Genomic DNA, 55,696 nt, shown 5'->3' with positions numbered 1-55,696 from the left:
TGGTCAGAAATTTATTGATGGCGGTGGACGGCGAGGCTTACAAGAGCAGACCTTACTTTCTGGTTCTTGGAACTTGAACCCTTGGTTTGTTCAGGTTGAGCAAGTGCCGATGACAGAAATTCCCATTGGGTATGTGGGTGTGGTGATTTCTTTCGTGGGTAAGGCACATCAAGATGTCAGCGGTGCAGCTTTCACTCACGGTAACTTGGTGAATCCTGGACACAAGGGTGTGTGGGTCGAACCGCTGTATCCTGGCAAGCACCCGATTAATTCTCGGATCATGAACATGGAACTGGTGCCAACGACTAACATAGTATTAAATTGGTCAGACCGCACCGAACGCCACAGCTATGATGCTCAACTAGCCTCTTTAACAGTGCGATCACGAGATGGGTTTGCCTTTGATTTGGAAGTAGCACAAATTATCCATGTGGGTGCTTTAGATGCCCCGAAGGTAATTTCTCGCGTTGGTGCAATGCAAAATCTGGTAGACCATGTATTAGAACCGACCATCGGGAATTATTTCCGCAATTCAGCCCAAGACTATACTGTACTAGACTTTCTCACTGCTCGGAGTGAGCGGCAATCTGAGGCTGCTGAGTATATTAAAACAGCATTGCGGGCTTATGACGTGCAAGCGATCGATACTCTCATTGGTGATATTCAGCCACCAGCATCACTAATGCAGACACAGACAGACCGGAAAATTGCCGAAGAAGAACGCAAGACTTATGAAGTCCAGCAGATGGCGCAAACCCAACGGCAGCAACTTGTCCGGGAAACGGCACTCGCTGATATCCAGCAAGAAATGGTGAAATCAGAGCAGAGTGTACATATTGCTGACCTAAAAGCCCAAGCCCAAATCAAGCACGCGAACGGTGAAGCTGAGGGGACAAAACTCCGCGCAATTGCTGAGGCTGAAGGGATTCGGGCTACAGGTAACGCCAAAGCTGAAACCTACAGTGCTGGCGTGGAAGCTTTAGGCCCACAAGGTTATACAGCAATGCAACTGATGCAGATTATAGGCGATCGCAATGTTCGCTTGATTCCAGATGTCTTAGTTGGCAGTAATAGCAGCAATAATGGTTTAGTAGATGGGCTACTATCGATGATTTTATGGAATCAAACTGGTAAGAGTGAATTGACATCAACACCTTTGCATCCCCAACCAGTAGTTACTAAAGCCCAACCAACTACAGAAAATGGTTTTCCACCTATAGTTGTGAATTTCCCGGCGGATAAGTAACATCCAGTAGGACAGCACATCTGTCCATACGTGTCAACTTAAAGCCAGGGCGAATAGAATTCGCACGCCAGTTGCTCATGGGGGAAACCCCCAAGACCGCACTGGCTTGGCTATACAAACCTTCGCCCTTGGCGTTCTTGAAGGGTAGGCCGCCTCCGCGGACTAAGGAGAAATTAAGGGTTTGAAACCCACCTGCGTGGGTTTTGTCTGTATAGACGCGGTTTCTAACCGCCGATTTAACTGAAAGGAAAGTTTTGCTTTTACAAGAACGTTATCGTTTAATGAAGCAGATTGGTAAAGGGGGATTCTGTAAAACCTTCCTCACTGTAGATGAGGGTCAGTTTCCTCCAGTTCCTTGTGTCGTTCAAGAATTATCGCCAGAATCCGAAACATCTAAAAGTTTTCAGCAAAAGGCACAACAGCTAGAAGAATTAGGCAAGCATCCCCAAATTCCGGCTTTACTAGCTTATTTTCAGCAGAACGGGCATTTTTATTTAGTGCAGAAGTTTATTGCAGGCACTAATTTAGCTCAGGTGGTTGAGGAGGAAGGGGCTTTTAATGAAACTCAGATTTGGCAACTTTTAGAAGATGTGTTGCCAGTTTTTCAGTTTATTAGCGATCGCAACATCATTCACCGCGATATTAAACCCCACAATATCATTCGTAGATCCCCAATTACTAAGAAAGGGGATTTAGTCATAGTCGATTTTAGCACTGCGAAAATTGTCACAGAAATTGATCGGTTAATATCACAAACCAGTATCGGCAGCCCAGAATATGCTGCACCAGAACAAGCCAGAGGAAAATCAGTTTTTGCTAGTGACTTATATAGCTTGGGTATTACTTGTATTTACTTACTTACCCAGATTCCGCCCTTTGATTTATTTGATATTGCAAATGATTGCTGGGTTTGGCAACAATATCTTACTACTAAGGTTAGCGATCGCTTGGCGCAAATCCTCAACAAGCTGCTGCAAAATGCTATTAACCGTCGTTTTCAATCAGCTGATGAAGTTATGCAAGCAATGGGTATGGAATGTAAAACTCAAAATTTTAAATTACCAAATCCTCCTTGGCAATGCTTGCATACCTTAACTGAGCATTCTGGGAGATTGAGTAGTGTGAATGCCCTTGCCATCAGTCCTGACAGTAACACTTTAGCCAGTGCTAGTGATCATAAAATCGTCAAATTGTGGGATTTAAATACCCAAAAAGTTCTAGCTAGCTTATCAGGACATTCTCAAGCTATAAAATCAGTTGCCTTCAGTCCTGATGGAAAAATTTTGGCAACTGCTAGCGATGATAAAACTATCAAATTGTGGCAGATTGAGACATTAGAGGAAATCTGCACCCTCTTGGGACACGCACACGCTGTAAAATCAGTTGCTTTCAGTCCAGATGGCCAGATTCTTGCTAGTGGTAGTTGGGATAAGACAATCAAACTCTGGGATGTAAATACTGGTAAAGAAATTTGCACCATAGCTGGACACCAATTAAAGGTAAATTCAGTGGCATTTAGTCCCCAAGGACAGCTTTTAGCCAGCGCTAGTTATGACAGAACAATTCGCCTGTGGCAGATACCTGCATTAAAAGGTTCCCACAAAGAATTTCAAAACCGCCCATGCTATAGCTTGTTAGGCACCCTTTCGGGTCATGCATGGGCGGTTTTGACAGTCGCTTTTAGTCCTGATGGTAAAATTTTGGCGACGGGTAGTGATGATAACACTATTAAATTGTGGGAGGTAAACACTGGTCAGCTAATTTGCACACTTGTAGGCCATTCTTGGTCTGTGGTGGCTGTGGCTTTTACTGCCGATGGCGAAACGCTCCTAAGTGCAAGTTGCGACAAAACAGTTAAACTTTGGAGGGTAAGCACAGCAGAAGAGATTGTTACTCTCTCTGGTCATGTAGACTCAGTATCTGCTGTTGCTGTGAGCAAAGTTACACAATTAATTGCAAGTGGTAGCAGGGACAAAACTATCAAACTGTGGCAGCTTGTAGAACAGCACAATCGCTAATATTGTAATATCAAGCGCTACCTGTGAAGGCAACTTCTGGAAATTTCAACTGAGCTTCTGCCATTGGACGGTTTCTACCTTCCTCTTGCCAGTAGTTAATCACTTCTGTCGCTTTATTAAGCAACTCGACACGATCCAGGTCAGTAATCCAATGTTTGGCCTCTAGTTCCTTTTTCAACTCTTCCCAGGCATCATTTCTGGGCCAAAAAAAGTACTTAGTCAAAGGACTTGTGCCTTTGCCTACAATTTGATCGACTGCTAGAGCAACGTTTTCGTCTAACCACAAAATTTTCAAAATAAACTTGGTCAATCACACCTCCGGGAATTTCCAGGCATTACTTAACTAGGATAGCGATCGCTTATTTTAACGCAATACCCTATCAAATGACCAAACATTCAAGAGTGCTGGATTACCAAGAGAGCGAAACGGGGGGATTGAAGTAAGGAAACAATAGAGTACTCAGTAAAAAATATTACTGATGAATCTTCCCACTTAGCACTCACTACTCGAAACTGATTTGATGCCTAAGCTTTAATGATTTTACTTTTTATTCAGCACTATTTTGGTGATTATACCAATTCTGTATGAAGATGCGCTAAACCATATTTAAGTACAAGAAATAAAAACGAACCGCATTCGCGCAGCGTCTCCAAGAGTTGGACGCAGAGGACACAAAGAAAGAAAGAAGTTAAAAGGGTTTGGCGCAGCCTCACAAAGAAATGGTATTAGAGAATGGGCTAGCATAAGGTGTAGTCGGCGCTAACTACAGATGCTTATGACTGCCCAGCTGCCCCAATCTCAAACAACATCTGGTTCAGATTTGGATGAGCAAGACTTTTACCTGTGGATTCAAACCACGGCAGAACTGCTCAAACAAGGTCGGCTCACAGAACTGGATTTAAAGAATTTGATTGATGAAATTGAAACAATGGGCAGGAGTGAAAACAAAGCACTAAGAAGTAATTTGGAAGTGGTACTGATGCATCTATTGAAGTATAAATATCAAGCCGAGAAGCATGGCTCCCATGACTGAAAAATCCTCAGCAAAAGCAATCGTTGTTTTCGATATTGATGGCGTTGTGCGCGATGTTAGCGGTTCCTATCGTCGAGCGATCGCAGATACCGTAGAATATTTTACTACTCAAGCATATCGTCCGACACCACTAGATATTGACCAACTGAAGTCTGAAGGTGTGTGGAATAACGATTGGGAAGCATCGCAGGAATTAATTTACCGCTACTTTGAAACCCAAGAACAGACCCGCGAGCAACTGCAACTAGATTACAATGCGATCGTTGCTTTTTTTCAATCCCGTTACCGTGGCCCAGACCCCAACAATTTAACGGGGTATATCTGTAATGAACCCTTGTTATTACAACCTAGCTATTTAGAGCAACTTACCCAAGCTGGGATTGCTTGGGGATTTTTTAGCGGTGCGACTCGTATTTCCGCTAACTATATCTTAGAAAAACGCCTGGGCTTACAATCTTCTGTGTTGATTGCGATGGAAGATGCGCCAGGTAAACCTGACCCCACTGGACTTTTGGCCACAGTTCGCTTACTAGAGAATGAAATTGAGCAAACATCAGCTGTAGTGTATGTGGGAGATACGGTAGCAGATATGTATACTGTCGAGAAAGCACAGGCTTTGGATTCTTCTCGCACTTGGATTGGTGTAGGGGTTTTACCGCCCCATGTGCAGGAAACAGCAGCCCGTGGTGATGCCTATGCTGAGACACTGCTAGCAGCAGGAGCAGTGGTAGTTTTGGGTAATGTCCAAGAATTGACCCCAAGGCAGATTCAAGAATTGGTAAATTCATTTGCTTGATCTCTATTCTAAGATCAATCAAACTATGCGTGCATGAATGACTGCTTGATAACAATCTTGCTCGAATAATTGGGAGATTAATAAAAATGTCTGCACTTAAACTGCCTGATGGCCCCCAAACTCACCCTTGGGTACAAACGTATCAGTGGCTTACTAATCCCTTAGAATATATGGAAGCCTGTGTTAAACGCTATGGTGATACGTTTACTCTCCGAATTGGCCCAGTTTTTACTCCTCAAGTGTTCATTAGTAATCCTCAGGCGATTCAGCAGATTTTTACCACAGATCCAAAACACTTAGACTCTGGTGCAGCAGCAGGTTCAGGAACGCCTTTATTGGGGCAAAATTCTCTACTATCCTTAGAAGGAAAACCTCACCAGCGCCAGCGTAAATTGCTGACACCTCCTCTACATGGGGAAAGAATGCAGGCTTATGGTGATTTAATCTGTGAGATCACCAAGCAAGTAACTAGCCAGTGGCCAGTCGGGGAAACCTTTACAGTCTTGTCATCCATGCAAGAAATCTCCTTTCAAGTGATTTTGAAGGCTGTATTTGGTTTAAAGGACGGACTTCGTTATGAAAAGCTTAAAGAAATCCTGATTGCTATCCTGAATCCAAAAAGACCTATTTTCCGGGCAATACTGCTCCTGTTCCCATTATTACGACAGGATTTAGGGCCTCGCAGTCCTTGGGGAAGTTTTCTACGTTTGCGGCAAGAAATGGATGATCTCATCTATGCTGAAATTCAAGAGAGGCGATCGCTTGCAGACCAGTCTCGAAATGATATTCTATCTTTAATGATGGCGGCTCGTGATGAAGCAGGTGAGCCGATGACAGACTTGGAATTACGTGATGAGTTGATGACTTTGTTGGTTGCAGGTCATGAAACTACGGCTAGTTCTTTGGCATGGGCGCTGTACTGGATTCATCATCAGCCTGAAGTACGTGAAAAACTGGTGCAAGAACTGGATAGCCTGGGTGACAACAAAGACCCGAACGCCATTTTCCGATTACCTTATTTGAATGCTGTTTGTTCAGAAACAATGCGCCTGTATCCGGTGGCGATGTTGGGATTAAATCGATTGGTTAAATCACCTTTAGAAATTGCAGGCTACAAATTTGACACTGGTACTATATTGGTTCCTTGTATTTATTTGAGTCATCATCGAGAAGATTTATATCCCCATTCAAAGCAGTTTAAGCCAGATCGGTTTCTAGAACGACAATTTACTTCGGCTGAATATTTGCCCTTTGGTGGTGGTAATCGTCGCTGTATTGGCATGGCATTTGCCCTGTTTGAGATGAAACTGGTATTAGCAACTATACTATCTAGTTGGCAAATGAAACTAGCTGATACAAAGCCAGTACTGCCAGTTCGGAAAAGCGTCCTATTAGCACCAGGCGGTGGTGTACCAATGGTGGTAATTGGAAAGCGTCAGCAAAATCAGCGAGTTCTTGAGACTAACTCAGTGTAGAAAGTCTCAGAATCAGGTGGGAGCGATTGCTTCGCTTCCCCTTTGATATTACCTGTTAATTACTGGAGTTTCAAGAACTTATCTAAAGCTGATACCATACTGGGCGGCCAACGACGGATATTTGTTACCCAGTTAATGTCCTTATAACGGCTATCCAGTCCATAAGCTGCTACCCAGTTACTTTCGGCTTCGCCTTGTTCTCCGTTTACCCAGTAAGCAGCTGTGAGAGCAGCACGCATATCGGCAAACTTGGGATATTTACGGACAATATTCCGCATTTCCCGGATTGCTTGATTTTCTTGACCAGTTTCATAAAGAGCGAGGGCGTAGTTAGCACGGGCAAAGGCAAAATTTGGCGCTATCTCATTGGATTTTTTGTAGTCAGCGATCGCATCTAACCATTTTCCTAAACCTGCTGTGGCATTACCGCGATTATTATACGCCATCGCATCATTAGGATCGAGTTCTAAGACATGATTATAATCTGCGATCGCATCGTCCCATTTTCCCAATCCTTCCAACGCCGCACCTCGATTCAAATAAGGATCGGTGACATTCGGCGCTAGTTCTATGGCTTTGTTATAATCTGTCAGCGCCTCTTGTAATTTATTCTGACTCACCCGCGAATTTCCTCGGTTACTCCACGCCCCCGCATTGGTAGGAAATTGCTCAATAATCTTTGTCCAGTAAGTTTCAGCCGTGGCAAAATCACCTTGATTCGTTGCTGTAAACGCTTGATTTGCCCACTCATCGCCTTGTTTTAATTGTTCTTGAGTAATGGGCGGTTGAGATTGTGCCATGACTGGAGTACCCCAGCCAAACACAAGTAACAGACTGAGAAAAATAGCAATCAACTTAATCATCTAGGTTTACCTGTTTATCTTGAAGATGGGGAGTGGGGAGTGGGGACTTGTACTGAGCGTACTCCTACGGGGAAGCAAGCTACGCGTAGCGTCTCGTAGAGAAGCCGAAGTAGTGGGGAATGGGGAATGGGGAATAGAGTTCAAAGACTCATTAACGGAGTTCAAAGACTCGTCGGCGAGTATCAAAGACTCGTCAGCGAGTATTAAAGACTCATCCCCTATTCCCCATTCCCCATTCCCTATTCCCCATAATTACAATAATGACAACTGTTCATTAGGCGGCGTGAATCCCAAATGCTTATATGCTGCCTTTGTCGCCATCCTCCCCCGATGAGTCCGAGTTAAATACCCAATCTGCATCAGGTAAGGTTCATACACCTCTTCAATTGTTTGAGTATCTTCACCCGTCGCTGCTGCCATTGTTTCCAACCCCACTGGCCCGCCGTTAAATTGTTCAATTATTACACTCAGCATCTGACGGTCTGTCCAATCTAAACCGCAAGGGTCTACTTGAAATAGTTGCAATGCCTCTGATGCAACGCTTTCATTAATCTCCCCAGATAACCTTACCTCCGCATAATCACGGACTCGCTTAAGTAATCTATTGGCAATACGTGGCGTTCCGCGTGACCGACGGGCAATTTCTGTGGCACCATCTTCTGTAACCGGGGTTTTGAGTAATTGAGCGGTTCGCAGTACAATTTTAGTCAGTTCGTCAACTTCGTAAAATCGGAGTTTTTGAATCAAACCGAAGCGATCGCGCAGTGGTGAAGTTAAAGCACCCACACGGGTTGTAGCTCCCACTAGGGTAAACTTTGACAGCGGCAAACTTCTGATCCGAGCGCTCGAACCCTTACCAATAGTAATATCTAGGCGATAATCTTCCATCGCCGGATAGAGAATTTCCTCCGTCATCCGCGAGAGGCGATGAATTTCATCCACAAATAGAATATCCCCTGGTTTCATGTTCACCAGTAGCCCAACAATATCGCGTGGACGTTCTAGGGCTGGCGCACTGGTAATTTTGTAATTTACCCCCATTTCCGATGCTAAAATCATTGCCATTGTGGTTTTGCCTAATCCCGGCGGCCCATACAGCAGCAAGTGATCCAGCACCTCACCACGAGACTTGGCTGCTTTGATGGCAATATCTAGGACATCCTTTAAATCTTTTTGTCCAATGTAATCGGCAAATCGGTGCGGTCGAATACCTTCTTCTTGCTGATCTTGTTCATCAATAGCAGCTTCCGGCTGCAAAATGTTGTCTGGGGATGGTGCTTTTGCCGACTCCCGACGCTGCTTTGGTTCTCCGTTGGGTTCTGGAGGCTGTTTTTTCGAGGAGATTATCGCCATAATTCAGCTATCTACTTTTAAGGGATTAGGTAGTGGTGGGGGAGGCAGGGGAGGCAGTGCGTTGCGCGGGTTAAGAGCGTTGTAGCAACTGCCGTGAGGCAGGGGGAGAAAGAATAACCAATGCCCAATGCCCCATTTTGCAATACGTGCTTAAAACAAGGGGTGTGAAAATTTTCGTTTGGAAATACCCACGCCAATTTAAAATTTAAATTCGGGTCAATTACCCAGAAGTACAAAAGTTATTATGTTATCTAAAAGAATCTTACCGTGCTTAGATGTGAAGGCGGGACGGGTTGTAAAAGGAGTTAACTTTGTCAATCTCCAAGATGCAGGCGATCCGGTAGAGCTGGCCAAGGTTTACAATGAAGCTGGTGCAGATGAATTAGTATTTCTGGATATTACAGCTACTCATGAAGACCGAGCTACTATTTTAGATGTGGTCTACCGGACTGCTGAACAGGTCTTTATTCCATTGACTGTGGGTGGTGGCATTCAATCCTTAGAAAATGTTAAAGCTTTATTAAGAGCAGGTGCAGATAAGGTTAGTATTAATTCTGCGGCGGTGCGTGATCCAGACTTGATTAATCGGGCAAGCGATCGCTTTGGTAATCAGTGCATAGTTGTTGCTATTGATGCCAGACGCAGAAATAACCCGGAGAATCAAGGTTGGGATGTGTATGTGCGGGGTGGCAGGGAAAATACAGGCTTAGATGCCCTCTTGTGGGCACAAGAAGTTGAAAAACGGGGGGCCGGAGAACTCCTAGTCACAAGTATGGATGCCGATGGAACCCAAGCTGGGTATGACATCGATATCACACGGGCAATTGCCGATGCTGTCGAAATTCCAGTGATTGCTTCTGGTGGTGCAGGTAATTGTGAACATATCTACACTGCCTTAACTGAAGGCAAAGCTGAAGCAGCATTACTGGCATCCTTGTTACATTACGGACATTTAAGCGTAGCAGAAATCAAAAATTATCTGCGCGATCGCAACGTGCCAGTAAGAACATTCTCTTAAATGACTATTTAGCATTTAATGACATCTATCTTAGGTTAGACACACTTACGTGAAAGGGTGTTAATATTATTTTACAAGTATTAACAAATATTAAAAAATATGTTGCTTCCTATTTTACTTTTTGATGTCGCCCTGGTGGCGTGGTCACTGCACTTAATGGAAAGAGCCTACGAGAGTAAAGAATTTTCTCTGATGTTGGCTGGTACATTGGTTGCTCTGGCTGCTGCTGCCATGTTAGTAGTCTACTTTTTAATGGGGCACTGTATGACCTATTTGTTGCGGGTGTCGTAGAAAGTGCTGAGTGCTAAAGAAGATATTTAAAATTTAGTTTTCATAAAAAGCTTGACAAAGTACTAATAATTAAGCGATTATGTATAATGGATTTTAAGGGGTTATAGCGCAGTTGGTAGCGCACCTCAATGGCATTGAGGGGGTCAGCGGTTCGAATCCGCTTAGCTCCATTCTTAACACCCTAATCTTCTCTGTTAATGGAGAGGGTTAGGGAAATTTTTTAGAGGGTTTTAAATGCTTGTCTACCTAGCCAGTCTCGAAAGTTGGAATGATACAGACTGTAATGGGTTTCTGAGGCGATTCGTTGTTGCTGTAAGAACTCCAGCCAATTTTCTAGGACTTCCTCAACTTCATACTCATCAGTATCAATGATTTGTGCGATGCCTGCGGCGGGCTGCGCCAACGCATCCACTGATATTGCTTTTTGCTGCTGGATTAAGACATTTAACACATCTATGCTATACTTAGTCCCTTGTTCGGGTGGAATCATTTTGTGTAAATGCTGCTGATAATATGCTTCTAAACCAGGCGGGAGTTGATTATACCAGAAAGGTTGCGGGTAGAAATTTTCTGCGTTAGCAAAGCTTACCGTACCCCTACGTGGAAGCAAGCTACGCGTAGCGTCTCGTAGAGAAGGTATCGCACTTATTACCTGATTGAGATACATAAAATTATTTTCGCTTAAAGTGGTGAGGTGATGCCTAACGGCAAGCTGCTTTGCATCTACGCAGAATTCTTGCTCATTAATCTGGTGATTACTCAGCCAAGATTTGAGATTTGACCTCTCCCCCAACCCCTCCCCTACAAGGGGAGGGGAGTAATCTTGTTCCCCCCTTACCTCGTAGGGAAGGGGGGTTAGGTAATTTTGAATATATGCTTGGATATCTTGGCGATTTTGTTCTGGATAATCTGCTAAATCAAGACTTTGCGACGGCATTTCAATTAATAAACCCGACTTTTCCCGCAAGAAAGGTCTACGAGTGAGGAGAAAATAGACCTTATCTGGGAGATAGCGGGGGAGATAAAACAGATTTGTACCAGGTGGTTGGCTGTTACGGTCAATGCAATTCAACCCATCAATGGTAATTATCAGTTTTTGATCAGGTTCTAACTCATCGCTGATTTGCTGGAGAAGACTAGAGAAAAACCAACTTCCCTCTGTGGCGTTATCAGGAAGGGAGGTGTAATGAAGCGAGTATTGATTAATGAGTTGTGTACAGATATTTATGAGAAATTCGTCAGCACGATTTTGACCCTCAAGTTCGGCATTGTAATAAATAACTTGAGGATTGTTTGTTACATATTTGGCGAGGATGGCACTTTTCCCGCTACCGGGTGCGCCGATGATGGTGAAGTAACCTTGGTTATGGCGGTGGAGAAAGTTGTTAATAGCCGTGAAGACAAATTCACGACCGACAAAATTTTGGCTTTTTTCTTGAATGATTTCCTCAAACTCCGTGGGATGTCCTCTGGAATTGATTGCAGTGGGTGGTATAGGTGGTGAATTCATGATTTTGGAAAATAATTAAAAGATAAGGCAACAGTGGAGGTAGCGATGTCTGTACAATTGCTAAGACGTAAATTCACAGTTGAGCAATATCACAAAATGGTTGAGTCGGGGATTCTTACAGAGGATGACCGAGTGGATTAGAAGTATAAGCACTCCAAAAAGCCTTTTTAATCTCTCTTTCTCGAAAAAGATTCAGAATTGCTTCCGGCTTACCCACGCCATACTCAATTAAAGAGTAAACATAAACCCCATCAACATCTTTGGGTGGTTGTACTGGGTCAAAATCGTATTGTTTTAAGGTTCTGACTACAGTTTCATTGCGTTGAGCTTGATTAATAACTAGAGAAGCCGCAGGTTTAGCAATACTTTTCAGTGCATTAACTACAAGATCAATATTCATCTTCGCTACCAGTAGATATAACTTTTACACCTGTAACTTATCCTAACGAGAGATGCCAAAATTAAGCAAATACACAGTTATATAATAGCGATACCTTTCCTTGTCTACGAGAGGCTGCGCCAATGGAACGCTACGCGTAGCTTACTGAAGAGTAAGAGTACGATAAACTGCGCTAACGCTCCCTCTTCTCTCTTCCTCAGCGTCCTCTGCGCCTCTGCGGTTCGATTCTCAGACTCATTTAGCGCAGTATCAGCGCTCACTTATACCTAAAATAAAATGAAATATGGTGCGTAGGCGTAGCCCGTCGTAGACATCGCATAGACGTTTCCAGTACCAAACCCTAAACTTGAGCTTTTAAACCGCAAGTTTCAGGCTCAAAGGCTCAACCTTCGACCTCAGAAGCTCAACCTTCGACCTCAGAAGCTCAACCTTCGACCTTAGAAGCTCAACCTTCGACCTCAGAAGCTCAACCTTCGACCTCAGAGGCTCAACCTTCACCTTCAGAAGCTCAACCTTCGACCTCAGAGGCTCAACATTCACCCTCAGAGGCTCAACATTCACCCTCAGAAGCTCAACATTCACCCTCAGAAGCTCAACCTTCACCTTCAGTAAGCTCAACATTCACCTTCAGAAGCTCAACCTTCACCCTCAGAGGCTCAACATTCACCCTCAGAAGCTCAACTGCGACAATATTAAGTTTGCAACCATATCAATAACTAGAAACCCGATATATGCTTGGACACTAAAGATAGCCATCTATGGTATAGAAATGTATAGAATCTTGTAAAGATATAAAATATAGTTTTTAAATGCACACATTTTTAGCTTCTTCCTCAATGCAGGTGTCTGTACCACCAAATCACTTTCAGCCAATGAAGATCGTCGCACTGGGGGACAGCTTAATTTATGGATTTGGCGACCCAGAAAAAGGAGGGTGGATCGAGCAACTACGGCGATGGTGGATGTTGCCGGATAGTGCGGGTCATGTCCTTTATAATTTAGGGGTAAGAGGCGATCGCACGCAACAAGTAGCACAAAGGCTAGAAGTAGAATTTCGCCACCGGGGTGAACTACGAAATCGTGTCCCCGACTTGATTATTTTATCAGTAGGTGTGAATGACTCAGCGCGGTTAGCGCGTCCCGATGGCCGAAGTTACACAGATTTCACCGGATTTGAAAAGGAAATTGCTTCTCTGCTAGATTTAGCACAGCAACTATGTCCTGTGTTATTTGTGGGCATGGTGCCAGTGGATGAAGCCAAGATGCCATTTTTGGATTGTTTTTACTATAATCATGCCGATCAGTATCGCTACAAAGAAGCAACTCGAATTGCTTGCACAAAACGGCAGATTCCCTATTTGGACATTTTTGAGCAATGGATGGAACGCAGCGAAAGTTGGCGGCTCAAACGCCTGAGTGAAGATGGTCTTCATCCCAATACACTGGGTTATCAAGCTTTGCTAGAAGATGTGATCAATTGGGATGCTATAGCAACTTACCATTTTAAATTTGATTATCAGCTTAAACCATCCTAATAATATAGATATGTTGGTGCTTTGAGCAAGCCGATATTCTCATATTTGCCATCCTCGCAAAAAGCACCACAATCTTGCTGAATTTTCAATGACATCCATTTGAAAATCCATCTATAAAAACTTTAACTCCTCTCTTGTTAATTACAGACGCGATTAATCGCGTCTCTACTCCTAACTCCTGTACAGACGCGATTAATCGCGTCTCTCTTATGACACCAACTTTATTTGGTCGTTGGCAAACTCGATTATTATTACTTGCAACAGTAGGCGTACTTGTGTCTTTGCCCTTTGCAATGGGTTGGATTGGTTCTAGTGCTAACTCGGTTTATTTTTGGATACTTGGTTATGTCGCCATCTTTGGCTTAGGCTGGGATGTGCTTTATAACTATTTGCAAAAATCTCGCTGGGATAGGGATTGGCCAGCAGCTTATCAACTCTTAGCTGGTATAGGGGAATTAGTATTTGTGTTCTGTGGAGTAAAACTATTTGGTTTTTTACCAATACCTTTACCTAAAGAAGAATTACCGTTAGCTGTTTTTTTATTGCACTATAGCGTCGTGTGGCTAGCAGTTTTTATTAGTTCACAAAGCCTGATGCGAATTATCTTTCCCCGTTGGCGTTTCCGGGGTGGAGAGTGGTTGTAATATCGTGTCCACTTAAAGACATCTCATTAATACAAATTCTGTATGAAGATGCGCTAAACCATATTTAAGTACAAGAAAGGAAAACGAACCGCATTCGCGCAGCGTCTCGCAGAGAAGGACGCAAAGTACACAAAGAAAGAAAGAAAGAAAGAAAGAAGAAGTTAAAAGGGTTTGGCGCAGCCTCACAAAGAAATGGTATCAGTGATATTTTGCCACGGAAGATCCCCCGCCTAAAAAAGGGGGGCTTATTAATTCTCTCCTTTTTAAGGAGAGTTAGGGAGAATCAAGCCTTAACCCAAGCGTATTGCTTTATGTCTAGACACAAGTCTTTTGACGTGTTATGCCAATGCATCGGCAATACATCGATTTGTAAAAATTAACTTACAGATGGCGGTTTCAGTTTGGATGCAATATGTTGTATTGACGTACAGTTGTATGCATTTTTACGAACAATAGGGCAGTTGCTACAACAGCCCTATGTCATCAAATTAAAAACAGCTATCTTATGCTTCCAAAATGAGCACTTGTGCTGATGTAGTCATCTATGAGAAAAACAGTACAAGCTTTGGAGTCAGGGGAGATTCTTCAATGCAGAGACGCAAATTAAGGAAATGCAATGTCAAATTTTGCTCTGGTTATTCAGCTATTTCTGCAACTCACAGTTATTTTAGCCACTTGTCGCATCGTCACGATTTTAGGACGCCGCTATCTTGGTCAAACCGATGTTGTTTGCGAAATGATTGCAGGCGTAATGCTAGGGCCATCACTTTTGGGCTTGATTGCACCAGATTTTCAGCAATGGTTGTTTCCTAAGCTTCCCATTATTACTGCTGTAGGACTCAAGATACCCAACCCATCAATGTCGATTTTATATGCTATTAGCCAGATTGGGTTGGTAATTTATATGTTTTTAATTGGTTTAGAGTTCAACACCAAACTCTTAAAACATCATATCAAAAGTGCAAGTTTGCTATCTGCTGCCGGGATTATTACTCCTTTTATTTTAGGAGCGATCGCTTCTTTTTGGTTTTATCATAACGGCGATTTTTTTCAACCAAAGGTAACGCCTTGGTCAGCCGCTTTGTATCTAGGTGCATCGATGACAATTACGGCTTTTCCAATGTTAGCTCGCATTCTTTACGAACGCGGTCTTGCACAAACCCGCTTCGGTACTTTGGCTTTAGGTGCAGCATCGGTAGATGATGGAGTTGCTTGGTGTTTGCTGGCGATCGTACTTGCTAGCGTGAAAAATTCTCTGAGCATCGCCATATTGGCAATTGGTGGGGGCATATGCTACGTGCTATTTGCGATTTTTCTCGGTCAACCTCTACTGAGAGCGTTCACACGCATGACAAAACGCGATGCAGGTGTGAACAGACAAACCCTAACTTTAATGTTGATAATTTTGATGTTTTGTGCATGGTTTACCGATGTCACAGGTATCTATGCAATATTCGGTGCTTTTGTGTTAGGAGCAGTGACACCACGCGGGGAATTTGCCCAACAAATTCGCCAGCATACAGAATTTTTAACTACTTCTTTTTTGTTACCGATGTTTTTTGTTTTCTCTGGATTGAACACTCAAATTGGATTGGTAAACACACCTACTTTGTGGGGAATTACGCTGTTAATTATTATGATCGCAATTCTTGGTAAAGGTATTGCTTGTATGTTGGCGGCAAAATTTGCGGGAGAAAATTGGCGGGAATCTGCAATTATCGGCGCTCTGATGAATGCTCGTGGTTTAATGGAGTTAATCATCCTCAATATTGGTCTTGAACAAGGTATAATTACCCCAACTTTATTCACTATCATGGTTATTATGGCAGTCATTACTACACTCATGGCATCACCACTGATTGCTTTTTTGTTGCAAGGTACAAGCTATGATAAATTTTCCGCTTAAGTAAATTTAAATATAAAATTAATTACCTATAGCAGTCCTAAATCATTTGTAAAAATAAATTAACCGCAGAGGCGCAGAGAGCGCAGAGAGAGGAATCGGAGATTTTTACGACTCATTTAGGATTCTATAGCAATTGGGTAAAGTTTTCTGCTTTGACTCTGGAACTAACTGCTAATTTGTTTTTAGTAGCGCTTAAATGCCACTACAATCTGACTACCTATTAACTGATTTTATTGATATCGGTAATTCGGAAGTTCTTCTAAATTGAGCTACTAAAATCATTAAAATTTATATTTCACAGTTGCAACCGCATCGTAATAACAATTGACATGACAACGAAGCACAAATTACCCTTACGTGTATAATACGCTTGGGTTAAGGCTAAAACTCTTTCTCAAAATCAATTGTTTGAACGACCTGCATTCAGGTAGCAGAAGCACCAGAAGAACGCATAGACATGAAGTGGCTTCCCGCAGGGTAAGACACAAAGACAAATAAATACTTAACTGAACTGTATTGATTTGTATTTAACAAGCTTGACATTTTCCAGTCTTTTAAAGAATCATCTTAGAGAAACCAGATAGTTACTTTTGAGGAAACCATGCACATAGTTATTCTTGTTCTGGTTGAGGTGCTGATTGTTATTGGACTTTCACGGCTAGTAGGGCTAGGATTCCGTTCCATTAAGCAACCGCTGGTAATTGGTGAGATTGTCGCCGGGATTATGCTCGGCCCATCTTTATTTGGTTTAGTTGCTCCCCATCTAGCAGTTACCTTGTTTCCACCAGAAACTATTCCTTTTCTAAATGTTTTGTCTCAGGTGGGACTAATATTTTTCATGTTTCTGATTGGGCTTGAACTAAATCCAAAATACCTCAGCGGACAATTAGAAGTAGCTGTTTTAACTTCTCATGTCAGCATTTTAGTACCGTTTTCCTTAGGAACATTACTAGCGGTAATCCTTTATCCCCTAGTTTCCAACGCAAGTGTATCTTTCACCGCCTTTACCTTGTTTTTGGGAGCAGCAATGTCGATTACTGCCTTTCCAGTGTTGGCGCGAATCATTACTGAAAAAAATTTACAAGGAACGCGTTTAGGAACGTTAGCGTTAACTTGTGCTGCGGTGGATGATGTGACAGCTTGGTGTCTTTTGGCAGTAGCGATCGCTGTAGCTAGAACTGGCGACTTTGTGGGTGCCATACCGACAATTATCGCCAGCATAGTCTACATCGGCTTGATGTTGACGGTGGGACGTTGGTTCCTCAAAGGACTTGCCAAACACTATCTCCGTGCGGGACGCCTCAGCCAATTGCTGCTAGCTGGGATTTATATGGGCGTGGTTGCGTCTGCACTGATCACCGAACTAATTGGCATTCACTTAATTTTTGGGGCATTTTTACTGGGAGCAGCCATGCCCAAAAATGAAGATTTAGTGCGGGAATTAGCAGTAAAAACCGAAGATTTTGTATTGATATTTTTGCTGCCAATATTTTTTGCCTACAGTGGCTTAAAAACGCAGATTGGCTTGCTCAACCGTCCCGAATTGTGGCTTTTGTGTGCGTTGGTTTTAGGAGTGGCGATCGCAGGCAAATATGTTGGCACTTATGTAGCGGCCCGTGTGAGTGGCATTAGTAAACGGGAAGCCTCGGCACTCGGTTGGTTAATGAATACTCGCGGCTTGACTGAACTGATAGTGCTAAACATTGGTCTAGAGTTAGGGGTAATTTCCCCCTTAATATTTACCATGCTGGTAATTATGGCATTGGTAACTACCTTCATGACCTCGCCACTGCTGGAATGGATTTATCCGAAAAAGCTGATCAGGTTAGATGTCATGAAGCCAGAGTTGGAAGCAGAAACAGGTATAGACACCTCTGCTGTCAGTGAAGCTTCCCCTCGTCCTTACCGAATTTTGGTGCCAGTGGCTAATCCAAGTACGCAAAAAGGTTTAGTACAGTTGGCAGTAGCGTTAGCACAGCCCGCTGTAGGGATCGCTCTCAATTACCGATATCCTGCTGTTGTTAACCCCCTCAGCCTGATTGAATTTCAAGAAGACTATGCCTTTGAAAGTACCCCAGTTGAAGCAGACCGATTAATCGCCCAGCGCCGCCACCAATTAGAAGAATTGATTAATACTCTCGAACCGCCAGAAACTCGTTCTTGTGTGCATCCTATCGTTCGCATATCCAGCAATGTTGCCCGCGAAACCGCACAGATTGCCACATTAGAACAAGTAGATTTAATTGTTGTAGGCTGGCATCGACCAGCTTTTAGTAGTAATCGTTTAGGTGGACGAGTCGGACAAATGCTTACGACTGCACCAGTGGATGTAGCAGTATTTATAGATAAAGGCAAAGAGCGATTAGAAAGTTTATTGGTACCTTATTCTGCCAATATCCATGATGATTTAGCACTAATACTAGCTCTGAGATTGCTAATCAATCGTGAGACTTGTATGTTGCAGATATTACAGATAGTAGCAAATAATACTAAGGAAGAATTGAGTTACGAACTGCACACGATGATGGAGCAATTGCCCACCAGTGTACGCGATCGCATTGAAATCAAAATTGTCGAAGCCGCAGAACCAATCCAAGCCGTAATTCAAGCCTCAGAAGGTGTTGACTTAACTATTGCTGGCACCAGCCGCGCTTGGGGTATCGAGCGTCAAACCTTGGGAAGATATACAGATCAACTAGCCATCCAATGTCGTTCCTCCCTGCTAATTACCCGCCGCTACAGTCAAGTCACCGCTCACCTTGCCTCTATGCTTCCTGAGGTTAGTAGTCAAGAGCCAACATTGAGGAGTTGAAATTATGAATCATTTTAAGTTCAAATCTTTGGCTTTTTACGGAGTAGCAATAATTTCAGTACTACTGTTGTTTAAAACTGTAACCGTTTATGGGGAAAACAATCTTAAGGCTCCTCCTCCAGTTAACGGCCGCTATCGTCTAACCCTGTCAGAGAATTTGCCGAAGTGTGAAAAATCGGATACCCTGACGTTAAACATTCAGCAGTCAGGTATTTACTTAAATGCCTCTGTATTACCGATAAACACTAAGGCTGATACTGAGGAAAAGCACTCTCTGGCAGGCATATTCAGAAATCAACAGTTAAATTTATCTGGAAAAGTTGGCAGATCAATCCTTTGTAATATTCCTCGTCCCCAAAATGATCCTCTGAATTCAGTCACAATTCAAATGCAACTTGTGGATAAAGTTAATATGACAGGTCAATTAACCGTAAATGGTATTCCACAAACCCTGAGATTTACCGCTGTGCCCGAAAAAGCTGAGGAAAAATCTCAGAAGTTATGAATTGGGGAGTGGGGATTTCAAGCGCGAAGTAAACAGGAATGTGAGCGCATTGTATGGGTTTTATGGAGCAGATAAAAAGAATGGATCAGGGACTAAAGACTAGGCAATTTTGCCAATGGCGCAAGCAGCTATTTAGCATCAGTCTATTCGGCTTTTGTGCAGCGATCGCCCTCGAAACTTGCACTACTGCTGCTACACCAGTGGTAAAGCTAGATAATTGGCGTTTTTCCCCCAAGACACAGCAACTCGAAATCACTCTCTCAGCAGGCACAACCCCCCGTTATTTCTACTTAGCCCAACCCTCTCGCCTGGTTGTAGATTTACCGAATACTAAGTTGGGCAAAGTTACCACGCAACAAAATTATTCTGGAGCAATCAAAAGTATTCGCGTTTCTCAACTGAACGCTAACAACACACGCATTGTCTTAGATTTAGCACCAGGGACTGTTTTAAATCCCAAAAAGGTACAACTGCAACCCGTTTCCCGAAAAAACTCCACTCGCTGGGTATTACGTCCGGTTATTTCTGGTAAAACTACTGCCGTGAAACCAGGAAACTCCGCACCTTCACCCAAGAAACTACCTCAAACCCCCCAAAAGCCGCCTAGTAACTTACCCGTAACTACTATTAACCAACAACCACCCTTACTTACAGTTCCACCTCCATCCAATCAACTGCCCCCAACAATTACTATTAACTCAGGACAGCCTCTTGTAACCGTACCTCCTCTAAGCCCTAATACATCCTCTCAACAACCTGCTTTGATTCTTCCCCCTCCATCTTTCCCAAATCAACCCGATAATTTGAATAACATTCCCCCTTCTGGTATGTCGGAATTTCCAGTTCCAACAATCCCCAATGTTCCCAATCCCCAGATCATTGAGTTTGGTCAACCTTTACCCAAAACCCAATTCAAATAGAGCATTAGGCATAGCAGATGGGGCATGGAAAATCGAACCAATGCCCCATCTGTATAATTAGCAACTATTATCTTTCTCGAACTAACTCCTTCACCTTGTTGATAATGTTTACTGGATCGATACCTTGATATGGGTACTGTTCCCATAAACCACCGCAACCTTCTTTATGAGTTCCAAGATGTGCATATTTGGAAGTCAACCCCCGTAGCAGCCAAGAACCGAAACGGCTGCTTAAGCAAATCTAAAATCTGTCCGTTTCCTGAGGTGTTCCAACCGCTCCTGGTTGAGCCGTGAATAAGTTTTGAGCAGCTTCATTTTGATATATGCACCTAATATCAGGTTTGTCACTGTCCAAGTTACCTGTAAAGCCAAAGGTATTTAGGCGATTTTTGCACTCATTTACCTGCTCAGATGTCACCAGCTTACGCTGCTCTAAAAGCGCCCAGTTATTTTGTCGGATTACGCATCCAGGACGCATACTGGGCTGGGCAACATAGACATTGAAGGGGTTGAGAGTGACGAACAGTCTAGCGTCCATTACCATCGCGCTAGCTCCATACTGCACACAAATTTCAGGGTTTGGTGCTTTGGTGTCAATGAATTCACGCGAAGCCACATTTGATGGGGCCAACGTGGTTGTAGAACTAAAGGCAATGCCAATCCCAATTCCCAAAATCAACACCCCTCCCATAATTGCGATGGTGAAGAGGTTAAACATTGGGGATTGGAAAATAGAGGGTTTAGAAGTAGTAGCCGATTTACCAGTGGGTTTACGTCTCATTGTTGCTTAATCACCTTCACGCCGATTTGGCAGGGAGTGGTCTAAAGTTTTCTCCTTCTTTCAGTATGCCTATTCTTAACTGCAATTGCCTGTGACTTTCTGTGCGATATTCTTGTTAAATGAGAAAAATAGGAACTTATCTTGATAAGTAAGTCGGCGTAAATAATTAAAGGTTGGTAGTAAGCGGCTCTAGGTTAGATAAATTAAGCTTTTTTGGCGATTTTTGTGTAAGTCCTATTAATTTTAAATTTTTATTATTAGATATTTTTGTTACCTCTACTAACTATGGGATTGAGTGGGCGATCGCTCACCAACAGGATTAAAGCCTTCATTACAACCTCTGCTTTAAATGTTGAATTTTCTGTAAAACTTTTTCCCGATGTTGCGTAAGCTTGATCCATCGGGGTAAGCGACTGGCAAGACTGCCATTGTGCCAGCCTAATGTGTCATTTGGCAAGCGTTCTCGCAACCTTGATTGAACATAGCTTTCCAGAAAGTTCAAATGTGCTTCATTATATGCCCAAAGCACCTGACCGCAACAAGAGGTTTGTAGCCACAGGGGCAAGCCAAAAAAATGGTCTGATATTCCATAGCTAGAATTTCTTTGAGCCATGTAATTGTTTTGCCACAATAGCAATGCGGCTTTTCGCTTCCCATCCTTTGACTGTTGCTTTGTATAACTACAATGGCGACAGGTAATTCTTTTGATTGAACTGAGACTTGATTGCTCAGAGTTTATAGTTAATACCTTGGCAGTGCGGTCGCATTGTGGACAACAAACTAAAATTTCTTCCTCAAAATCAGAAAGCCGTTTGCCATAGTCTCTAAATCTTATAACCATTCCAGACATCCACTTATACCGTTTCTGCAATAAATTCCAGAACTTATGCTGATCCGCCCCGCCACAACAGCTGACATACCCGCAATTTTACCAATGGTTGCCAAAATTTGTGCTTTGCATGAGTCTTGGGATTCTGCCAAATATGGTTTTTTGCCGAATCCAGAACAGCGTTATGAACAATGGTTGACGCGTTTGGCAAATAACGAGCGCAGCGTCTTTCTAGTATCTGAAGATGAAGCGCAACTTGTAGCTTTTCTGGTGGCGACAATTGAGCGAGAAATACCAATTTATCGGTTACAAGAATTTGCTTTTGTTCATGATATCTGGGTTGAGCCGGAATATCGCCAAAACGGAATTGCGCGGCAGATGGTGATGCTAAGTATTGAACGCTTTCATCAGATGGGCGTCAAGCAAATTCGTCTAGATACAGCAGTTGCTAACGAGGCTGCACGGCGGTTATTTACATCTTGTGGTTTTCGACTCAGCATTATTGAAATGTTGAGAGAATTATGAGACGCGATTAATCGCGTCTGTACAAGAGTTATGAGAGACGCGATTAATCGCGTCTGTTAGGAGTTTTAAATTTTTAACTCCTAACTTTTAACTTTTAACTTTTGTAAGTGTTAACTAGCTAACAGAGTTTTTTCTAGAGAAGTCCAACGGAAAGCGCGATCGCCACCTCTCTCAATGATTACTCTTACTCGTGGTTCTAGCTGAGGCAAATTCGTTAAATACTCAAGTTCCTCATTGGAAAGAATATGCCCTTCAATAATCCACAACACTAGCCCCTTTGACTTTGGTGGTAGCTGTTCTAGATGAGAATTGAGAATTGGAGGCAAATAGTACACCTGACCTACTGCTGCACCGCTACCAGTGCTTTTTTTACCAAGATGAGGAGGTCTGACTCCATGAATTCTTGTGAGATACGCAGCTACGTCACCTAGTCCTTTAGCAGTAATGTGGAGGGTGGTATAGCCAGCTGCGCGTAGTCGGCGCTGATATCGACCTTCATAACCCCCTTCCAGAGGTATATATACTCCAAGAGCGCCAAATTTTTCCAGATCGCGGATTAAACCGTTGCCAGTAGTAATTAGTGCCATAGATTTTCGTCTTATCCCACTCAGATATCTCTATTATTTACCCTGAACTGATAGATTAAGTTAAAGCATTTTCTTTGGGCATTGGGGAAAACTCTTCTCCCCTGCTCCCTACTCTCCAAAAATAACTCTATAAATTACTGGACAAACATAAATAAATAATTTATATTATTAGATTGTGACCAAACACGCAAATTGGATTACCATCTTACTGTCATTCTGAGGTAGTGTTAGCATCAAAAGTTGATGATTCAATCCAAACAGGATAAAACAACTCAGATTGATCAATAGACTGGTAAACTAAGAAAGCTTTCAGGTCAACATTGGAGCTTATGGACGAAAAATCAAAGCCAATCCTAAGCTCCAGGGTAAATTTACTCCTGTGCCTTTAAAAAAGCAGGCAAAATCTTAAGCAATAGTTTAAGGTGTTTAAGGAAGTAAAACTGAGCAGCGATGTTGGTTTCATGGCATTACGTTAGTCTCAGTTAACGGATACTGGGCGGTAAAAACCGCTTAAGTCCAACTGCAACACGGCAGTAGCCAAACTCCGGGAAGCCGCCCTTTGGGCGTGTATAAATCGGAAAACCCGCCGACAGCGCTGCCTCCAGAAAGTGCCAGAGCAATTGCTTGGACGAAAGCATTGCTGCACACAGCTTAAAGCTGTAGCGCCTTGCATTGATTCCAGAAGTTACTCCTTCCCAATGGGAAGGGACTTGTGGCTGTTCTGGTGATCTATTGAGTGAAGCTAAACAGATTCACCAAGCAGTACGGACACGGTTTGTTGTGTCCCAAAGCATTTGGAGCGGTTTATTTAAGCCATTCCAAATTTCGCAGGCTAACTCAGCCTAAACTGATGCGTACAAAGCGTGTCCTCTAAAGTCCAATTCCAAGGTCAGCAAGTAGAAAGGAGAACCAGTTACTGTGTCTGTAGGTATTCTCGGCACCAAGCTGGGCATGACCCAAATATTTGACGAAGCAGGAGTAGCCATTCCTGTGACTGTCATTCAAGCAGGGCCATGCACCGTTACACAAGTTAAAACCAAACAAACCGACGGTTACTTTGCCATTCAAGTTGGTTATGGCGAAGTTAAACCAAAGGCACTAAACAGACCACTACTGGGTCATTTGGCTAAATCATCTGCCCCAGCATTGCGTCACTTAAATGAATATCACACCGATAGTTCTAGTGATTATGCTTTAGGTCAACAGATTAAAGCAGATATTTTTAGTGCGGGTCAAATTGTCGATGTAGCCGGCACAAGCATCGGTCGCGGCTTTGCGGGTAACCAGAAGCGCAACAACTTTGGTCGAGGACCCATGTCACACGGTTCCAAAAACCACAGAGCGCCCGGTTCTATTGGTGCTGGTACAACACCAGGTCGTGTCTATCCAGGTAAGCGGATGGCAGGTCGTTTAGGTGGCAAACGCATCACAATCCGTAAGCTGACCATAGTGCGAGTTGATGCAGAACGCAACTTATTGTTAATTAAGGGAGCAATTCCTGGTAAACCGGGCGCTTTAGTAAGTATTGTGCCTGCAAAAACAGTGGGATAGTCAAAAGTCATTAGTCAAACGTCATTAGTCAGTAGTCATTGGCTAAAGACAAATGGCAAAAGACCAATGACAGATGACGCCACGTGCTTAACTTGGGGAGACCCCAAAACCGCAGTGGCTCACCAATGACAAAGGACAAATAACAAAGATGGTTGAAAGCGTAGTTAAAAATTGGCAAGGAGAACAGGTCGGCGAGACGACCTTCGAGTTGCGCGTTGCCAAGGAAGAAACAGCGTCTCATATCGTGCACCGCGCTTTAGTACGGCAATTGACCAATGCTCGTCAAGGAAATGCCAGTACAAAAACTCGTTCGGAAGTCAGAGGCGGCGGTCGTAAACCTTGGCGACAAAAAGGTACTGGTCGCGCTCGTGCAGGGTCTATTCGTTCACCACTGTGGCGTGGTGGTGGTGTGATATTTGGACCAAAGCCCAGAGACTTTGACCTCAAGTTGAACCGTAAAGAGCGACGTTTAGCACTACGGACAGCATTTGTAAGCCGCAATGACGACTTGATAGTAGTAGAAGAATTTAGCACCGAGTTCTCTCGTCCGAAGACTAAAGACTTAGTGGCAGCGCTTGCTCGTTGGGGAGTGTCATTAGAAAACAAGTCCCTGTTAATTTTGTCTGAGATTGCGGATACAGATAACGTTTATTTGTCAGCCCGCAATATTGAAAATTTAAAACTAATTGCAGCCGACCAGCTAAATGTTTTTGATTTACTGCACGCTGACAAGATTGTAGTTACGGCATCAGCCCTAGAAAAAATTCAGGAGGTCTACAGTGCCTAGCTTTGACCCCCGTGACCTTGCCGACTTAGTGCGTCGCCCAATTGTCACCGAGAAAGCGACCATCCTAATGGAGCAGAATAAGTACACCTTTGAAGTAATTCCAAAGGCATCTAAGCCAGAAATTAAAGCTGCGATCGAAGACTTGTTTCAGGTCAAGGTTGTAAAAGTAAACACCATCTTACCACCCCGTAAAAAGCGGCGCGTTGGTAAATTTATTGGTTATAAGCCCCAATATAAGCGTGCCATTGTTACCGTTGCACCTGGGGATGAAGACAAGATTAGACAAGTCCTATTCCCAGAAGTGTAGGAGTTTTAAATTTTAGATTTTAGATTTTAGATTGAGGAGTTTACTCAATAATTACGATGCTCGCAATTAGTTAAATACTCATTAAATCAAAAATCAGAAATCCAAAATTAAGTAAATCTAAAATCCAAAATAGATTATGGGTACTCGTTCTTACCGCCCTTATACCCCCAGCACTCGCCAAGTTACAATCTCTGATTTTGCGGAAATTACAAAAACCGAGCCAGAGAAATCCCTAACTACCTCGAAGCATCGCGCCAAAGGTCGGAATAATCACGGGCGAATTACTAGTCGTCGCCGGGGTGGCGGACACAAACAACTTTACCGGCTCATCGATTTTAAAAGGGATAAACATAATATTCCTGCCAAAGTCGCAGCGATTGAATACGATCCTAACCGCAATGCCCGAATTGCCCTTTTGTATTACCAAGACGGCGAAAAACGGTATATCCTCCACCCCAACGGGTTGAAAGTTGGAACAATAATTATTGCTGGGCCTGAGGCTCCCTTTGAAGATGGTAATGCTTTACCGCTCTCGAAGATTCCCTTGGGTACTGGTGTTCACAACGTAGAACTGACTCCTGGTAAAGGTGGTCAAATCGTGCGTGCTGCTGGTGCGATCGCTCAAGTCGTGGCAAAAGAAGGTAATTATGTAACTCTCAAGTTGCCTTCAGGAGAAGTCCGCTTGATTCGGCGCGAATGCTACGCCACCATTGGGCAAGTAGGTAACACCGATGCAAGAAACCTGAGTGCAGGTAAAGCAGGGCGAAATCGCTGGAAAGGTCGCCGTCCTAAGGTTAGAGGTAGCGTTATGAACCCCGTGGATCACCCACACGGCGGTGGTGAAGGTAGGGCGCCCATCGGTAGATCGGGACCTGTTACACCTTGGGGTAAACCCACATTGGGCGCGAAGACACGCAATCGCAAGAAACTTAGCAGCAAATTGATTGTGCGCCGTCGCCGGAAGTCTTCCAAACGTGGTCGCGGTGGTCGTGAATCATAGAATTTTAGATTTTGGATTTTAGATTTTAGATTGGGGTTTACTTAATTAAAATTCTCAAATTATCTACCCCAGTGAGATACCTAATCATCCAAAATCCGAAATTAAAAATCCAAAATCCAAAATCCAAAATCCAAAATTAAATTATGGGTCGTTCTCTAAAAAAAGGTCCTTTCGTTGCGGATCATCTCCTAAAGAAAATTGAAAAGCTCAACGACAACAACAGAAAAGAAGTTATTAAAACTTGGTCACGAGCTTCAACAATTTTGCCCCTAATGGTAGGTCATACCATAGCTGTTCACAACGGACGCCAACACGTTCCAGTTTTTGTAAATGAACAGATGGTGGGACACAAGTTGGGTGAATTTGCCCCAACACGCACCTACAGAGGTCATGGGAAAAGCGACAAAAAAGCAGGTAGGTAGTTATTAGTGATTAGTCATTAGTCATGAGCTTAAAGACAAATGACAAATGACTAATAACTAATGACAAAATTGGAGAAAATTATGGCTACTAATACTACTGAAGTGAAGGCGATCGCTCGTTTTATCCGCATCTCGGCCTACAAAGTGCGTCGGGTACTCGATCAAATCCGGGGGCGATCATACCGAGAAGCGTTAATCATTCTGGAATTCATGCCCTATCGCGCCACTGAACCCATATTGAAGGTTCTCAGAAGCGCTGCTGCCAATGCTGAAAACAACGCTGGGTTAGATCGGACTCAACTAGTGATTACTCAGGCATACGCCGATCAAGGCCCACCGCTAAAGCGGTTCCAACCAAGGGCGCAAGGTCGAGCTTACCAAATTCGCAAGCCGACGTGTCATATTACTGTGGCTGTTGCAGCCGCCCCAGAAAAATAAGCACGCTTATACGAATAAATTGCGTAAAGTAAGAAATCTTAGAGGAAGCATTCGTGGGACAGAAGATTCATCCAGTTGGTTTTCGCCTGGGTATTACACATGAACATCAATCCCGTTGGTTTGCTGTTCCTGATCGCTATCCAGAACTTTTACAAGAAGACCACAAACTCCGTCAATACATAGAACAAAAGCTGGGTAGACTTGCTCAAAATAACGCCGGTATTTCTGAGGTACGAATCGAGCGCAAAGCCGACCAAATCGACTTAGAAGTACGCACAGCTAGACCAGGCGTAGTAGTGGGTCGTGGTGGGCAAGGCATCGAATCCTTGCGTACCGGACTCCAAGGACTGTTGGGTAGTAATCGCCAAATTCGCATTAACGTAGTTGAAGTCCAACGAGTTGATGCTGATGCCTACCTAATTGCTGAATATATTGCTCAACAATTGGAACGCCGGGTTTCCTTTCGCCGGGTAGTGCGGCAATCGATTCAGCGGGCCCAACGCGCTGGTGTGCAAGGGATTAAAATCCAAGTCAGTGGTCGGCTCAACGGTGCGGAAATTGCCCGGACAGAGTGGACTCGTGAAGGTAGAGTCCCTTTACATACCTTACGGGCTGACATTGACTACTCTTATTGCACAGCAAAAACTGTTTACGGTATTTTGGGTATCAAAGTATGGGTGTTTAAGGGAGAAATCATTCCTGGACAGGAAGAAACCCCCCTACCACCTGCAAGCCGCGAGCGTGAACGCGATCCCCGTGATCGCGAACGTGAACCCCGTCGTCGTCAACAACAACGTCGTCGTCAGCAATTTGAAGACCGCTCAAATGAAGGATAAAAAGGCAATAGGACATGGCGCATAAGGCATAGAAAATTGACAATGCCTAATGCCCTGTTTGCCCTGTTTGGCCAATGCCCAGTACCTAGTAGCCAATCATGTTAAGCCCTAGAAGAACTAAATTCCGCAAACAACAGCGCGGACGGATGGAGGGACTAGCCACCCGTGGCAGCACCCTCAACTTCGGTGATTTTGCACTCCAAGCGCAAGAGCCTGCTTGGATTACCTCGCGGCAAATCGAGGCTTCCCGTCGAGCAATGACCCGTTATATTCGTCGGGGCGGACAAATCTGGATTCGGATTTTCCCTGATAAACCTGTAACCATGCGTCCTGCTGAAACCCGGATGGGTTCCGGTAAAGGTTCGCCAGAGTTTTGGGTAGCTGTAGTCAAGCCAGGGCGAATTTTGTTTGAAATCGGTGGGGTTTCTGAAGAAATCGCCCGTGAAGCTATGCGTTTGGCTTCATTTAAACTACCCATAAAAACTAAGTTTATTGTGCGCTCTCAACCACAGGAGCTGGAGTAGCTTATGCCTCTTCCCAAGATTTCAGAAGCTAGAGAATTAAGTGACGAGAAACTCTCTGAGGAAATTGTCGCTATCAAAAGACAACTATTTCAGTTGCGCTTGCAAAAAGCCACCAGACAACTAGAAAAGCCCCACCAGTTCCGACAAATCCGACACCGCCTAGCCCAATTGCTGACGCTAGAGACAGAACGCAAACGGGCAGCAAGTCAATCGGCTAAAGAAGAAAAGTAGGAGATTATGGCAGTTAAAGAACGAGTTGGCTTGGTAGTGAGCGATAAAATGCAAAAAACTGTGGTAGTTGCCATAGAAAACCGCGCTCCTCACCCCAAGTACGGCAAGATTGTGGTTAATACCCAACGATATAAAGTTCACGACGAAGAAAATAAGTGTAAAGTAGGCGATCGCGTTCGCATTCAGGAAACTAGACCCCTGAGTAAAACCAAGCGCTGGAAAATCACAGAAGTCCTGAACGTTAAACCTACTTAAACCTCATCGTTGTTAGTTTCTAACAACATTACAAGGGAGAATAATTGTGATTCAACCCCAGACTTACCTGAATGTCGCAGATAATAGCGGTGCCCGTAAACTAATGTGCATCCGCATCTTAGGTGGAGGCAACCGCCGTTATGGTTTTATTGGTGATAAAATTATCGCCGTTGTCAAAGATGCTACACCCAACATGGCTGTAAAAAAGTCTGATGTTGTGGAAGCAGTAATTGTCCGCACTCGTAAAGCCGTAAGTCGTGATAGCGGCATGAGTATTCGCTTTGATGATAATGCCGCTGTGATCATCAACAAAGATGGAAACCCTAGAGGCACACGAGTTTTTGGCCCAGTTGCCCGGGAACTGCGCGATAAAAACTTTACCAAAATTGTTTCTCTGGCTCCGGAGGTGCTTTAATGGCAACCAAACAAGGTACGCCCAAAGTATTCCACAAAATGCACGTCAAAACTGGCGACACCGTACAAGTGATTGCTGGCAAAGACAAAGGAAAAGTTGGTGAAATTATCCAGGCACTTCCCCAACTGAGTAAAGTTGTCGTCAAAGGTGTCAACATTAAAACCAAGCACGTCAAACCCCAGCAAGAAGGGGAATCAGGGCGGATTCTCACTCAGGAATTCCCGATTCATAGCTCCAATGTGATGCTTTATTCCACTAAGCAAAACGTTGCTAGTCGTGTTTGTTATACGTTTACCTCAGAAGGCAAAAAAGTCAGAAAACTCAAGAAAACTGGCGAGATTCTGGATAAATAGTTAGAAGTTAGGCATTAAGAGTTAAGAATTAAATTTAGCTCATAACTCATAACTCATAACTCGTAACTTTGTTACCCTGACCAAGCCCAGGGATATCAGGACAAAAAACTATGGCGACAACAAGACTCAAAAGCTTATATCAAGAGACAATCGTCCCCAAACTGATCAATCAGTTTCAATATACCAACGTTCATCAAGTACCGAAGTTGGTAAAGGTTACTGTTAACCGAGGTTTGGGTGAAGCAGCTCAAAATGCGAAGTCGCTGGAAGCATCGATAAACGAAATTTCCTTAGTCACTGGTCAAAAACCAGTGGTGACGCGGGCGAAAAAGGCGATCGCTGGCTTTAAGATTCGTCAAGGGATGCCTGTGGGGATCATGGTTACTCTCAGAGCCGAACGGATGTATGCTTTTTTTGACCGACTAGTTAGCTTGTCATTACCCAGAATTCGAGATTTTCGCGGCGTTAGCCCTAAAAGCTTTGACGGACGTGGTAACTACACTCTGGGTGTGAGAGAACAGCTAATTTTTCCAGAAGTCGAATACGACAGCATCGATCAAGTGCGTGGGATGGATATTTCCATCATCACCACAGCAAAAAACGACGAAGAGGGCCGCGCCTTACTTAAAGAATTAGGAATGCCCTTTCGCGATCAATAAGTTCATCTATAGAGGGAACGATGGCGGCTAACGACACAATTGCAGATATGCTGACGCGCATCCGCAATGCCAACCTGGCGCGGCATCAAACTACACAAGTGCCAGCTACAAAAATGACCCGGAGTATTGCCAAAGTGCTACGGGAGGAAGGCTTTATTGCTGAAATCGAAGAAGCAGAAGAAGGGGTAAAGCACAATCTGGTGATTTCCCTGAAATACAAGGGGAAGAATCGTCAGCCTCTAATCACCGCCTTAAAGCGAGTGAGTAAGCCTGGCTTGCGTGTTTACTCCAATAGAAAAGAATTACCAAGGGTACTAGGTGGCATTGGCATTGCCATTATTTCTACATCCAGTGGCATTATGACTGACCGCGAAGCGCGGCGTCAGAACTTGGGTGGCGAAGTGCTTTGTTACGTTTGGTAGTCACTAGAAGTGAGGAGTTAGGAGTGAGGAGTTAGTTATAAAAACTGATAACTGATAACTCATAACTCATAACAGGATAAAGGACAAAATTTATGTCTCGTATTGGTAAACGTCCAATTACTATTCCCGCTAAAGTCCAAGTGGCGATCGATGGTACGAATATTGTGGTGAAAGGTCCGAAAGGAGAACTTTCTCGCACTCTAACAGCTAATGTCTCAGTCTCCCAAGAAGGAGAAATATTACAGGTAAATCGTCGGGATGAAACTCGTACCTCAAAGCAGCTGCACGGCTTGAGCCGCACTTTAGTTGCGAATATGGTCGAGGGAGTTTCCCAAGGTTTTCAACGCCGTTTGGAAATTCAAGGTGTTGGTTACAGGGCACAACTTCAAGGACGTAACCTAGTTTTAAATATGGGTTACAGCCATCAGGTGCAAATTGTTCCCCCAGATGGAATTCAGTTTGCAGTAGAAGGTACCACTAATGTCATTGTCAGCGGCTATGACAAAGAAATAGTAGGTAACACAGCCGCCAAAATTCGTGCCGTTCGTCCACCAGAACCTTACAAAGGTAAAGGCATTCGCTATGCCGGTGAAGTGGTCAGACGGAAAGCTGGTAAGACTGGTAAGGGTGGTAAGAAGTAGAAATGAAACTTACTCGTAGAGAATCAAAAAACCGTCGTCATCGACGTGTTCGTGGCAAAGTTATTGGCTCCCCAGAACGTCCGCGTTTAGCGGTATTTCGTTCAAATGAGCATATTTATGCCCAAATAATTGATGATACTCAGCATCAAACAATAGTGGCAGCATCGACTGTAGAACCAGAGTTGAAATCTAGTTTAGCGTCATGTGCAAACCGTGACGCATCGGTGCAGGTTGGTAAGTTGATCGCAGTGCGATCGCTAGAAAAAGGCATCACCAAAGTAGTCTTTGATCGCGGTGGTAACTTATATCATGGTCGTGTCAAAGCACTAGCTGATGCAGCACGCGAGGCTGGTTTAGATTTCTAAAGTCATTAATCATTGGTCATTAGTCATTAGACAAAGGAAAAATGACAACTGACCCTTGGGGTGACGCTACGCACAGTCGCTATTGCTTCGCTAACGCCAGTTAACTCATGGGGGAAACCCCTCTGAGCGAGTGGCTCACAAATGACGTTCACCAAAGTACTAAATTATGGCAACAGAGCGTAAAAGTAGAACAAAGCGTGCCAAAAAAGAAGAAACCACCTGGCAAGAACGGGTGATCCAAATCCGACGCGTGAGTAAGGTGGTCAAAGGTGGTAAAAAACTCAGCTTCCGAGCGATCGTTGTCGTCGGTAACGAACGCGGTCAAGTTGGTGTAGGAGTAGGCAAAGCCTCAGATGTAATTGGTGCCGTCAAAAAAGGCGTAGCCGACGGTAAAAAACACCTCATTGACATCCCAATCACCAAATCCAACTCGATACCCCATCCCATTGATGGTGTCGGTGGCGGTGCAAAGGTGATTATGCGTCCAGCCTCACCTGGTACTGGGGTAATTGCTGGTGGTGCTGTGCGAACTGTGTTGGAATTGGCAGGAGTTCGTAACGTCTTAGCCAAGCAACTTGGCTCCAATAATCCGCTTAATAATGCTAGAGCCGCAGTCAACGCCTTATCTACACTGCGGACTCTTTCTGAAGTCGCCGAAGATCGCGGTATTCCTATTGAAAGTCTCTACATTTAGTAGAGTCGCACTTACAGAGCTTTTGTGTAAACAAGTACTAATTACATCATGAGACTCAACGATGTTAAGCCGCAAAAAGGCTCAAAGAAACGCAAGAAGCGTGTAGCCAGAGGTATTTCTGCCGGTCAAGGTGCCAGTGCTGGGCTAGGTATGCGAGGTCAAAAATCTCGCTCTGGTAGTGGTACTCGACCAGGTTTTGAAGGTGGTCAACAGCCATTGTACCGCCGCTTACCGAAACTGAAGGGCTTTCCGATTGTGAATCGGAAAATTTACACTACGATTAATGTAGAGAAGCTAGCCTCCCTTCCCGCTAATACAGAAGTAACTTTGACCTCCTTGAAAGCAGCAGGTATCCTTACTGCTGTCAAGGGACCATTGAAAATTTTAGGTAACGGGGAATTGAGCACTCCGCTCAAGGTACAAGCGGCAGCTTTCACAGGTACAGCTCGTAGCAAAATTGAGGCAGCTGGTGGGAGTTGTGAAGTCTTATGAGTGAGCCGGAACAGCGCACTTAAATGCAAGCCAACTCGCACTCAGCGCCTGGTTCACTATAAAGGTAGCACTCTATGATCAGTCGAGATAAAGCCCCAACGGCTCAAGAAACTTTTATGCAGATGGCACAAGCAGCTGGCCTCAGAGGTAGGCTGCTTGTCACCGTCGGTATTTTAATTTTGGTTCGCCTGGGCATCTTTTTACCAGTACCAGGCATTGATAGAGGGCGGTTTCACGACGCCATATCGGGCAATAATTCCATATTTGGTTTATTGGATATATTTTCTGGGCGTGGACTTTCGACTTTGGGAGTCTTTGCTTTAGGGATTTTACCTTTCATTAATGCGTCCATTATCATCCAATTGCTCACTGCGGCAATTCCTTCTTTAGAAAATTTACAGAAAAATGAAGGCGAAGCAGGTCGGCGGAAAATATCGCAAATTACCCGCTATGTCACTGTCGGTTGGGCAATTATCCAAAGCACAGCTTTTTCGGCATTATTCCTCCAGCAATTTGCCTTAAAGCCAGGCCCAATCTTCGTAGCTGAAACTGCGATCGCTCTGACTGCTGGTTCGATGTTCGTAATGTGGGCATCAGAACTAATTACAGAACGTGGTATTGGAAATGGAGCATCATTGCTGATTTTTGTCAACATTGTCGCGTCATTACCAAAAGCTTTAGGCGATACTATCGATTTAGTGCAAGTCGGCGGTCGGGAAACAGTGGGTCGCGTGATAGTACTGATCTTAGTTTTCTTAGCAACCATTGTTGGTATTGTGGTTGTGCAGGAAGGAATGCGCCGCATCCCAATTATTTCCGCTCGTCGCCAAGTAGGTCGTCGAGTTTTGGCAGAACAACGTAGCTTTTTACCCTTGCGGCTAAATCAAGGCGGCGTGATGCCAATTATTTTTGCCGCAGCCATCCTCAGTTTGCCACTGCTGATTGCCAATTTCGCCAAGAATGCCGAATTAGCAAATATAATTAACACTTATTTAAGTCCAAGCGGTTCTGGCTCTTGGGTCTATGCCTTGGTCTACATGATTTCCATCATTTTCTTCAGCTACTTCTATTCTTCGTTGATTCTCAACCCGGTAGATGTTGCACAAAACTTGAAAAAAATGGGTTCTAGCATTCCTGGCATTCGTCCCGGCAAAGCAACTAGTGAGTATATCGAGCGCGTGTCAAATCGACTCACTTTTTTGGGTGCGATCTTTTTGGGACTGGTTGCTATTATCCCAACTGGTGTGGAAAGCGCTTTAGGAGTACCCACCTTTAAGGGGTTGGGCGCTACCTCTTTGTTAATTCTGGTTGGTGTGGCGATTGATACGGCAAGACAAATCCAAACTTACGTGATATCTCAGCGCTATGAAGGAATGGTGAAACAATAGTGACGCGACTAATCTTCTTGGGACCACCTGGAGCTGGTAAAGGAACACAAGCTCAAACTTTGGCTGAACACTTGAATATTCCCCATGTTTCTACAGGTGAAATATTAAGACAAGCTATGAAAGAGCAGACTCATTTGGGCATCAAGGCTCAAAGCTATGTAAATAGCGGCGAGTTAGTCCCTGACCAGCTAGTGCAGGACTTGGTACAGGAGCGCCTCAGCCAACCAGATGCGAAAAATGGTTGGATTCTTGATGGTTTTCCCCGCAAAGTGACGCAAGCGGTTTTTCTAGAAGAATTGCTGGAAACAATACATGAGAGTGGCGAAAGGGTAGTCAATCTAGATGCACCAGATGAAGTTGTAATTGCACGTTTGCTAGCTAGAGGGCGAAAAGATGATACCGAAGAGGTGATTCGTCGTCGGTTAGAAGTGTACCGCACTGAAACTGCACCCTTAATTGATTATTACCGCGATCGCCAAAAACTTTTAACAGTAAATGGCAATCAGTCCCAAGAAGATGTCACTGGTGAACTGCAACAGGTAATAACTTCCTAACTTGAGAAAAAGGAGTAGAGGATTCACCACTCGCTACTCCCCACTCCCCCTACTAAGAAGCAGAGCCATTTTAGCTAAAATATATTAAGAAACTGTTGATATATTTCTTAAAGTGTGTTCTCTTGCAGATGAAGTGCTGCAACTGAACACGAGATTGTTGAGTTGAGGAAAAAACAAATTGTCTAAGCAAGATTTAATTGAAATGGAAGGCACGGTTACAGAGTCCTTGCCCAATGCAATGTTTCGCGTTGACTTGGACAATGGATTTAACGTGCTAGCTCACATTTCCGGCAAGATTCGCCGCAATTATATTAAGATTTTGCCCGGCGATCGCGTCAAGGTAGAGTTAACTCCTTACGACTTGACCAAAGGCAGAATTACCTATCGACTACGAAAGAAGTAAGTATATGTAGAAATTTTACCATAAAACCATTTTTTGGACTATTTACTAGTCAATTAAGTGGATTAATTTCCCTAGAAATGCTATAATTTAATATTTGGAGTCAAAGAATAAAAGGCATGAAAGTTAGAGCCTCAGTCAAGAAAATTTGTGAAAAGTGTAACGTGATCAAACGTCGTGGTCGCGTCATGGTGATTTGCGTGAACCCCAAGCACAAGCAACGTCAAGGATAGTCCTCTTACCAAGAGAGTGAGTTGTAACACGCATATGATCATTAAAACGAAAAGACGCGATTAATCACGTTTTTCTAACCAACAGTAATTGCGAGAACAATAGGGAGAGTTCATTGTGGCACGTATTGCCGGAGTAGACCTTCCACGCGATAAGCGCGTCGAGATCGGTCTGACTTACATTTACGGAATTGGGTTATCACGCTCTCAAGAAATTATAGCGGCTACTGGTGTGAACCCAGACATCCGCGTTAAGGACTTAAGTGATGCCGATGTAACAGCCCTGCGAGGGGAAATAGAAAGCAACTATCAAGTTGAAGGCGACCTGCGGCGCTTGGAGTCTCTGAACATCAAGCGCTTAGTTGACATTGGTACTTACAGAGGGCGTCGTCATCGCATGGGCTTACCAGTCAGAGGACAAAGAACTCGCACAAATGCCAGAACCCGTCGAGGGAGAAGGCAGACAGTGGCTGGTAAGAAGAAGGCTCCAGGGAAATAAATTTGCAACGCTTGCTAATCAGAGCAAGTTTTACCTTAAATCAACTAAACAAGTATGGCCAGACAACCAACTAAAAAATCCGGGAGCAAAAAGCAGAAGCGGAACGTACCTAATGGGATGGCCTACATCCAGTCTACTTTCAACAATAGCATTGTCACCATTACCGATCAAAATGGAGATGTCATCTCCTGGGCAAGTGCTGGTTCTAGCGGTTTTAAGGGAGCAAAAAAGGGAACTCCCTTTGCAGCGCAAACCGCTGCTGAAAGTGCAGCCCGTAGAGCCATTGATCAAGGAATGCGCCAGATTGAGGTAATGGTCAGTGGGCCAGGAGCAGGTAGAGAAACTGCTATCCGGGCACTTCAAGGAGCAGGACTGGAAATTACACTCATTCGGGATATTACCCCTATTCCTCACAATGGTTGTCGTCCACCCAAGCGCCGTCGAGTTTAAACACCAAGACTTGGGCATTGAAGACGAGAAGTTACAGCCAAACCAAGTAAAGTTAGTTGCAATGACAGCTTGGGCGTCTAACGTGCAAACTGTCATTGGGTGAAAGCTTGGGCTACCAGAAGTGCGTCAGATTTTCCCGCCGGGAAAGCTGTTAAACTTCGGGCTATCCAAAATATTATCAATCAATTTTGGATTTTAGATTTGCGATTTTAGATTGAACCCAACTACAAGGGTGCAGGGCCTCGTGGATTTTAAGTTGATGATTTAAGATTTGTTGTGCCTACAAGAGGCAGAGCATGAACCAAAGAAGCACAATCCAAAATCCAATATCCAAAATCGAAAATTGGCAGTCAATTCGGGAGGCAATTGATTTGTCTGCTAGCAGCACCTTAGAAAAAGGGAGGCTCATCCGTGGCGCAGTTTCAGATTGAATGTGTAGAGTCGAATACTGATGAAAGTCGGAACCATTACAGTAAATTTGTTCTGGAACCTCTAGATCGTGGTCAAGGAACAACGGTTGGCAACGCACTGCGGCGGGTTTTACTGTCCAACCTAGAAGGTACAGCAGTCACAGCAGTGCGGATTGCAGGCGTTTCACACGAGTTTGCTACAGTTTCGGGTGTGCGGGAAGATGTACTGGAAATCCTCATGAAAATGAAGGAAGTCATCCTAAAAAACTATTCCTCGCAACCCCAAATTGGTAGATTACTTGTTAACGGTCCAGCAACTATCACTGCGGCGCATTTTGATTTACCTAGTGAAGTAGAAGTCATCGATCCGACTCAGTATGTAGCCACCCTAGCTGAGGGAGGAAAACTGGAAATGGAATTTCGGATCGAAAAAGGCAAAGGCTATCGCACCGTAGAGCGAGGACGTGAGGAAGCCACATCTTTGGACTTTCTCCAAATCGACTCAATATTTATGCCAGTGCGAAAAGTCAACTATAGTGTTGAAGAATCTCGTGGGGAAGGCTTGATCCCAAAAGACCGACTACTGTTGGAAGTTTGGACAAATGGCAGTATTTCCCCGCAAGAAGCACTATCCTCGGCCGCTGGGATCTTGGTAGATTTATTCAACCCGTTGAAAGACATCTCCCTGGAACCAACAGACACAGGTTCACATATTCCAGACGACCCAACTGCCCAGATACCGATCGAAGAGTTGCAACTCTCTGTGCGGGCATATAATTGTCTCAAACGGGCACAAGTTAACTCTGTGGCAGATTTGTTGGATTATACCCAAGAAGACCTCTTAGAAATTAAGAACTTTGGTCAGAAGTCAGCAGAAGAGGTCGTGGAAGCTTTGCAGCGACGCTTGGGCATCACCCTGCCAATGGAAAGAGGCTCTAAACACCCTTAAGAAAAACCGTTCATAATTCATAGTGCATAATTATGCGTCACCGTTGTCGCGTCAAAAAACTCAGTAAACCAGCTGATCAGCGGCGTGCTTTACTGCGATCGCTCGCCACCGAGCTGATCCGTCATGGTAAGATCACCACCACTTTAATTAGAGCGAAAGTTCTGCGAAGTGAAGTGGAAAAAATGATTACTCTAGCTAAAAATGGCTCCCTGGCAGCACGCCGCGAAGCCCTTGGCTATATCTTCGACAAACAACTGGTTCACGCTCTATTTGAGCAAGCTCCTACTCGATATGGTGCTCGTCAGGGCGGTTATACCCGCATCCTGCATACCGTACCGCGTCGGGGTGATAATGCAAAAATGGCAATAATTGAATTGGTTTAAGTCATTAGTCACTAGTCATTAGTAACGACAAAAGACAAATGACAAAATCTGTATGTTAGAAAGCCACCAGCCTACACAAACTCATCGAGTAGCCTTGGTAATCCAATACCTGGGCACTCATTTTCATGGCTGGCAACGGCAAAAAAAACAAAGGACAGTTCAAGAAGAGATAGAAAGAGCGATCGCTACTATTCTTGGGCATCATGTGACATTACACGGTGCGGGGCGAACCGATTCTGGAGTCCACGCTGCTGCTCAAGTAGCCCATTTTGAAGCAACAGGTTTAATTCCGCCTCACAAGTGGGCAACAATCCTCAACAGCTATCTGCCGCCAGATATATTAATCAGGGCTTCAGCTAGTGTAGATAACCGTTGGCACGCTCGCTTTAGTGCAGCCTATCGGCGGTATCGCTACACAATATACACTGAAGATCGCCTTAACTTGTTTGTAAGACCCTTCAGTTGGCATTATTATTATGCACCCCTGGATGAATCCTTAATTCAAGCTGCCCTAAAACCTCTGTTGGGAAAGCATCACTTAGCTGCTTTTCACCGTGCAGGCTCAAAGCGATCGCATTCCTGGGTAGAGGTGCAAGCCGCAGAGTGTCGTCGCAGTGGGCCATTTATCCATATTGAAATACAGGCAGATGGATTTTTGTATGGCATGGTACGGCTGTTGGTAGGGATGCTGGTACAAGTAGGTTCTGGACAACGGACACTTCCTAGCTTCACCGAACTCTGGAAAGAACAACGTCGGGAAGAAGTAAAATACGCCGCACCGCCCCAAGGCTTGTGCTTGTTGCGAGTTGGCTATCCAGATTTTCCCTTTCCAAAAGAGATTTGGTACGACACCTTGCCAAAGTTCGTCACTAGTCAAGAGTCATTAGTCATTGGTTCTTAGTAACGACAAATGACAAAGGACAAATGACTAATGACAAATTAAAAATGACAAAGGACAAATGACAAATGACAACTAGTAAAACATACCTTCCTTCTCAAGCGTCCCTTGAGCGTGAGTGGTACATAGTAGATGCCACCGATAAACGCCTCGGTCGCCTCGCCAGTGAAATCGCCCAAGTTTTAAGAGGCAAAAAGAAACCCGAATACACACCCCACCTAGATACAGGTGACTTCGTAATCGTCATTAATGCCGAGAAAGTCGCAGTCACAGGCAAAAAGCGCACTCAAAAGCTTTACCGTCGCCATTCTGGTCGTCCCGGTGGGATGAAAACGGAAACTTTCGCTAAACTGCAACAGCGCATACCAGAGCGGATTTTAGAACAGGCTGTTAAAGGTATGCTACCTAAAAATAGCCTGGGTAAACAGTTGTTCACTAAGCTAAAAGTGTACGCTGGGCCTACGCATCCCCATGATGCTCAAAAACCTAAAGAACTACAAATTAGTACAATTCCTGGAGAAGAAAATTAATGGTAGTAGCAGACGCCAATAGCGGTCGCGCCGTATACTGGGGTACTGGTCGTCGTAAGAACGCAGTAGCAAGAGTCCGCTTGGTTCCAGGCACTGGTCAACTGACTGTGAACGGTAAAGATGGAACCTTGTATTTTCAATTCAATGCCAACTACCTGGGAGTCATCAAAGCACCCCTGGAAACTCTGGGACTAGAAAACGAATATGACATTTTGGTGAAAGCAGAAGGCGGCGGCTTGACCGGACAGGCTGATTCTGTTCGCTTGGGAGTTGCTCGTGCTTTGTGCCAACTAGACCCAGACAACCGCCCACCTTTGAAAACCGAAGGTTACCTGACTCGTGATCCGAGGGCAAAAGAGCGGAAAAAATATGGTTTACATAAAGCCCGGAAAGCACCTCAGTACTCTAAGCGTTAGGGCATTGAGCATGGGGAATTGGGCATTGGAAAAAGTCCGTTGTTTATATCTTTGCCAGTCCCCAATCCCTAGCTCCAATTGAAAGCTGAAAGTTATAATTGATATAGATTCATCACAAAAAGAACAATGGCTAAATCTGATATTCACCCCAAGTGGTATCCAGATGCTAAAGTTTACTGCAATGGTCAAGTTGTTATGACCATTGGCTCTACCAAGCCAGAATTGCACGTAGATGTTTGGTCTGGAAATCACCCATTTTACACCGGCACTCAGAAGATTATTGACACTGAGGGTAGAGTGGAGCGCTTCCTCCGCAAGTACGGCATGAGCAGCACTCAAACATCTGGCGACGAACAAAAGAAAAAGTAGCGGGTTGGCTCTGCTGTTAACGACGGCCCTGCATCAGCTGGGTCGATTGTCATTTATATGCTCGAGCCAATTTGTTATTTTTTAAGGAGCGATCGCACTCGTCATGGCTGAATCATACTTACTGGACAAACTAAAATCTGTTGAACAAACCTTTAATGAATTAACACGTCGCCTTGGCGACCCTGATACCGCTAGTAACCCTGATGAGTATCAACAAATTGCTAAGTCTCGTTCTTCTTTGGAAGAAGTAGTTGATACCTATGAAACTTGGAAAACAGCCCAAGAAGACTTGAGTGGAGCGCGTCAGGTTTACAAAGAATCTGCGAGTGACCCAGAGTTGCAAGAAATGGCAGCACTGGAAGTAAAGGAACTTGAAGAAAAAATAGAATATTTAGAGACTCGCTTGAAAGTTTTACTGCTACCACGCGACCCTAATGATGAAAAGAATATCATGTTGGAAATTCGCGCTGGCACTGGTGGCGATGAAGCAAGTATTTGGGCTGGCGATTTGATGCGGATGTACACCCGCTATGCCCAGACTCAAGGTTGGAAAGTTTCTCTAGTGAGCGAATCTCTGGGAGAAATGGGTGGCTGGAAAGAGGTCATTCTAGAAATTAAAGGTAATGACGTTTACAGCCAGTTAAAGTTTGAAGCTGGAGTGCATCGTGTGCAGCGTGTACCAACAACCGAAGCTGGGGGACGGGTTCACACCTCCACAGCCACAGTAGCGATTATGCCAGAGGTGGATGATGTGGAAATCCACATTGACCCTAAAGATATTGAAATGACTACAGCTCGTTCTGGCGGTGCTGGTGGACAAAACGTCAACAAGGTGGAAACAGCCGTTGACTTAATGCACAAACCGACAGGAATACGCATTTTCTGTACAGAAGAACGCAGCCAGTTGCAAAACAAAGAACGGGCGATGCAAATTCTGCGGGCAAAGTTGTATGATATCAAGTTAAGCGAACAACAGGAAGCTGTAACTTCTATGCGGCGATCGCAGGTTGGTACAGGATCGCGATCGGAAAAAATTCGCACCTACAATTATAAAGATAACCGCGCTACTGATCATCGGTTAGGTCAGAATTATTCTCTTAACCCTGTTCTGGAAGGTGATTTAGAGACGCTTATTCAATCTTGTATATCTCAAGACCAACAGGAACGTCTCGCGGAGTTAGCGACTTCTGCTGCTAACTAATTTTTGCTGTTAGCAACTCTGTAAAACCACTTACTATACTGTTATTTATAACACATATAATTGGTTTTCTAATATTGCATAAAGTGCATCTTCCATTTCACTGGGATAATGGTAATAAGCAAATTCGTACTTCATGACGTAATTTAGCTTCGCCCATTCTTTCAGGGTTTGATAGGCATAAATTAACTTCTCTGCTTCTTGTTGCCAACGCGCAAAAATCCGGTAGCTGAAAAAGCTGCTACATATATTGCCTTTTGCATCCCAGTAGGAAATACACACTTGATGCTTCAGACAGTGGATTTTTTTGATTTGCTTTATGTCGTAGCCTTTGGCTTTCAGAGCTTCTTTTACCTCAGTGTCTGAAATGTGCCACTGTTCTGGTTTAATTTTATTAATGGCTATTAGATTTCGACCCTTGCGGCGATATTGATTAGTTTTGTGTGGCTTGCCAAACATGATGCACCTTCGATATTATTTCTTCGCAACAGAGTCTAGCTACTAGCACAAGCGCCGTAGCAAACTAAGTTTTTTGGGTTGATTAAAGATAGATGGGTTAGTCTACTAGCTTGATGACTATAGTTGCCGTTTTACAACTAAAGATATAGTCAAGTACTAAAACACAAGACTGTCAATATAAAAGTAAACTTGTAAATACAGTTGGCTAGCTATACAAGCAGTGAATATCGAAAGCAAACAAAAACTGATTGAAATCATTAAACTAGCTCGCGGTTCAATGAGTCAGCGAGCGTTTGGTAAGCTTTTGGGAGTATCTGCTACTGCTGTTCAGATGTGGGAAAAAGGTGTGAAGGTGCCAGATACGGAAAATTTGGCTCAAATCGCATCGAAAGCAGGCTACACAATGGAAGAGTTAATCAGCTGCATAGATGGAAAGCCAATTCCAGAAACCTCAGATTTGAGTCTGATTCTTAGACAAATTCAGCACATGCCTCTTAGCCAAGTGGCTCAAATTGTGCAAGCTGCGGCAGATAGATTGGCGGCTGTGGCTGAAGCGTCCGGGGATGAAGCGAAGGCCAGTTGAATTAGGAAAAGGAATCGCAATGCTTATTGAAATCCTTCTTTGCAGGTTGTTTTACTAAATTATTATTTTTTATAAATAGCCTCAATTGAAGTCTGGGTAAACTTTGTAGCCTGTTGTTCAACAATTTTAGCGACGGTGTGCTTTTTCACATCATCTTAGTTAGAACCTTGCTCACCCGCACCTTATAAAAATAGGATTGTTGGCAAAAGTGGCTGTTGTATTTGGTTGCGTAGTTTACCGCCGCAGGCATCGCTTCCAGCGCGGCGTAGCCCATTTGGCAAGAGAAGTTGTAGCTGTCAGTAGAAAAAACTTATCATTGTAGTGACGGCATAGCATTAGAAAATTTTGTTAGTTCAACGTCTACGAACAGCTATTGTATAACTTGGCCGCTATGTTGCTTCTCGTTGACTCTTAACCAACCGAAAGTTATTATTTATATCTAGACTTGTGTAAAAATAAATTTATAACCCAATCTTTACAAAGGTTATCAAGTTCGACTATATCTCTTCTGTGAACGTATCAACAAGGATTTGCATAGTTGATGATAGTTTAGAGACAAAAAATAAGATTTTAAAATTTTGAGCCTCAACATAATTTATTAGGCTGTATGATCCGCAAAAGCTATATAGGGGAAATATTAGGATTTACAAAGAGAAAATTTTATATCTTAATGTTTACGCGAACTTAATTTTCCGAAGGGTCTACTTGACCAAAGAAGACAGATACGGGAATGCAAAGAAAAAACTCTCCGTACCTCCGTATCTCTTCAATGAAAGACTACCACCAAATTCGATTTCCATTTTCATCAACTCGTGCTTCCCGAATCATGTCGGAAATCTCTTCAGCATCTTTAACGTGGTGGAGTGCCTTCTTTTCACCGTCGGGTTCATCAACAACGAAGTAAGTTGGGACTGTGATATTATCGCCTGTAATGTCTGGTACATTATCAACAGCTACCTGTTGAGCTTTTTCTTCAACTGATTGAGACTCATCAGCAATTCTATCTCCCGGATTTGCAGTTAAGTTTCTTTCGTTCACATCCGGTTCTTCGCGAGTATGCGGATCTTCGCTCACTGGTTGATTAATTTGATTGTCTTGATTATTCTCACTCATGGCTTTTTCAAGTATTGATAAAGATACACTCTAATATTATAAAAAATCGAAGGTATAAAGAATTCTTTCTCTAGAGAGATTTTGATAATATATTTGAGCGAAACACCTCTTAGGTTAGATATTCGCTCAGACTAATTTACTTCTTTGGTTGAAATAACGGATATTTTACCCAATGCTTTTATAATGCTGCGGGTATTCACCTCTACTATTTTGGTGTAGGAATCTTTTTTACTCACCTTTGCACCAATTGAATCAGAGTAAAGTTGATTTGGTACTAATTTCACCCGCTGCTTGTTGAGCAAAAGTTTTAATTAAAGCTAGGTTAATTGTAGTTTCAGCAAAAATTGCGGGAACACCTTTCTTTTTAATTAACTCAAACAATCTCTGAACTGTTTAAGTACTCAGTTGTTCGGAATTCTGGCAAATCAAATAGGATTGCTGTATTTAATCTTAGATCCGGTATTTTTACCACTAAATAACTTAAAACCAAAGAATAATTATAACGCGATCGTGCCGTAGTATATTAGTAGACCTTTCTTGCGAAATCGGGTCATGGAAGAAAATTCTTCTACTAATGGCAAAATTCCAGCCAGGATAAAAACGCGCCGGGATTTTTTAACTTACATGCTAGGTAGTACAGTCGCATCAGTAGCGATGGGATATCTATTTCCCCAAGTCAGCTAAGGTCGTGAGATAAACCTAGAAACCCTTTGCTTCCTTTATCCAAAGAATTCGCGCTGTTAAAATTATCTACCAGGATGTGTGGTACTGGACAAAGACAGCAAGGAAATTGAGGCTAATGCACTATTGACAACCGCAAAGCCCGGAATTCCGATTTTCGTAAAAGGCTTGCCAGACCATAGCGTTGATTATCTCATCATTGAAGACGGGCCAAATCTTGCTGAATACGTTATCAATCCAATTTGTACTCATTTAGGATGTACAGTTGAGTGGGATCTTGAGAAGAATCACTTTATTTGTCCTTGTCATGGATCTCAATACGATTCTCAGGGTCGAGTCGTTCATGGATATGCTAAATGTTCTTTACCACTGATCACTGTAGTAGTCAAGCAAAACTAAGTTTGTTTAGTTGATCACAAACCTGCTGTAGATCCTCGTTAACCTACTAGTATCAAATCAGATTGAACAATGCCACCATACTTTTTGAGCAAGTCATAAATTATAAAAGACTAACAAAAATTACTGCATGATTTAGATTTGTCAGGTAAGCTGACAACAGCAGTTTCATTCTCAAAACAATGACCGCAAGTAGTCCTACAATTTTAGCCCTGGACTTTGATGGAGTGATTTGTGACGGACTAATTGAATATTTTGAGGTAGCGTGGCGCACCTACTGTCAAATTTGGTCGCCTGCTAACGACACACCACCAGATGATTTAGCTTTGAGATTCTATCGCCTGCGACCTGTAATTGAAACGGGTTGGGAAATGCCCGTTTTAATCAAAGCGTTGGTAGATGGAATTCCTGATGAGAAAATTCTTCATGAATGGGTAATCATCGCCCCGAAACTTTTGTTAAACGACAAGCTACAAGCAAGAGAAATTGGTGCAAAACTAGATAACCAACGGGATGAATGGATTACCACTGATTTAGACGGTTGGTTAAGTCTGCATAGATTTTACCCGGGTGTAGTAGAAAAACTAAAGTTAACTCTTGACAGTGGAGTTAAGCTATACATTGTGACAACTAAAGAAGGGCGTTTTGTACAGCAGTTGTTGCAACAAGAAGGAGTAAATTTACCAGCACCAGCGATTTTTGGGAAAGAAGTCAAGCGTCCCAAATACGAAATTATGCGAGAATTAAAGCAGGCAGAAACAGACAAGCTAGTTAGTCTGTGGTTCGTAGAAGATAGACTCAAGACATTGCAGTTAGTCCAACAGCAAATAGACCTTGAAGATGTGAAACTGTTTCTTGCAGACTGGGGCTATAATACCCAAGCAGAAAGGGAAGCTGCCCAAAATGATCTGCGAATTCAGTTGTTATCATTGTCTCAATTTGCCAAAGATTTCTCTGCTTGGCTTTAATATATTAAATATGTTGCAATAATCTCTTGATGCTTTCACCCTAAAAGGGCTTGTCATTGCCCAGATGTTTGTAACAGCCAGGTACATTTTTTCCAGAGCCAACGCTCATTCTAATAATTGATGAAACTGGAAACCCAAAACAAGGTCGTACTACAGACTATGTGAAATGGCAGTATATTGAAAACTTAGGCAAAATTGCTCAGGGCATAGTGGCACTGACCGCTGATGGCGTGATTGAAAATATGACCTTCCCTTTGACATTTCAAATTTCTAAACCACGCCAGCGATTACAGTCAGGAGATAAATATAAAACAAAGCCAGAAATGGCAGCAGAATTAATTCGAGAACTCCAAAAGCAACTGGAGGTTATATCGGTTTGATGGATATGATTCTGCGAGAGACTGCAATCCGGGCTTTAAAAAAGGGACTGCAAAAAATTGATTTGGAAACTTTGAAGGAAGTAGCTGCTGAGTACAAGTGATGGAAGGAGAAAATATTAAGCCTTGACTGTTTAGAGTTCAACCATATCAAGGAGAAAGTCTAAGTCACTTTTTGGGACGCTTTCGCTACTGCAATGATTTAACCCCTACTGGGTTAGGTAAGGCAGCAGGGCTTGGAGGTGCGATCGCTCTGGCGAAGCCACTAGCGTCAACAACATTGGCGGAAAACCAGCAAAACAACTATATGACTGGTTAATCAAACCTATAGAAAATGACTTACAAAAAGCAGATGCTAAAACTATTATTTATGCACCCGATGGACAACTGTGCTACATTCCTTTAGCAGCTTTATACCACGGGAAACAATGGTTAGTAAAACGTTTGCGGGTAAATAATATTACGGCTGCATCCTTAACTTTGAAATCTTGTATTTTTCCCTATAGTTTGCGGGCATATAAAATTATTAGGTTGACAATATGACTGAGTTTTATCATAACTGGCGAGAGCGCAAGTTAGATAAAGCTTAAGCATTGGGACAAGCAATGCTCAAAAGTATGAAAAATCATCTAAATCCCAAAGACTGGGCAGCATTTACGCTTATTGGCGAGGCAGAGTAATATCTAAAACCTATGCCAAATTGATGACTCTAGACAGCATTTTTTGCTCAACCTGATGGCAGCTTTATTTGTCTATAAATATTGGTAATAGCTTGTAATCTTTCTTTCATACTCAATATTACAAATTTTTTCAACACACTCAATTTTCTTCGTATTTATGTATTAATACGTATATACAGATGATAATCTTCATTAGCGAATCAAAATTTATCTATTTTGGGGATGTGGTGTCGTTTGAATTAACATTTGACAAAAATTTAGCGAAAATATTAAATTCCATGACTTTTACCAATTACCCAATTACGCCGGAAAAACCGGGCTAAAGCTGATTCTTCTAAGGATAGATAAATTGGTCGTCCGTGGGGACAGGTGCGAGGATTGCGAGTGTGTTGCCAATTATCTAAAAGTGTCTGCATTTCTTGTTGATTCATAGGTGTACCGTTACGAATAGCACTGCGACAAGCGACAGCTACTTGGGCTGTTTGTAAATCGCCTCCCCAACTAAGTTCTAAAATTGCTTCTGCACAGTCGTCTCGCTGCTGTAAAGGTGCAGGGATGTTACGGACAGCCCAAAGTTGTTCGCCAAAGGGTTCTATTTCTAAACCGATGCGTTGCAGTTGCGATACTTGCGCTGGCGACAATTGATAAATAATGATTGCAGGTTCGACGGGCACAAGTTGCCAATTATCACACAATTGCTCATACAAAACTCGCTCATGGGCAATGTGCTGTTCTACTAACCACATACCACCTGGATGTTCTGCCACAATATAGGTGTTGCTAACTTGAGCGACAGCCTTCAAGGAGTTAGGATTTTTGTGATCTTTGTTGGGATTTTGAGGATTGAAATTGTAGCCGCCTTTGGCTTCTGCGGCTTTGAGTAATTTACTAACTCGTGTTGTGTGAACAGCTTCTTTGAAATTAGTAGAAGAGATGCTGAGTGCTTGGTTAATTGCTTGGGTAATTTGCTCTTGCCAATAAATGATTTCGTTGAGGTAAATTTCTGTTTTTGCTGGATTGCGATTCCAGTTAATTTGATCAGGAGAAATGGCAAGATGTAAGAAACAAATTGGATAGCGATCACGTGGTAATGTTCTGTGAAATGCTGATAAAATTGTTTGCTCTAGTTCCGGTGTCTTAACCATCCGTCCATTAATGGCTACACGTACCCAATCTGGACGATGACGATGAGTGCGATCGGGTAATCCTACCACTAAGTTTAGTGAGGAGTGAGGAGAGACGCGATTAATCGCGTCTGTACAGGAGTTAGAAGTAGAGACGCGATTAATCGCGTCTGTACATGAGTTTGGCGGGTTGGGGAGTTCTAATTTCACTTCTTGCAAATCACCTTGCCGCACCTGCGGTAAAATCTGCGGTAGCAGTTGCCCAGTTGTAGCAGCCGGACAGATGGTGAACCATTGACGGTCATTTTGCCAAATCTGCCAGGTGACGTGGGGATGACATAGGGCGATTTGGTGAATTGTGGCTTGCACGGCTTTCATTTGCTGTGCTGCTGTCGGCAATCCCTGACGACGAGATGAGCAATTAGCGAAAAGATGAGAAACTGTAACCACTGTACCAGGTGCGATCGCAGTTACTTCAACTTGCACAACTTCCCCGCCATTGCCATAGCTAATCCGCCATCCTAATTTTCCACCCACAGTCCGACTCAAAATTTCCAAATTTGCCAGAGTCGTTAAACTGTGTAACGCCTCACCACGAAACCCTAAACTGTTAATTTTCCATAAATCGGCACTAGAGCGAATTTTACTGGTGCTGTGGGCTGTGGCTGCTTGTTGCAAATCATCTAGGTTCATTCCACAACCATTATCTGCCACACGAATTCGCCATTGCTGCGGCCAGAGAGAAACCACAATTCGGGTTGCACCTGCGTCTAGGGAATTTTCTACCAATTCCCGCACCACAGAAGCTAAAGAGTCGATTACCTCACCAGCTGTAATGAGATATACGACTTCTGTTGGTAGAGCTTGAATAGTAGATGCCATAAATTATAGTTTATAGCTTCTGGGTGCAGGGGAAGTGGGGGGAGATGAAGAAGTTGAGGGAGATGAAGAGGCGAATTTACGAGAAATTTTGATAAATTGCCAATAAAATTCAATTAAAAGGCGATTTTTGGTAAATTGCTTCTGTGATTCTCAACTAGAAAAGCTTATGAGTAATAATTTAGTTCCTGATCTCATGATTTCAAGACCCGTTTGCAATGGGGTCAACCAGATTTTACAACTATCGTCATATCAAACACACTGAAAAATATACAAAGTTAAATGCTCGACGCTTCCTGAATTTTGATTGGGGTGATTTGTAAAAATATTTGCAAAAAGTGATTTCAAGAACAAAGATGTGTAGAACAATATAGTATAGAGGTTATGGCTTTTAGACTCGCGCCGCTAATTACTAGTACCATGCGGCGTAAATATACATACCATTTTTAAGCCTTACGGTCAACCAAATTTTCGTAGCTTTTAATGGTCTGCTTAATTCCGCCAAGCTGTACTAGTATCGAGATCCAGACTTCAGTCGCAAGCAACGCTCCAAAGTGAGGTACTAAAAATTCGGGGTATAAATCACCTATTTAATAGTGCGAACGCGGCTAAATAGCTTTTTCGCGACAACATCAGCGAAAAATTAACCACAAATAAACACCGATAAATTATCTGTGTGTACCTGTGATTTAATCTTTAAAACATTGACTTTTGCAAGATATCTCTTGTGCATTACAGCTTTTTTTTATGGAATCACAAAAATGCACAGATTGCAACATTAATTAACATTAAATCACCTTACTTTCTGTTTATCTCTAGGTAGTGGTTAATTAGTATCTCTCATTGCCAAAACTTTAGGTGCTTCAGGTTTCAGCAAACCGTTCAACAGGGATGCGGGACGTTGACTATAAGGCCAAGCAAAAGCATGACAGAAAGCTGCATCTTGACAAGCTTGTAGTTGTTCAAAACTAATAATGTCGTAAGTCAAGAGATTTTCATACTCAAATGGCAAACGCATATTGTGCAACCCAGCATTATCAGTACAGATAGCGATATCGACCCCAGCATCAAAACAACGGTCAAAAACTAATTTGAGTTGACGTATATCTTGCAAAGTACCAGTTTTCAGGTAGGTTGTGGGACAAACCTCTAAACACTGTCCGCGTTTAGCTACATCATTAAGTAACTCTGGATACAATAGGGGAATTTGGATGCCATGACCGATTCGCATCAGATAGGGTAACAGTTCTGGGTAACAACCAGCAGTGGTTTCATATAGATGTCCCGTGGTGTTAACGCCCAGCGATCGCGCATAATTATATAAGCTAATCCATTCTTCTAAGCGATCGGCATAATAGCTATCACCCCCCGCTACATCTACTGCACAGACATACTGTTTATTTTGCGCTGCCAAATCAATAATCGCCTTGTTCACCTCATAGGGTAGGCGCGTGTGCATACAGAGAATTTGGCTAGTAACAATCGGATATTCTGGCTGGTGGCTGGCAAGTCCTACCACTTGCACAATTTCTGCCATCTTGTCAATTCTCTGTGATTGATTCAGATGCTCAGGTGTCCGTAAATAAGGAGTGTAGCGCAGTTCCAGATAAGCCAAATTTTCAAAAATGTAAGCACCCCGCACCAAGCGATAGATAAAGTAAGGCAAAGTCTCCACAGTTTGCACGCTTTCTACCAGGGTGTGTAATTCTAGATACTCATCTAAGGTGTTGCGTGGGCGAGTGTAAAAATCTTCAAATTCTGAATAGTCAGTAAAGCGGGACATCAACTCCGAAGAATGTCGCTCGAAATATCCCCATAAAACTCGGGGTACGACTGAACCGCCCAGATGCCTATGTAATTCAGCATATAAAGCCATAGTGTTATTTGTAGGTATAAATTTCACTAATTGTAACAAAAACATAGAAAGAAAAAATCTCTACTCGAAAAAATTTAGCTTTTTGAGCAATTTTTTGTACTGTCGGTAATTGCCCGCAACTGCGCTGTAGCGTCGGGAATTATTGATCTGACTCAGATGGGGGTATAGTGTTACTGCTGAAAAATCGTATCTAGGTTTGCTCACCACCATTGCCGATCAAGTTCATAACTGGGTACATCGAACATGGCGACTAATATTGTTAATTGAGAAAGTGCGACGCCGATAGCGAACGCAGGAGCCTCTCCAAGAGTTGCTCTCTTCGAGTCTTCTCCCTACTGCCCTTCTCAAGACAGGAGACGCTCTTGCGTTCGGGCATCCTACGGCAGACGCTAGCCTCTGCCTTTGGGAGCTATCCATATTCCCGGATCTTTCTTAACAATCAAACAAGAGACTTAACATAAGAGTGAAAGGCTTGATAGGTATAGTTTTGAGAGAAGAGAAGCGGGTAATGGCATCATGGAAAAGTGGGCAGCCAAAGAATTGGCTCAGACAGACTTAGGAAACACTCGTCGAAACAAACGGTTAATATGCATAGTGGAAGACTTAGCAGGGCAGCCTGATAGTAGCGGACTACAAGCTAGTGGAAATGTGGCAGCAACTAAGGCAGCATATAACTTTTGGAAATCACCATATTTTCAAGCGAGTGATATTCGCTCTGCCCACATAGCTAGCACAAGAGAAAGAATCAAAGAAGATGAGATAGTATTAGCAATTCAAGACAGGGTATTTTTGTACCTCACAAACTTGAAATCTGCTGTAAATTCCTAGCTTATAGCCCAAGTCCACTCAAGTAGACTAAAATTATTTACTTAGTCCTCTGAAGATAACTTTAGTTATTAGCCTTAGAATTTATTCAAAAGCGGAATGTCAACGAATTGAGATATTTTAAAAATGTAAGTAAATAATAAGAAATTAGAAAAGCTCTTAACTCTGCAAATTTTTAATTTTAGATTTCTCCTTCAATCTAAAATCCAAAATTAAAAATCTAAAATTGAATGACTCCTAATTCAGCACTTACCTTTATGCTTGATCTGACAAAACTGGCGCGACAAATGCAGGGTTTAAGTCAGCATCTTACCTTAGAAGCTGCTGCCAGTCGCCAGCGTTTAGAATTGGCGCAACAACATCTCAAAAATGCTTACGAGTCTCAACAAGATTTAATTGATCGCCAGGAAAAATGGCGCGATCGCATTCTCTTTGCTAATGCTACCCCAATTGAGCCGCTAGAAACTTGCATTGATATCCCAGTTCCTCCAAAAATTCATACTGTCGTCGCTACTGATGGTTCGCAAATTGCCCCCAATCATCACGAAATTGCTTACTGTTATCTCTTGAATATCGGCAGAGTAGTCTTACACTACGGACAAAACCGCCATCCGTTACTCGATAGTTTGCCAGAGGTATTTTATCGTCCGGAAGATTTATACATGTCTCGGCAATGGGGAATTAGAACTGAGGAATGGATGAGTTTTCGCCGCACTGCTTCAGAAACAACAGTGTTGGCAGAACTTGCATGTGCAGCGAAGGGGGAAGCACCAGCATTGGCAATGGTGGATGGTTCGTTAATTTACTGGTTTTTGGAACAGTTACCAATTGATGCACGCGATCGCATTTTACCCCCCATCTTGGAAGCTTGGCAGCAGATGCGTGATGCTCAAATTCCGTTGATGGGCTATCTTAGTGCCTCTCGCAGTATTGAAACAATGAATTTTTTACGGTTGTTGGCTTGTCCCCATCCAGTACCAGACTGTAAAAGTTATTGCCCAAATCAGCTAGAAAAAGTAGCTTGTAAAGTTTTTGAACAGTTGCGGGATACTTCTATTTGGGCAACCCGACTCAAACCAGGACAACGCAGTACCCTGTGGCGCAGTAATTCCCCCATTCTCGAACTCTACGGTGATCAAACCATTTACTTTTGCTATGTCCATGTTGGCACTGAAATCGCCCGGATTGAAGTTCCGGCATGGGTAGCGGAAAATGTAACCATGCTAGACCAAGCTTTGGGATTAATGCTAGCACAAGTACAAAAAGGATATGGCTACCCTGTAGCGATCGCAGAAGCGCATAATCAAGCAGTAGTTAAAGGTGGCGATAAAGCGCGTTTCTTTGCCCTCCTTGAACAACAAATGATTAAAGCTGGCCTAAAAAATGTGGGAACTTCCTACAAAGAAGCCAGAAAGCGGGGAAGTATTGCTTAAATCAGGGAATAGTAAACAGTTAAGTTTCGTTGTCATCGTTCAATTCCTGAATTTAAACAATATATCTTGATTCTCCAATACAAATATTACGTTGAGCAATTTGCTAAAAACTCAGATGGTAAATAGGTATTCACTCAATATGAATTACCCGACGCATTGTTAACACTGGTTTCTAGAAATTTCCAAATTTTATTTAGTGATATTTATAAAATGGTAAATTTTCAGATTAGCGAGGACTGAAGGATTAAGTCTAGACTTCAGCGATCGCTTTTTCTCGCTGTTCTTATTTCACATCGTAGCTTGATCAAAATTAGCCGTTAAGCTACTGTTTGTGTAACTAGTCGTAATATAGCGTTGCTATAGCACAAATTATGGATGGCAAAAAACAAAACGAAAGCTAGGGTGATCGTCCTTAGTTGCTGTCCCAACTTTTTACTCATTTTCAACCCACGTTCGTCTAAATCAGTTATAGAACAGTACCCTACATTTCCCTTCGTTATACCCAAGATACCTAACTTAAAAGTTTCATCAATATAGCAGTTCTTGATTGAGTGCAGTATAGTTTTCACCTCTCTCTTAGAAGGAAAGAGGTTTTGAGGCTTACTCCCCTTCCCTACAAGGGAAGGGGTTGGGGGTTAGGTCTGTATTGGACTCAACTGCAAACCACTGTACTATCTTCTAATGTCTTGAAATATGTAAAAAAATTAGGGTGAGCAGTGTTCATCCTAGTAATTCAAAGTTTAGGATTGACATTCTTTACTTTTGATATGTTTATATACTTTATATCCTCCATAAGTCAGTAATGCTCCGGCTGCTACAATCCCACCCACTGGTACAGTAATTGGAGCAGCCATAACTGTTGTAGCAGCTGTTGTAAAGCCTAACCAACCTGTGATACCACCAGCAGATGTAGTAGTAGTCACAACTACAGGTACTGTAGCAACGGTAATTGACCCTAATGAAGAACCTGCAAATGTCGCCATCCCTGCAATCAATTCGTCTTTCATTTTATATTTTTCTCCAGGTAAAATTTATTTACATTACATAATAATAATATTTTGCAATTAATCTAAGTAACAATAGTAAAATATACGTATACTTTTTCATATCCAATATAAAGTTTTACTGGCATTTATACAATTAATAAAGTAGAATTTTCATACTCAAATCCAACCACTTCGACTGAGTAATCGGCGCACTGGTAGAAATATAGTCAACACCCGCCTCTGCTACACCGCGAAGAGTTTCCAAAGTCACATTCCCCGAAGCTTCAATTTTCACCAGGCTATCCTGTTGGCGAATCAACTGCACCGCCTGACTCATCATATCCACAGGCATATTGTCCAACATAATAATGTCCGCGTTGTGCTGCAAAGCTTCTTTCACCTGCTCTAAACTTTCAGTCTCTACCTCTATTGTCAAGGGATAAGGTATCTGAGAACGAATACGGGTAACTGCTTCTCCAATTCCACCAGCCGCTGCAATGTGATTATCCTTAATCATCACCGCATCATCCAACCCCATGCGGTGATTAATCGCCCCGCCCACAGCAGTCGCATACTTTTCCAACAGTCTGAGTCCTGGTGTAGTTTTACGCGTATCCACTAACTGAGCAGGTAAATCGGCAATTTTCTCTACATATATATTAGTCAGCGTGGCAATCCCACTCAGGCGCATAGCTAAATTCAGAGCAACTCGTTCCCCCATTAGTAGCGCATCCAGCGAACCATGAATTTCAGCTACTACCTGTCCTGGCTCACACCATGCACCTTCATCTGCAACCGCCACAAAGCTGATTTTTTCATTCAAAATCTGAAACACCCTAGCTGCAACTGTTAAGCCAGTAATTATCCCTGAAGCTTTAGCTATCCATTTAGCCGAGCCTAGCGTCACATCTTCTACTAGTAGCGTATTTGTTGTGCGATCGCCTCTACCAATATCCTCCAACAACCAGCTACGCAAAAGTGGATCTAAAACCAGCCAGGGCGGCAAAACAGCAGAATTCATCACAACTTTATTGCTTCCTCAGCGACTTCCAGGAATACTATAACCTAAAGCCCTTACTCTCTAAGGCTTTGATAGTGATGGAAAAGCGGCCCAAAATATTTTTGGATAAATAGTTGACAAGTTGAAGGAGGTTCGCTATATTGAATAAGTGCCGGAAGCGAAGCGAGAAAAAGCGACGCTT

67 protein-coding genes, 1 tRNA gene and 6 pseudogenes (1 of these 74 cut by a window edge) are annotated in these 55,696 nt (G+C 43.2%); 57 read left to right on the top strand and 17 right to left on the bottom strand.

The genetic code is table 11. From position 1 onward, the window contains the following. A protein-coding gene (locus V7K46_RS00405) for an SPFH domain-containing protein (RefSeq protein WP_335110018.1) crosses the window boundary here: on the top strand, positions 1-1,246 show its 3' portion. Its footprint begins 884 nt before the window's first position; only the last 1,246 of its 2,130 coding nucleotides appear in the window; its start codon lies off the left edge, out of view; its stop codon occupies positions 1,244-1,246. 281 nt (positions 1,247-1,527) lie between these two features. Beyond that, positions 1,528-3,264 carry a serine/threonine-protein kinase gene (locus tag V7K46_RS00400; protein ID WP_335110287.1) on the top strand — a complete coding sequence of 579 codons (1,737 nt, stop codon included), beginning with the start codon at positions 1,528-1,530 and terminating at the stop codon, positions 3,262-3,264. 10 nt (positions 3,265-3,274) lie between these two features. Here V7K46_RS00400 and V7K46_RS00395 read toward each other — a convergent pair whose 3' ends face one another. After that, positions 3,275-3,574 carry a 30S ribosomal protein PSRP-3 gene (locus tag V7K46_RS00395; RefSeq protein ID WP_273765874.1) on the bottom strand — a complete coding sequence of 100 codons (300 nt, stop codon included), beginning with the start codon at positions 3,572-3,574 and terminating at the stop codon, positions 3,275-3,277. A 466-nt stretch (positions 3,575-4,040) separates the two neighbouring features. Here V7K46_RS00395 and V7K46_RS00390 point away from each other — a divergent pair. From V7K46_RS00390 to V7K46_RS00380, 3 genes and pseudogenes are all read left to right on the top strand, one after another. Beyond that, positions 4,041-4,280 (top strand): annotated as a pseudogene (locus V7K46_RS00390) (DUF29 domain-containing protein); the annotation flags it as partial. A gap of 10 nt (positions 4,281-4,290) precedes the next feature. Further along, on the top strand, positions 4,291-5,094 hold the full coding sequence (locus tag V7K46_RS00385) for a TIGR01548 family HAD-type hydrolase (RefSeq protein ID WP_335110014.1): 804 nt from the start codon (positions 4,291-4,293) through the stop codon (positions 5,092-5,094). Positions 5,095-5,180: 86 nt separating this feature from the next. After that, the gene (locus V7K46_RS00380) at positions 5,181-6,569 is read left to right on the top strand and encodes a cytochrome P450 (RefSeq protein WP_335110012.1); all 1,389 of its coding nucleotides are present in this window, start codon (positions 5,181-5,183) and stop codon (positions 6,567-6,569) included. Between the two features lie 59 nt (positions 6,570-6,628). Here the strand turns inward: V7K46_RS00380 and V7K46_RS00375 are convergent, their stop codons facing one another. After that, complete coding sequence (locus V7K46_RS00375) at positions 6,629-7,432, bottom strand: tetratricopeptide repeat protein (RefSeq protein WP_335110009.1); 804 nt, start codon at positions 7,430-7,432, stop codon at positions 6,629-6,631. Positions 7,433-7,684: 252 nt separating this feature from the next. Further along, positions 7,685-8,785 carry a Holliday junction branch migration DNA helicase RuvB gene (ruvB, locus tag V7K46_RS00370; RefSeq protein WP_335110007.1) on the bottom strand — a complete coding sequence of 367 codons (1,101 nt, stop codon included), beginning with the start codon at positions 8,783-8,785 and terminating at the stop codon, positions 7,685-7,687. 244 nt (positions 8,786-9,029) lie between these two features. On the opposite strand from ruvB, the gene hisF reads away from it, so the two are divergent. The 3 genes from hisF to V7K46_RS00355 all read left to right on the top strand — a co-directional run bounded on the left by hisF (position 9,030) and on the right by V7K46_RS00355 (position 10,264). After that, positions 9,030-9,803 carry an imidazole glycerol phosphate synthase subunit HisF gene (gene hisF / locus V7K46_RS00365; RefSeq protein ID WP_335110005.1) on the top strand — a complete coding sequence of 258 codons (774 nt, stop codon included), beginning with the start codon at positions 9,030-9,032 and terminating at the stop codon, positions 9,801-9,803. Between the two features lie 99 nt (positions 9,804-9,902). Further along, a complete protein-coding gene (locus V7K46_RS00360; RefSeq protein ID WP_298905777.1) occupies positions 9,903-10,094 on the top strand; it encodes a hypothetical protein in 192 nt (63 codons plus the stop codon). 97 nt (positions 10,095-10,191) lie between these two features. Beyond that, positions 10,192-10,264 (top strand) — tRNA-Ala (locus V7K46_RS00355). A gap of 50 nt (positions 10,265-10,314) precedes the next feature. Here V7K46_RS00355 and V7K46_RS00350 read toward each other — a convergent pair. After that, entirely contained in the window at positions 10,315-11,604 is a 1,290-nt protein-coding gene (locus V7K46_RS00350; protein WP_335110002.1) for an ATP-binding protein, read from the bottom strand. A gap of 45 nt (positions 11,605-11,649) precedes the next feature. Between V7K46_RS00350 and V7K46_RS00345 the strand changes: the two are divergent. Beyond that, a pseudogene (locus V7K46_RS00345) lies at positions 11,650-11,742 on the top strand (Uma2 family endonuclease); the annotation flags it as partial. On the opposite strand, the gene V7K46_RS00340 reads toward V7K46_RS00345, so the two are convergent. Further along, complete coding sequence (locus tag V7K46_RS00340; RefSeq protein ID WP_335110000.1) at positions 11,720-12,004, bottom strand: hypothetical protein; 285 nt, start codon at positions 12,002-12,004, stop codon at positions 11,720-11,722. The pseudogene V7K46_RS00345 and the gene V7K46_RS00340 sit on opposite strands and share 23 nt — an antisense overlap. A 354-nt stretch (positions 12,005-12,358) precedes the next feature. After that, complete coding sequence (locus V7K46_RS00335; protein WP_335109998.1) at positions 12,359-12,625, bottom strand: hypothetical protein; 267 nt, start codon at positions 12,623-12,625, stop codon at positions 12,359-12,361. 188 nt (positions 12,626-12,813) lie between these two features. On the opposite strand from V7K46_RS00335, the gene V7K46_RS00330 reads away from it, so the two are divergent. From V7K46_RS00330 to V7K46_RS00305, 6 genes are all read left to right on the top strand, one after another. After that, on the top strand, positions 12,814-13,539 hold the full coding sequence (locus V7K46_RS00330; RefSeq protein WP_335109996.1) for a GDSL-type esterase/lipase family protein: 726 nt from the start codon (positions 12,814-12,816) through the stop codon (positions 13,537-13,539). Between the two features lie 209 nt (positions 13,540-13,748). Then, a complete protein-coding gene (locus V7K46_RS00325; protein WP_335110285.1) occupies positions 13,749-14,183 on the top strand; it encodes a hypothetical protein in 435 nt (144 codons plus the stop codon). Between the two features lie 616 nt (positions 14,184-14,799). Then, complete coding sequence (locus V7K46_RS00320) at positions 14,800-16,089, top strand: cation:proton antiporter (protein WP_335109994.1); 1,290 nt, start codon at positions 14,800-14,802, stop codon at positions 16,087-16,089. Positions 16,090-16,690: 601 nt separating this feature from the next. Further along, a complete protein-coding gene (locus tag V7K46_RS00315) occupies positions 16,691-18,901 on the top strand; it encodes a cation:proton antiporter (RefSeq protein ID WP_335109992.1) in 2,211 nt (736 codons plus the stop codon). Positions 18,902-18,905: 4 nt separating this feature from the next. Then, positions 18,906-19,406, top strand: a complete 501-nt coding sequence (locus V7K46_RS00310) for a hypothetical protein (RefSeq protein WP_335109990.1) — start codon at positions 18,906-18,908, stop codon at positions 19,404-19,406. 80 nt (positions 19,407-19,486) lie between these two features. Then, positions 19,487-20,326: an AMIN domain-containing protein gene (locus tag V7K46_RS00305; protein ID WP_335109988.1), complete on the top strand. Its 840-nt coding sequence runs from the start codon at positions 19,487-19,489 to the stop codon at positions 20,324-20,326. A 241-nt stretch (positions 20,327-20,567) separates the two neighbouring features. On the opposite strand, the gene V7K46_RS00300 is transcribed toward V7K46_RS00305, so the two are convergent. Both V7K46_RS00300 and V7K46_RS00295 read right to left on the bottom strand, forming a co-directional pair. Beyond that, entirely contained in the window at positions 20,568-21,107 is a 540-nt protein-coding gene (locus tag V7K46_RS00300; protein WP_298905720.1) for a DUF3172 domain-containing protein, read from the bottom strand. A gap of 331 nt (positions 21,108-21,438) precedes the next feature. Beyond that, entirely contained in the window at positions 21,439-21,948 is a 510-nt protein-coding gene (locus V7K46_RS00295) for a hypothetical protein (protein ID WP_335109986.1), read from the bottom strand. Between the two features lie 45 nt (positions 21,949-21,993). Here V7K46_RS00295 and V7K46_RS00290 point away from each other — a divergent pair, with 45 nt between their 5' ends. Continuing rightward, positions 21,994-22,461, top strand: a complete 468-nt coding sequence (locus tag V7K46_RS00290; protein ID WP_335109984.1) for a GNAT family N-acetyltransferase — start codon at positions 21,994-21,996, stop codon at positions 22,459-22,461. Positions 22,462-22,571: 110 nt separating this feature from the next. On the opposite strand, the gene V7K46_RS00285 is transcribed toward V7K46_RS00290, so the two are convergent. Both V7K46_RS00285 and V7K46_RS00280 read right to left on the bottom strand, forming a co-directional pair. After that, on the bottom strand, positions 22,572-23,048 hold the full coding sequence (locus tag V7K46_RS00285; RefSeq protein ID WP_334793713.1) for an NAD(P)H-quinone oxidoreductase subunit N: 477 nt from the start codon (positions 23,046-23,048) through the stop codon (positions 22,572-22,574). 482 nt (positions 23,049-23,530) lie between these two features. After that, positions 23,531-23,686 (bottom strand): hypothetical protein, encoded by a 156-nt coding sequence (locus V7K46_RS00280; protein ID WP_273765849.1) that lies wholly within the window; start codon positions 23,684-23,686, stop codon positions 23,531-23,533. Between the two features lie 280 nt (positions 23,687-23,966). Here V7K46_RS00280 and rplC point away from each other — a divergent pair, with 280 nt between their 5' ends. From rplC to prfA, 32 genes are all read left to right on the top strand, one after another. Then, the gene (rplC, locus tag V7K46_RS00275) at positions 23,967-24,599 is read left to right on the top strand and encodes a 50S ribosomal protein L3 (RefSeq protein ID WP_335109981.1); all 633 of its coding nucleotides are present in this window, start codon (positions 23,967-23,969) and stop codon (positions 24,597-24,599) included. A 148-nt stretch (positions 24,600-24,747) separates the two neighbouring features. Beyond that, on the top strand, positions 24,748-25,386 hold the full coding sequence (gene rplD / locus V7K46_RS00270; protein WP_273769689.1) for a 50S ribosomal protein L4: 639 nt from the start codon (positions 24,748-24,750) through the stop codon (positions 25,384-25,386). After that, on the top strand, positions 25,379-25,693 hold the full coding sequence (locus V7K46_RS00265) for a 50S ribosomal protein L23 (RefSeq protein ID WP_094349089.1): 315 nt from the start codon (positions 25,379-25,381) through the stop codon (positions 25,691-25,693). Before rplD ends, V7K46_RS00265 begins: the two co-directional genes overlap by 8 nt. Positions 25,694-25,829: 136 nt before the next feature. Beyond that, positions 25,830-26,693 (top strand): 50S ribosomal protein L2, encoded by an 864-nt coding sequence (gene rplB / locus V7K46_RS00260; protein WP_335109979.1) that lies wholly within the window; start codon positions 25,830-25,832, stop codon positions 26,691-26,693. Between the two features lie 143 nt (positions 26,694-26,836). Next, positions 26,837-27,115 (top strand): 30S ribosomal protein S19, encoded by a 279-nt coding sequence (gene rpsS, locus V7K46_RS00255; protein ID WP_012410721.1) that lies wholly within the window; start codon positions 26,837-26,839, stop codon positions 27,113-27,115. A gap of 81 nt (positions 27,116-27,196) precedes the next feature. Then, positions 27,197-27,553, top strand: a complete 357-nt coding sequence (gene rplV, locus V7K46_RS00250) for a 50S ribosomal protein L22 (RefSeq protein ID WP_334778479.1) — start codon at positions 27,197-27,199, stop codon at positions 27,551-27,553. A 53-nt stretch (positions 27,554-27,606) separates the two neighbouring features. After that, the gene (gene rpsC, locus V7K46_RS00245; RefSeq protein WP_335083198.1) at positions 27,607-28,389 is read left to right on the top strand and encodes a 30S ribosomal protein S3; all 783 of its coding nucleotides are present in this window, start codon (positions 27,607-27,609) and stop codon (positions 28,387-28,389) included. 98 nt (positions 28,390-28,487) lie between these two features. After that, positions 28,488-28,913 carry a 50S ribosomal protein L16 gene (rplP, locus tag V7K46_RS00240; RefSeq protein WP_334968568.1) on the top strand — a complete coding sequence of 142 codons (426 nt, stop codon included), beginning with the start codon at positions 28,488-28,490 and terminating at the stop codon, positions 28,911-28,913. Between the two features lie 3 nt (positions 28,914-28,916). Beyond that, entirely contained in the window at positions 28,917-29,144 is a 228-nt protein-coding gene (gene rpmC / locus V7K46_RS00235; protein ID WP_273765838.1) for a 50S ribosomal protein L29, read from the top strand. A gap of 6 nt (positions 29,145-29,150) precedes the next feature. Beyond that, positions 29,151-29,399, top strand: a complete 249-nt coding sequence (gene rpsQ / locus V7K46_RS00230; protein ID WP_100901244.1) for a 30S ribosomal protein S17 — start codon at positions 29,151-29,153, stop codon at positions 29,397-29,399. Between the two features lie 46 nt (positions 29,400-29,445). Next, the gene (rplN, locus tag V7K46_RS00225) at positions 29,446-29,814 is read left to right on the top strand and encodes a 50S ribosomal protein L14 (protein WP_069070772.1); all 369 of its coding nucleotides are present in this window, start codon (positions 29,446-29,448) and stop codon (positions 29,812-29,814) included. After that, positions 29,814-30,167, top strand: a complete 354-nt coding sequence (gene rplX / locus V7K46_RS00220; protein WP_190891243.1) for a 50S ribosomal protein L24 — start codon at positions 29,814-29,816, stop codon at positions 30,165-30,167. The genes rplN and rplX overlap by 1 nt, the downstream gene beginning before the upstream one ends. Positions 30,168-30,277: 110 nt before the next feature. Then, positions 30,278-30,826: a 50S ribosomal protein L5 gene (gene rplE, locus V7K46_RS00215; protein ID WP_335109975.1), complete on the top strand. Its 549-nt coding sequence runs from the start codon at positions 30,278-30,280 to the stop codon at positions 30,824-30,826. Positions 30,827-30,846: 20 nt separating this feature from the next. Continuing rightward, positions 30,847-31,248 carry a 30S ribosomal protein S8 gene (gene rpsH, locus V7K46_RS00210; protein WP_012410712.1) on the top strand — a complete coding sequence of 134 codons (402 nt, stop codon included), beginning with the start codon at positions 30,847-30,849 and terminating at the stop codon, positions 31,246-31,248. 92 nt (positions 31,249-31,340) lie between these two features. Further along, positions 31,341-31,889 carry a 50S ribosomal protein L6 gene (gene rplF, locus V7K46_RS00205; protein ID WP_273765825.1) on the top strand — a complete coding sequence of 183 codons (549 nt, stop codon included), beginning with the start codon at positions 31,341-31,343 and terminating at the stop codon, positions 31,887-31,889. A gap of 2 nt (positions 31,890-31,891) precedes the next feature. Beyond that, positions 31,892-32,254: a 50S ribosomal protein L18 gene (gene rplR, locus V7K46_RS00200; protein WP_099101131.1), complete on the top strand. Its 363-nt coding sequence runs from the start codon at positions 31,892-31,894 to the stop codon at positions 32,252-32,254. Between the two features lie 166 nt (positions 32,255-32,420). Next, the gene (gene rpsE / locus V7K46_RS00195; protein WP_273765822.1) at positions 32,421-32,948 is read left to right on the top strand and encodes a 30S ribosomal protein S5; all 528 of its coding nucleotides are present in this window, start codon (positions 32,421-32,423) and stop codon (positions 32,946-32,948) included. A gap of 48 nt (positions 32,949-32,996) precedes the next feature. Next, positions 32,997-33,440, top strand: a complete 444-nt coding sequence (rplO, locus tag V7K46_RS00190; protein ID WP_273765821.1) for a 50S ribosomal protein L15 — start codon at positions 32,997-32,999, stop codon at positions 33,438-33,440. A gap of 74 nt (positions 33,441-33,514) precedes the next feature. Then, entirely contained in the window at positions 33,515-34,828 is a 1,314-nt protein-coding gene (gene secY / locus V7K46_RS00185; protein WP_335109972.1) for a preprotein translocase subunit SecY, read from the top strand. Then, complete coding sequence (locus tag V7K46_RS00180) at positions 34,828-35,382, top strand: adenylate kinase (protein WP_335109970.1); 555 nt, start codon at positions 34,828-34,830, stop codon at positions 35,380-35,382. Before secY ends, V7K46_RS00180 begins: the two co-directional genes overlap by 1 nt. Positions 35,383-35,560: 178 nt before the next feature. Beyond that, positions 35,561-35,785, top strand: coding sequence for a translation initiation factor IF-1 (infA, locus tag V7K46_RS00175; protein ID WP_006276978.1), 225 nt, complete (start codon positions 35,561-35,563; stop codon positions 35,783-35,785). 116 nt (positions 35,786-35,901) lie between these two features. Beyond that, complete coding sequence (gene rpmJ / locus V7K46_RS00170; RefSeq protein ID WP_015129703.1) at positions 35,902-36,015, top strand: 50S ribosomal protein L36; 114 nt, start codon at positions 35,902-35,904, stop codon at positions 36,013-36,015. Positions 36,016-36,130: 115 nt separating this feature from the next. Then, positions 36,131-36,511, top strand: coding sequence for a 30S ribosomal protein S13 (gene rpsM, locus V7K46_RS00165; RefSeq protein WP_335109968.1), 381 nt, complete (start codon positions 36,131-36,133; stop codon positions 36,509-36,511). Between the two features lie 54 nt (positions 36,512-36,565). After that, positions 36,566-36,961: a 30S ribosomal protein S11 gene (gene rpsK, locus V7K46_RS00160; RefSeq protein ID WP_010998331.1), complete on the top strand. Its 396-nt coding sequence runs from the start codon at positions 36,566-36,568 to the stop codon at positions 36,959-36,961. A 296-nt stretch (positions 36,962-37,257) separates the two neighbouring features. Then, complete coding sequence (locus tag V7K46_RS00155) at positions 37,258-37,392, top strand: hypothetical protein (protein WP_335109966.1); 135 nt, start codon at positions 37,258-37,260, stop codon at positions 37,390-37,392. Continuing rightward, positions 37,373-38,320 (top strand): DNA-directed RNA polymerase subunit alpha, encoded by a 948-nt coding sequence (locus V7K46_RS00150; protein WP_273765775.1) that lies wholly within the window; start codon positions 37,373-37,375, stop codon positions 38,318-38,320. The genes V7K46_RS00155 and V7K46_RS00150 overlap by 20 nt, the downstream gene beginning before the upstream one ends. A 32-nt stretch (positions 38,321-38,352) precedes the next feature. Next, on the top strand, positions 38,353-38,703 hold the full coding sequence (rplQ, locus tag V7K46_RS00145) for a 50S ribosomal protein L17 (RefSeq protein WP_273765772.1): 351 nt from the start codon (positions 38,353-38,355) through the stop codon (positions 38,701-38,703). Between the two features lie 52 nt (positions 38,704-38,755). Then, a complete protein-coding gene (gene truA, locus V7K46_RS00140; protein WP_335109964.1) occupies positions 38,756-39,604 on the top strand; it encodes a tRNA pseudouridine(38-40) synthase TruA in 849 nt (282 codons plus the stop codon). A 65-nt stretch (positions 39,605-39,669) separates the two neighbouring features. Next, positions 39,670-40,131: a 50S ribosomal protein L13 gene (rplM, locus tag V7K46_RS00135; protein WP_229450944.1), complete on the top strand. Its 462-nt coding sequence runs from the start codon at positions 39,670-39,672 to the stop codon at positions 40,129-40,131. Next, the gene (gene rpsI / locus V7K46_RS00130; protein ID WP_335109962.1) at positions 40,131-40,547 is read left to right on the top strand and encodes a 30S ribosomal protein S9; all 417 of its coding nucleotides are present in this window, start codon (positions 40,131-40,133) and stop codon (positions 40,545-40,547) included. Before rplM ends, rpsI begins: the two co-directional genes overlap by 1 nt. A gap of 126 nt (positions 40,548-40,673) precedes the next feature. Beyond that, a complete protein-coding gene (rpmE, locus tag V7K46_RS00125) occupies positions 40,674-40,916 on the top strand; it encodes a 50S ribosomal protein L31 (protein ID WP_273765764.1) in 243 nt (80 codons plus the stop codon). 103 nt (positions 40,917-41,019) lie between these two features. Further along, positions 41,020-42,117, top strand: coding sequence for a peptide chain release factor 1 (prfA, locus tag V7K46_RS00120; RefSeq protein WP_335109960.1), 1,098 nt, complete (start codon positions 41,020-41,022; stop codon positions 42,115-42,117). A gap of 45 nt (positions 42,118-42,162) precedes the next feature. On the opposite strand, the gene V7K46_RS00115 is transcribed toward prfA, so the two are convergent. Further along, on the bottom strand, positions 42,163-42,573 hold the full coding sequence (locus tag V7K46_RS00115; protein ID WP_335109958.1) for a hypothetical protein: 411 nt from the start codon (positions 42,571-42,573) through the stop codon (positions 42,163-42,165). 220 nt (positions 42,574-42,793) lie between these two features. Between V7K46_RS00115 and V7K46_RS00110 the strand changes: the two genes are divergently transcribed. Next, positions 42,794-43,156, top strand: coding sequence for a helix-turn-helix domain-containing protein (locus V7K46_RS00110; protein WP_273765757.1), 363 nt, complete (start codon positions 42,794-42,796; stop codon positions 43,154-43,156). 777 nt (positions 43,157-43,933) lie between these two features. Here the strand turns inward: V7K46_RS00110 and V7K46_RS00105 are convergent. Both V7K46_RS00105 and V7K46_RS00100 read right to left on the bottom strand, forming a co-directional pair. Next, on the bottom strand, positions 43,934-44,269 hold the full coding sequence (locus V7K46_RS00105) for a hypothetical protein (RefSeq protein WP_335109956.1): 336 nt from the start codon (positions 44,267-44,269) through the stop codon (positions 43,934-43,936). A 136-nt stretch (positions 44,270-44,405) separates the two neighbouring features. Then, positions 44,406-44,662, bottom strand: a pseudogene (locus V7K46_RS00100) (metal ABC transporter solute-binding protein, Zn/Mn family); the annotation flags it as partial. Between the two features lie 159 nt (positions 44,663-44,821). Here V7K46_RS00100 and V7K46_RS00095 point away from each other — a divergent pair. From V7K46_RS00095 to V7K46_RS00070, 6 genes and pseudogenes are all read left to right on the top strand, one after another. Next, positions 44,822-44,953, top strand: a complete 132-nt coding sequence (locus tag V7K46_RS00095; RefSeq protein WP_335109954.1) for a hypothetical protein — start codon at positions 44,822-44,824, stop codon at positions 44,951-44,953. A 78-nt stretch (positions 44,954-45,031) separates the two neighbouring features. Beyond that, positions 45,032-45,349 carry a Rieske 2Fe-2S domain-containing protein gene (locus V7K46_RS00090; protein WP_335109952.1) on the top strand — a complete coding sequence of 106 codons (318 nt, stop codon included), beginning with the start codon at positions 45,032-45,034 and terminating at the stop codon, positions 45,347-45,349. Positions 45,350-45,528: 179 nt separating this feature from the next. Next, the gene (locus tag V7K46_RS00085; RefSeq protein ID WP_335109950.1) at positions 45,529-46,314 is read left to right on the top strand and encodes an HAD family hydrolase; all 786 of its coding nucleotides are present in this window, start codon (positions 45,529-45,531) and stop codon (positions 46,312-46,314) included. A gap of 104 nt (positions 46,315-46,418) precedes the next feature. Continuing rightward, positions 46,419-46,667: pseudogene (locus V7K46_RS00080) on the top strand (transposase); the annotation flags it as partial. A gap of 199 nt (positions 46,668-46,866) precedes the next feature. Continuing rightward, entirely contained in the window at positions 46,867-47,010 is a 144-nt protein-coding gene (locus tag V7K46_RS00075) for a hypothetical protein (protein ID WP_335109948.1), read from the top strand. After that, a pseudogene (locus V7K46_RS00070) lies at positions 46,980-47,171 on the top strand (CHAT domain-containing protein); the annotation flags it as partial. The gene V7K46_RS00075 and the pseudogene V7K46_RS00070, both read left to right, overlap by 31 nt. A 469-nt stretch (positions 47,172-47,640) precedes the next feature. On the opposite strand, the gene mutL reads toward V7K46_RS00070, so the two are convergent. Together mutL and V7K46_RS00060 are read right to left on the bottom strand one after the other, a co-directional pair. Next, the gene (gene mutL, locus V7K46_RS00065; protein ID WP_335109946.1) at positions 47,641-49,377 is read right to left on the bottom strand and encodes a DNA mismatch repair endonuclease MutL; all 1,737 of its coding nucleotides are present in this window, start codon (positions 49,375-49,377) and stop codon (positions 47,641-47,643) included. An 823-nt stretch (positions 49,378-50,200) separates the two neighbouring features. After that, complete coding sequence (locus V7K46_RS00060; RefSeq protein ID WP_335109944.1) at positions 50,201-51,250, bottom strand: adenosine deaminase; 1,050 nt, start codon at positions 51,248-51,250, stop codon at positions 50,201-50,203. Positions 51,251-51,766: 516 nt separating this feature from the next. Here V7K46_RS00060 and V7K46_RS00055 point away from each other — a divergent pair. Both V7K46_RS00055 and V7K46_RS00050 read left to right on the top strand, forming a co-directional pair. After that, positions 51,767-52,063: pseudogene (locus V7K46_RS00055) on the top strand (IS4/Tn5 family transposase DNA-binding protein); the annotation flags it as partial. Positions 52,064-52,332: 269 nt separating this feature from the next. Next, on the top strand, positions 52,333-53,508 hold the full coding sequence (locus V7K46_RS00050) for a DNA double-strand break repair nuclease NurA (protein WP_335070129.1): 1,176 nt from the start codon (positions 52,333-52,335) through the stop codon (positions 53,506-53,508). A 740-nt stretch (positions 53,509-54,248) separates the two neighbouring features. On the opposite strand, the gene V7K46_RS00045 is transcribed toward V7K46_RS00050, so the two are convergent. Continuing rightward, entirely contained in the window at positions 54,249-54,515 is a 267-nt protein-coding gene (locus V7K46_RS00045) for a hypothetical protein (RefSeq protein WP_335109942.1), read from the bottom strand. A 133-nt stretch (positions 54,516-54,648) separates the two neighbouring features. Next, complete coding sequence (nadC, locus tag V7K46_RS00040) at positions 54,649-55,515, bottom strand: carboxylating nicotinate-nucleotide diphosphorylase (protein WP_335109940.1); 867 nt, start codon at positions 55,513-55,515, stop codon at positions 54,649-54,651. Between the last annotated feature and the right edge of the window lie 181 nt (positions 55,516-55,696).

Origin of the sequence: Nostoc sp., assembly GCF_036917395.1 — a bacterium.
Classification (GTDB): domain Bacteria; phylum Cyanobacteriota; class Cyanobacteriia; order Cyanobacteriales; family Nostocaceae; genus Nostoc.
Note: the sequence above shows the minus strand (reverse complement) of the source record. Positions and strands in the feature narration are given on the sequence as shown.

Coding starts and splice junctions, on each gene's coding strand:
- V7K46_RS00380 (WP_335110012.1), top strand. CDS start 5,181: ATGTCTGCACTTAAACTGCCTGATGGCCCCCAAACTCACCCTTGGGTA.
- V7K46_RS00320 (WP_335109994.1), top strand. CDS start 14,800: ATGTCAAATTTTGCTCTGGTTATTCAGCTATTTCTGCAACTCACAGTT.
- V7K46_RS00315 (WP_335109992.1), top strand. CDS start 16,691: ATGCACATAGTTATTCTTGTTCTGGTTGAGGTGCTGATTGTTATTGGA.
- rplD (WP_273769689.1), top strand. CDS start 24,748: ATGGTTGAAAGCGTAGTTAAAAATTGGCAAGGAGAACAGGTCGGCGAG.
- V7K46_RS00325 (WP_335110285.1), top strand. CDS start 13,749: ATGACACCAACTTTATTTGGTCGTTGGCAAACTCGATTATTATTACTT.
- V7K46_RS00095 (WP_335109954.1), top strand. CDS start 44,822: ATGGAAGAAAATTCTTCTACTAATGGCAAAATTCCAGCCAGGATAAAA.
- rpsS (WP_012410721.1), top strand. CDS start 26,837: ATGGGTCGTTCTCTAAAAAAAGGTCCTTTCGTTGCGGATCATCTCCTA.
- mutL (WP_335109946.1), bottom strand. CDS start 49,377: ATGGCATCTACTATTCAAGCTCTACCAACAGAAGTCGTATATCTCATT.
- rplE (WP_335109975.1), top strand. CDS start 30,278: ATGGCGACAACAAGACTCAAAAGCTTATATCAAGAGACAATCGTCCCC.
- V7K46_RS00305 (WP_335109988.1), top strand. CDS start 19,487: ATGGATCAGGGACTAAAGACTAGGCAATTTTGCCAATGGCGCAAGCAG.
- V7K46_RS00300 (WP_298905720.1), bottom strand. CDS start 21,107: ATGAGACGTAAACCCACTGGTAAATCGGCTACTACTTCTAAACCCTCT.
- rplQ (WP_273765772.1), top strand. CDS start 38,353: ATGCGTCACCGTTGTCGCGTCAAAAAACTCAGTAAACCAGCTGATCAG.
- rpsK (WP_010998331.1), top strand. CDS start 36,566: ATGGCCAGACAACCAACTAAAAAATCCGGGAGCAAAAAGCAGAAGCGG.
- V7K46_RS00350 (WP_335110002.1), bottom strand. CDS start 11,604: ATGAATTCACCACCTATACCACCCACTGCAATCAATTCCAGAGGACAT.
- rplR (WP_099101131.1), top strand. CDS start 31,892: ATGAAACTTACTCGTAGAGAATCAAAAAACCGTCGTCATCGACGTGTT.
- rplO (WP_273765821.1), top strand. CDS start 32,997: ATGAGACTCAACGATGTTAAGCCGCAAAAAGGCTCAAAGAAACGCAAG.
- V7K46_RS00060 (WP_335109944.1), bottom strand. CDS start 51,250: ATGGCTTTATATGCTGAATTACATAGGCATCTGGGCGGTTCAGTCGTA.
- V7K46_RS00115 (WP_335109958.1), bottom strand. CDS start 42,573: ATGTTTGGCAAGCCACACAAAACTAATCAATATCGCCGCAAGGGTCGA.
- V7K46_RS00330 (WP_335109996.1), top strand. CDS start 12,814: ATGCACACATTTTTAGCTTCTTCCTCAATGCAGGTGTCTGTACCACCA.
- V7K46_RS00045 (WP_335109942.1), bottom strand. CDS start 54,515: ATGAAAGACGAATTGATTGCAGGGATGGCGACATTTGCAGGTTCTTCA.
- prfA (WP_335109960.1), top strand. CDS start 41,020: ATGGCTGAATCATACTTACTGGACAAACTAAAATCTGTTGAACAAACC.
- rplV (WP_334778479.1), top strand. CDS start 27,197: ATGGCTACTAATACTACTGAAGTGAAGGCGATCGCTCGTTTTATCCGC.
- rpmE (WP_273765764.1), top strand. CDS start 40,674: ATGGCTAAATCTGATATTCACCCCAAGTGGTATCCAGATGCTAAAGTT.
- V7K46_RS00360 (WP_298905777.1), top strand. CDS start 9,903: ATGTTGCTTCCTATTTTACTTTTTGATGTCGCCCTGGTGGCGTGGTCA.
- V7K46_RS00335 (WP_335109998.1), bottom strand. CDS start 12,625: ATGTTGAGCTTACTGAAGGTGAAGGTTGAGCTTCTGAGGGTGAATGTT.
- rpmC (WP_273765838.1), top strand. CDS start 28,917: ATGCCTCTTCCCAAGATTTCAGAAGCTAGAGAATTAAGTGACGAGAAA.
- V7K46_RS00400 (WP_335110287.1), top strand. CDS start 1,528: ATGAAGCAGATTGGTAAAGGGGGATTCTGTAAAACCTTCCTCACTGTA.
- rplF (WP_273765825.1), top strand. CDS start 31,341: ATGTCTCGTATTGGTAAACGTCCAATTACTATTCCCGCTAAAGTCCAA.
- V7K46_RS00280 (WP_273765849.1), bottom strand. CDS start 23,686: ATGCTTTCGTCCAAGCAATTGCTCTGGCACTTTCTGGAGGCAGCGCTG.
- rpsH (WP_012410712.1), top strand. CDS start 30,847: ATGGCGGCTAACGACACAATTGCAGATATGCTGACGCGCATCCGCAAT.
- rpsE (WP_273765822.1), top strand. CDS start 32,421: ATGGCAACAGAGCGTAAAAGTAGAACAAAGCGTGCCAAAAAAGAAGAA.
- V7K46_RS00085 (WP_335109950.1), top strand. CDS start 45,529: ATGACCGCAAGTAGTCCTACAATTTTAGCCCTGGACTTTGATGGAGTG.
- truA (WP_335109964.1), top strand. CDS start 38,756: ATGTTAGAAAGCCACCAGCCTACACAAACTCATCGAGTAGCCTTGGTA.
- rplX (WP_190891243.1), top strand. CDS start 29,814: ATGGCAACCAAACAAGGTACGCCCAAAGTATTCCACAAAATGCACGTC.
- rplM (WP_229450944.1), top strand. CDS start 39,670: ATGACAACTAGTAAAACATACCTTCCTTCTCAAGCGTCCCTTGAGCGT.
- rpmJ (WP_015129703.1), top strand. CDS start 35,902: ATGAAAGTTAGAGCCTCAGTCAAGAAAATTTGTGAAAAGTGTAACGTG.
- V7K46_RS00340 (WP_335110000.1), bottom strand. CDS start 12,004: ATGAATATTGATCTTGTAGTTAATGCACTGAAAAGTATTGCTAAACCT.
- V7K46_RS00285 (WP_334793713.1), bottom strand. CDS start 23,048: ATGGCACTAATTACTACTGGCAACGGTTTAATCCGCGATCTGGAAAAA.
- V7K46_RS00105 (WP_335109956.1), bottom strand. CDS start 44,269: ATGAGTGAGAATAATCAAGACAATCAAATTAATCAACCAGTGAGCGAA.
- secY (WP_335109972.1), top strand. CDS start 33,515: ATGATCAGTCGAGATAAAGCCCCAACGGCTCAAGAAACTTTTATGCAG.
- hisF (WP_335110005.1), top strand. CDS start 9,030: ATGTTATCTAAAAGAATCTTACCGTGCTTAGATGTGAAGGCGGGACGG.
- V7K46_RS00310 (WP_335109990.1), top strand. CDS start 18,906: ATGAATCATTTTAAGTTCAAATCTTTGGCTTTTTACGGAGTAGCAATA.
- V7K46_RS00295 (WP_335109986.1), bottom strand. CDS start 21,948: ATGGTTATAAGATTTAGAGACTATGGCAAACGGCTTTCTGATTTTGAG.
- rplP (WP_334968568.1), top strand. CDS start 28,488: ATGTTAAGCCCTAGAAGAACTAAATTCCGCAAACAACAGCGCGGACGG.
- rpsQ (WP_100901244.1), top strand. CDS start 29,151: ATGGCAGTTAAAGAACGAGTTGGCTTGGTAGTGAGCGATAAAATGCAA.
- V7K46_RS00385 (WP_335110014.1), top strand. CDS start 4,291: ATGACTGAAAAATCCTCAGCAAAAGCAATCGTTGTTTTCGATATTGAT.
- V7K46_RS00155 (WP_335109966.1), top strand. CDS start 37,258: ATGAACCAAAGAAGCACAATCCAAAATCCAATATCCAAAATCGAAAAT.
- nadC (WP_335109940.1), bottom strand. CDS start 55,515: ATGAATTCTGCTGTTTTGCCGCCCTGGCTGGTTTTAGATCCACTTTTG.
- ruvB (WP_335110007.1), bottom strand. CDS start 8,785: ATGGCGATAATCTCCTCGAAAAAACAGCCTCCAGAACCCAACGGAGAA.
- rplB (WP_335109979.1), top strand. CDS start 25,830: ATGGGTACTCGTTCTTACCGCCCTTATACCCCCAGCACTCGCCAAGTT.
- rpsI (WP_335109962.1), top strand. CDS start 40,131: ATGGTAGTAGCAGACGCCAATAGCGGTCGCGCCGTATACTGGGGTACT.
- V7K46_RS00290 (WP_335109984.1), top strand. CDS start 21,994: ATGCTGATCCGCCCCGCCACAACAGCTGACATACCCGCAATTTTACCA.
- V7K46_RS00050 (WP_335070129.1), top strand. CDS start 52,333: ATGCTTGATCTGACAAAACTGGCGCGACAAATGCAGGGTTTAAGTCAG.
- V7K46_RS00375 (WP_335110009.1), bottom strand. CDS start 7,432: ATGATTAAGTTGATTGCTATTTTTCTCAGTCTGTTACTTGTGTTTGGC.